Source organism: Pseudomonas sp. UF-293 (assembly GCF_058245595.1).
The window spans coordinates 52,648-96,000 of sequence record NZ_JBSICA010000020.1 but is presented as its reverse complement, the minus strand read 5'-3'; the positions used below and the strand labels follow the sequence as shown (position 1 = coordinate 96,000).

Here is a 43,353-nt window from a genome sequence, read left to right as displayed (position 1 = left end):
TCTTTTGACTTTGAAGATCAAAAGATCGCAGCCTTCGGCAGCTCCTACACGAGCATCAACAGTCCGAGCCGCCGTAGCGACTGCCAAATCGACTCAGCGATCGGGCAGGGTGATGTTGAGTTCCAGAATCGAGCAACTGCCCTGGCTTTCCAGTGCAACATGTACGTCGTCGTTGCCGATATTGACGTACTTGCGGATCACGTCGACCAGTTCCTTCTGCAAGGCTGGCAGGTAATCCGGCGTGCTGCGCTGGCCGCGCTCATGCGCCACGATGATCTGTAGACGCTCTTTCGCTACCGAGGCGGTACTTGGCTTTTTGTTGGCACGAAAGAAGTCAAAAAGGTTCATTACCTACCTCCAAACAGGCGCTCGAAGAATCCCTTCTTCTCGACATCGAGGAATCGGTGGGCTTTTTCTTTGCCCAGCAGGCGGTCGACGGTATCGCTGTAAGCCTGACCGGCATCGCTCTGGTCGTCGAGAATCACTGGCACGCCCTGGTTGGAAGCCTTGAGCACCGCCTGGGATTCCGGGATCACGCCGAGCAGGGTCACCGAGAGGATTTCCTTGACGTCTTCAACGCCGAGCATCTCGCCCTTCTCAACACGCTCCGGGTGGTAGCGGGTGATCAGCAGGTGTTCCTTGATCGGGTCTTCGCCACGTTCGGCGCGGCGCGATTTGCTTGCCAGCAGGCCGAGCATGCGGTCCGAGTCACGTACCGAGGACACTTCCGGGTTGGTCACGACGATCGCTTCGTCAGCGAAGTACATGGCCAGGTGCGCACCTTTCTCGATGCCCGCCGGGGAATCGCAGACGACGAACTCGAATTGTTCCTTGAGCTCCATCAGGACTTTTTCCACGCCTTCGACGGTCAGCGCGTCTTTGTCGCGGGTCTGGCTGGCCGCCAGTACGTAGAGGTTTTCCAGGCGCTTGTCTTTGATCAGTGCCTGTTGCAGGTTGGCTTCGCCGTTTACCACGTTGACGAAGTCATACACCACGCGGCGCTCGCAACCCATGATCAGGTCGAGGTTACGCAAGCCCACGTCGAAGTCGACGATTACTGTTTTGTGGCCGCGCAGAGCGAGACCGGTACCGATAGCGGCGCTGGTGGTGGTCTTACCCACACCACCCTTGCCGGATGTAACCACGAGAATCTTGGCCAAGGTGTTTCACCCCTAAGGAAGAAGGACTGTTCAGCCCCTGAAAAACATCTCTTGAAAACTACTGCAGTCGGACAGCCTTGGCTGGAATTTGGCTTTGGGCCTTTTTCCTACTTCGTTTGAGCCGTTTTCGCTACGTTTTAGAGATGCTTGGAAAATGCGGCAGTATCCGTTAAAGCCGAATGATGTTCAACACGTCGCCTGACAGGCTGACCTGGACGCCCGAGCCCCACATCGGATCACGACGCAAATCCTCGGAGACCTTGTAATGACCGGCGATGGAGATCAGTTCAGCGCTCAATTGCTGACAGAAAATCCGTGCCTTGGTGTCACCTTTGACGCCGGCCAGTGCACGGCCGCGCATCGGGCCGTATACATGGATGTTGCCATCGGCGAGAAGTTCCGCCCCCGGACTGACCGATGAGACCACGACCAGATCGCCACCCTGGGCATATATCTGTTGGCCACCACGTACTGGCGTGGTGATAACGCGGGTCGGTTTGACGGTCGGCTCAGGGGGTTTTTCCGGCTTCTTTTTGACTTCGGCTTCCGGTGTTTCGAGCGGACGCTCGCGGGCACCGGAGGGCGGTAGCACGGGGATGTCGATGGCGATGGCAGCGGCGATGTCTTCGATGCGGCTGGCGCGAATGGCCAGGGTACGCAGGCCGTGTTGGCGGCAGACGCGCATCAGCCCCGGCAGGTCAACCGCGCCCTGGTTCGGCGGCAGTTTGTCCAGCGCCAGAACCAGCGGTGCATTGCTGAAAAAATTCGGCGCCTGGGCGACTTTGGCGGCCAATTGCCGATCGAGGCTTTCGAGGTCGTTACGGGCCAGTTCCAGCACAGTGATGGCCAGCATGCTGCCCTTGAGCTGGAATACGGGATCTTGGTCTAACGGGTCGGTTTGGCTCATGTCGGCATACAACGGCTTGTCACTAAAAGTGCCGAGACTTATAACGAGAACGCCCGCGAGCCGCAAGCCGGGTCGAACGATGTAGAATGCGCGGCCACTGTATTTACGGAAGCTTTAATGGATCGCCCGCGTTTTCGAAAAGCATATCTTGCTCCGCGCTTCTGGCCGCTCTGGTGCGGCCTGGGGCTTTTGTGGCTGATCGTGCAGTTGCCGTATCCGGCGCTGCTGACCATCGGTCGAGTTTTGGGCGCGTTGATGTATCGCGTCGCCAGCGACCGGCGAACCATCGCCCGGCGCAATCTGGAAATGTGCTTCCCGGAAAAATCCGCCGCCGAGCGCAAACGCCTGCTCAAAGAAAACTTCGCCTCCACCGGCATTGCCTTTTTTGAAATGGCGATGAGCTGGTGGTGGTCGCGCGAGCGTCTGGCGAAACTGGCCCACGTCGAAGGCCTTGAACATCTGCAGAAGGCCCAGCGTGAAGGCAAAGGCGTGATCCTCATGGCCGCGCATTTCACTACCCTGGAAATCGGCGCGGCGCTGCTCGGCCAGCAGCACACCATCGACGGCATGTACCGCGAACACAAAAATCCCTTGTTCGACTTCGTCCAGCGCCGTGGCCGCGAGCGGCACAATCTGGATTCGCTGGCGGTGGAGCGCGATGACGTGCGCGGCATGCTCAAACTGCTGCGCTCGGGACGGGCGATCTGGTATGCGCCGGATCAGGATTACGGCGCCAAGCAGAGCATTTTCGTGCCGCTGTTCGGCATTCAGGCCGCCACCGTCACTGCGACGACCAAGTTTGCACGGCTGGGCAAAGCGTTGGTGGTGCCGTTCACTCAGGAACGTCTGGCCGACGGCAGTGGTTATCGCCTGGTGATCCATCCGCCGCTGGAAGACTTCCCCGGCGAGAGCGAAGAGGCCGATTGCATCCGCATCAATCAGTGGGTCGAGAGCGCTTTGCGTGCCTGTCCCGAGCAATATCTGTGGGCGCATCGGCGCTTCAAGAGTCGCCCGCCCGGTGAGCCGAAGCTTTATCCCAAGCGTCGTTGATTACCCGATCTGACAAGCACTCTGGAGTGTGGCGATGAGTCCTGCTGAACCGGTTACAGGTTTAATTCTTTCCGGCGGCGGGGCTCGGGCGGCTTATCAGGTCGGGGTGCTGGCGGCGATTGCCGAGTTGCTGCCGGTGGGCGCGGACAATCCGTTTCCGGTGATCGTCGGCACCTCGGCCGGGGCGATCAATGCGGTCAGCCTGGCCAGTGGCGCCACCGACTTTCGTGCTGCCATCGAACGCCTGACCCAGTTCTGGCAGGGCTTTCGCAGTCACCGCGTGCTGCGTAGCGACTGGCCGGGCGTGATCCATCAGGCCAGCCGTTTCGTCAGCCACAGCCTGCTCGGCCTCGGTCGGCAGATGCCGGTGGCACTGCTCAACAGTTCGCCGCTGCGCGAGCTGCTCGAGGAAAAACTGCACCTGCCTGGCATCGCCGAATCCATCGCGCGCAAGCAATTGCATGCGGTGGCGGTGACCGCATTCGGCTACGAGTCGGGGCAAGCGGTGACGTTCTATCAGGGCGGCGGCACCATCGACCCCTGGCTGCGGCACCGCCGCATTGGCGTGCCGACGCAATTGTCGATCGATCACCTGCTGGCCAGTTCGGCGATTCCGCTGTTGTTCGCGCCGGTGAAAATCGCTGAGGAATATTTCGGTGACGGCGCGGTGCGTCAGTCGGCACCGATCAGCCCGGCGCTGCATCTGGGTGCCAGTCGCGTGCTGGTGGTAGGCGTCAGCGGCAACCCGCGCGGCGTCGATCCGCAGCAGCCGCTGGAGCGCGCCTACAGCGGCCAGCAACCGACGCTGGCGCAGATCGGCGGGCACATGCTCAACAGCACGTTCATCGACAGTCTGGAGAGCGATATCGAGTTGCTGCAGCGTCTGAATCAGTTCAGCCATTTGCTCCCGGCCGGCACGCCGACCCGCGCGCTGGGTGTGGCGCCGGTTGAAGTGCTGGTGATTGCGCCAAGCCAGCCGATCGACGAAATCGCCGCGCGCCATCGTCAGGAGTTACCGGCGGCGTTGCGCCTGTTTCTGCGTGGGCCGGGTGCGACGAAGACGAGTGGGGCGGGGGTGCTCAGTTATCTGCTGTTCGAGGCGGGGTATTGCAGCGAGTTGATCGAGTTGGGGCGGCGGGATGCGCTGGCCAAGCGCGAGGAGCTGTGCCGGTTTTTGCGGCTATCTGAAGCGGTGGCTCCTGCCTGAAATCTGCGGTGAGGCCTTCGCGAGCAGGCTCGCTCCCACATTTGAACTCGGTCTAAATGTGGGAGCGAGCCTGCTCGCGAAGCTTTTAGGGTCAGAAGTGGAACTTGACCAGGAAGCTCGTGGTGCTCTGATCGGTCTTGAAGTACTGGCTGTCCTTGATGCCGTACTTGTCCGACCAGTAGTCGTACTCCACACCGACATACAACTGCTTCTCGCCGAAATTCAGCGCCTTGCCCAGGTCGTATTTGACCTGCGGGTTGAAGTGCAGGTTGGCGTGGTAGTCGCCTTTGGAGTTGGAGTCGTTGTCGACCACCCAGTCCATGAAGCCATCGATGAGGATGTTCGATTTGCCCACCGGGATGGTGTAGGACCACACCGGGGTGATCTGCCAGACATTGTCACCGGCGCGCGCGCCCTGGGTGTGACGCTGGTAGAAGTTCAGCTGGAAGTAGTCGAAGCCCGGAATGGCCAGGTCGAAGCCCGGACCGATCAGGTACGACTCGGTATCGCCTTCACCGAACTCGTAGGTCATGGCCAGCAACACGTCGGTCACCGGGCCGAAGGCCAGTTTCTGATCGAAGATCTTGCCGAACGACAGGCGCGGGCTGAGCTCGCCATAGTAGGTGTTGGAGCCGACGCCGCCATCATCCTTGCCGTTGTAGAAGATCTTGTCGATAAACAGGAAGTTGTCCCCATACTTCCAGGCATCGGCGTGCTCGAAGGTCACGGTCTGCTGAATGCGCGGGTTGACCTGGAAGTCCTTGCCATACAGGTAGGTCAGGCTGTTGTTCTGCCACTGCAGCAGGCCTTCGGCCATCGCCTGGCCGCCGGCGAACATCGATCCGGCCAGCATCAGGCTGGTGCACATACGTTTCATTCGGTTGCTCCCAAAGTAGGTGTTCCACGTTATTTTTTTAAGATCGGCGCTCTGATGTGGCGCCTTTTTTCGTACCGCAAATTTCATCCGATCGGTCAGCTTTCAATGCTGGTAGCAAAAGCTGCGCCAAGGCTTTCGAAAAACCAAAAAACGCCCGTTCGGCTGCTGAAAAACAGTCGACGAGCGTGTTTTCGGAATGCCTCAGGACTGACCGCAGCCGGGATAAGTTGGCTTTTCGGTCAGAAATTGAATTCGGGCTTTTTTTTAGAGCGAATTCGGAAGGCCGCGGAGAATACTGACTCCTCGGCCAAGGCTCAAGTGCCCCGCAACAGAGCACCGACGGCAGGCATGGCGCACGGTTGCGGGCCATCTCAGAAGTGCACCTTCAGCAGCAGGCTGGCGGTGTTCTGGTTGGTGTCGAACGAGTGGCTGTTTTCGATGCCGTATTTGTTCTTCCAGTAGCTGTACTCGGTGCCGACGTACACCTGCTTCTGGCTCCAGCCCAAGGCTTTGCCGAGGTCGTACTTGATCTGCGGATTGATGTGCAGGTTGGCGTGGTAGGTGCCGCGCGAGTTTTCGTCGTTGTCGACGACCCAGTCGAGGTAGCCGTCGATCAATACATCGGAATTGCCCAGCGCAAAGCTGTAGGACCACGCAGGCGTGATCTGCCAAACACCATCGCCGGGGCGCGGGCCTTCGGTCTGGCGGCGGAAAATGTTCAGGGTGACGTAATTGAAACCGGGCACTTTCAGATCGAAGCCGGGGCCGATCAGGTAGGCCTCGCTTTCGCCTTCGCCGTACTCGTAGGTCATCGCCAGCAGGACGTCCTTGATCGGGCCGAACTCGATCTTGCGATCAAGAATCTTGCCGAAGGACAGGCGCGGGGTGAATTCGCCGTAGAAGGTGTGCGGGCCTTTGTTCGGGTCTTCCTTGCCGTTGTAGAAGATCTTGTCGACGAACAGAAAGTTGTCGCCGTACTTCCACTTGTCGGCGTGCTCGAAGGTCACCGTCTGCTGATATGACGGGTTGATCGCGAAGTTCTTGCCGTACAGATAGCTGAGGCTGTTGCTCTGCCACAGCAGCAGATCGCCGGCCATGGCCTGACTCGCGGCCAGCAGGCCGCCACTCAACAGAACGTTGCTTTGCGTGCGGATCATCTGTTGCTCCCTGTTGTTTTTATTGTCTGAGGCACAAGCAGTTGCGTAGTCCCTGTGGGAGCGAGCCTGCTCGCGAAAGCGGTTGTGTCAGTCGCCATCAATGTTGAATGACACAGCGCTTTCGCGAGCAGGCTCGCTCCCACAGGTGGTGTGGTGGTTTCAATCAGTGAGCATGGCAATCGTTGATCGCCGCACGCTCCTTGCCGCCGAGGATGTTGAACAGCAGGTTCAGGGTCAGCGCGCTGAGGGTGGCCATGGCGATGCCGCTGTGGGTGATCGGGCTCATCCACAGCGGCAGGTGGGCGAAGAACTCCGGACGCACCACCGGGATCAGGCCCATGCCGATGCTCACCGCGACCAGCAACTGATTGCGGCGGTCACCGATATCCGCCTCTTGGAGGATCTTGATGCCAGTCGCGGCGACCATGCCGAACATCGCAATCGCCGCGCCGCCCAGCACCGCCGGTGGAATCGACGCCACCAGAAATGCCGCTTTCGGCAACAGGCTGAGGACGATCAGCAGACCGCCGGCAACGATGGTCACCGAACGGCAGCGCACGCCGGTCATCTGCACCAGACCGATGTTCTGCGCGAACGAGGAGTGAGTGAAGGTGTTGAAGAAGCCGGCGAAGAACGACGCGCCGGCATCGCACAGCAAGCCGCGACGGAGCATGCGCGGGCAGACTTCCTGGCCGGTGATCTTGCCCAGCGCGAGGAACATCCCGGTGGACTCGACGAAGATGATCACCACCACCAGACACATCGACAGGATCGGCGCCAATTCGAATTTCGGCATGCCGAAATGCAGCGGCGTAACGAATTGAATCCATGGTGCGTTGGCCATGCCGCTGAGGTCGACCATGCCGATCACGCCGCACAGCACGTAGCCCAGGCACATGCCGATCAACACCGAAATGTTGACCCAGAATCCGCGCATGAAGCGGTGCACCAGGAGGATGGTCGCCAGCACCAGCGCGGCGATGGCCAGATAGATCGGTGAACCGAATTGCGCGGCGTCGACCCCGCCACCAGCCCAGTTCACGGCCACGGGAAACAACGATAAACCGATCGAGGTGATGACCGTGCCGGTCACCAGCGGCGGGAAGAAGCGCACGACCTTGGACATGAACGGCGCGATCAGCATGCCGAAGAACCCGGCGGCGATCGTCGCACCGAAGATGCCTTGCAGGCCGATGCCGGGCATGCCGGCCATGGCCACCATGCTGCCGACTGCGGCGAAACTGGCGCCCATCATCACCGGCATGCGAATGCCCATCGGGCCGATGCCGAGCGATTGCACGATAGTGGCGATGCCGGCGACGAGCAGGTCGGCGTTGATCAGGAAGGCGATTTCTTCACGACTCAGGCCAGCGGCCTGTCCGATGATCAGCGGCACCGCGATGGCACCGCCGTACATCAGCAGAACATGTTGCAGACCGACCAGGATCAGTTGCAAAAGGGGCAAACGCTGAATGGCGGGTGCGTCGGGGATGCGCGCTTTGGACAGCTCGGACATGCAACACCTCGGATCTTTTTTATTCTTGTGATTAACAGCTGCCGGGTTGCTTGCAGCTGTTTCTTTGCATCAGGGGGACCGCGTTGCGGCGGCTATTCGCGAGCAGGCTCGCTCCCACAGGATCTCTGTAGGCGTGAGCCTGCTCGCGATGCTTTTAACGATTAGTTGGTCTGCGCTCCCTGGGCAATCCAGGCACCGATCAGGTCACGTTCCTGCTGGGTCATCTGGGTGATGTTGCCCAGTGGCATGATCTGCGTGGTGATGGCTTGCGCCTGAATGCGCGCGGCGTTCTGGCGGATCTGCTCGGGGGTGTCGAACATCACACCGGCCGGGGCTGCGCTGAACAACGGACTGGTCGGCTTGGACGAATGGCACACTGTGCAACGCTCTTGAATCACGTTGTGCACTTTGTCGAAACCGGGACCGGCATTCGAGGCTTGCGCGGGTGCCGCCGCAGGGGCTGCGGGTGCCGCAGGTTGCGCCGCTTCGGCCGGTTTCGCGCCACCGCCCAGTGCCGTTTCCGGCAGCGGTTGGTACTCGATTTTCGCCGGTGCTTTCGCCACTTCAGGTGCGTTCGACATCGGCGCCGGGCCAGTGACATAGGCCAGGCAGATCATGCCCACCGCTGCCACCGGCAGGGTCCAGGCAAACTTGTGGCTGTCGTGACGGGTGTTGAAGTAGTGACGCACCAACACCGCCAATACCGCGATCCCGGCCAGGATCAACCAGTTGTACTGGCTGCCGTAAGTGCTCGGAAAGTGGTTGCTGATCATGATGAACAGCACCGGCAGGGTGAAGTAGTTGTTGTGACGCGACCGCAGCAGACCCTTGGCCGGCAGGGCCGGATCAGGCGTGCGGTTTTCGGCGATCGCCGCGACCAGTGCCCGTTGCGCCGGCATGATGATGCGGAACACGTTGCCGACCATGATGGTGCCGATAATCGCGCCGACGTGCAGGTACGCACCACGCCCGCTGAACACTTTGCTGAAGCCATAGGCGGCGGCAATGATCAGCACGAACAGGATGAAGCCGAGCAGGGCGGGTTTCTTGCCCAGGGCCGAATCGCAGAGGAAGTCGTAGACGAACCAGCCGACGATCAGCGAGCCGATACCGATGGCCACGCCTTCGGGACCGCTGAGGCCGCTGCCGGGTGCCACGAGGTAGAGCACCGGATTGGAGTAGAACACCACGCACAGCAGCGCGATCCCCGACATCCAGGTGAAGTAGGCTTCCCATTTGAACCAGTGCAGGTTGTCCGGCATGGACGGTGGGGCCAGTTTGTATTTTTCCAGGTGGTAGATGCCGCCGCCGTGGATCGCCCACAAATCACCGGCCAGACCGGTTTTCGGGTTGACGCGGTTGAGGTTGTTCTCCAGCCAGACGAAGTAGAACGACGCGCCGATCCAGGCCACGCCAGTGATCATGTGAACCCAGCGCACGCTCAGGTTCAGCCATTCCAACAGATGTGCTTCCACAGTCTTTACCTCTCGCCTGTCACTCTTGTTGTCGAGTGATCAGACCTTCTCTTATTGGTGGGGGGCGAGGATCAACCGCTCATCCTCTTTGAAAAAATGCTCATCGCAGTTATTGCCTGTGCCACTGCGATCAACCACCAGGAAGTCATCCCGCTTTTCGATCGTCAGCACCGGGTGGTGCCAGACGCCGCGATGGTAATTGATGCCCTGCCTGCCGTTGGTGACGAAGGCGCGGACCAAGCCTGATACAGGTGCATCGCCAACTGGCGCGACCACGATCAGAAAGGGGTTGCCGAGCAGCGGAATGAAAGCCTGGCTGCCCAGCGGATGGCGTTCCAGCATGCAAACGGTCAGCGGCATGTCCTGCGCGTCGGCGCGGAAAATGCTGATGATTGCGTTGTCCTCAGGCGTAGCGGTTTCGACCGTCGCCAGTTTGTGGAAGCGCATGGTCGAACCGTTGTTGATCATGAAGTGATCGCTGCCGTCGGTTTCGATCACGTCACCGAAAGGGGCGAAGGCTTCTTTGGTCAGCGGTTCAATCTGTAGTGTGCGCATGCTGTTCTTCTTGTCCGAATTCTGTTTTGTTGGTTCTGACGCTTTCGCGAGCAGGCTCGCTCCCACCTTTGGAATGCTATCCCCTGTGGGAGCGAGCCTGCTCGCGAATGGGTTCAACCTTATTTAGCGACCTTACCGAGTACACGCAGGCGACTCACGCCACCATCCGGGAACACGTTCAGGCGGATGTGGGTGATCGGGCCGAGTGCCTTGATCTGCTCGACAAAAGTGTGCTCGGCGTGCATTTCCAGCTTCTGGCTTGGCAGCAGTTCGCGCCAGAACAGCGACTGGGTTTCGATCTGGCTGTCAGTCCCGCCTTTCACGAACGCGCCCTGAATCGAGCAGGTGTCCGGGTAGTTGCCTTTGAAGTGCAGGGTGTCGACGACGATCTTCTCGATCTCGCCCGGATGACCCAGGGCGACGATTACCCAGTCATTGCCCGGCGTGCGACGACGCGCGGTTTCCCAGCCGTCGCCCATGTTGATGCCACGGCCTGGGTTGAGGATGTTGCTCATGCGGCCAAAGTGTTCGTCGGAGCAGGCGAGGGCGCGGCCACCGTTGAGGGCTGCAGCCAGATCGACCTGCTCGTTGTCGCCAACCGCGGACCAGTCGCGGAATGGAATACCGTACACGCGCAGACGAGCCACACCGCCGTCCGGGTAGATATTGAAGCGCAGGTGGCTGAACGCTTTGTCGTTGCTGATTTCGTGGTAGTGGTGGCTGTTGCCCTGCAGCTCGACGGCCGACAGCACTTCGGTCCACTGGGTGTTTTCATCCGGCTCGCCCGAGGCCAGGAAGCACGCTTCCAGCGAGGCCGAGGGCGGATAGTTGCCGGTGAAGAATGAAGTGTCGATGTCCACGCCTTTGATCGAGCCCGGTACGCCCAGACGGATCACCGCGCTGTCGTAACCTTCGAAGCGCTTGCGGCGCGACTCCCAGCCGTCCATCCACTTGCCGTTGTCATCGAACACGCCCTCCTTCCATACGGCCGGGGTCGGTTGGAACAGACGATTGGCGTCTGCGAACCAGTCATCGGTGACCGAGATGATTTTGGTGCCCAGACGGGCGTCGGCCAGGTTGACGTATTTTTCGAAAGGTACGGCGTAAGCTTTCATTCTTCTTGTCTGCCTTTGATAAGTTGGCTGGGGATGCTTGCAGGGCCCTGGGCGTTTGCGCGTTCATTCACGCTCGGGCCAAGCTTGCTAAAGAGTCAGTAAACGGAACAGGGCAATCTTGTTGATCTCCGCCAGCGCGCATTTGAATTCGGCTTCCACCGAGTTGTTGATGCGCGTTTCGAACGCCGCGAGGATCTGATGCCGGTTGCTGCCTTTTACCGCCATGATGAAGGGAAACTTGAACTTGGCCTTGTAGGCGTCGTTCAGCTCGGTGAAGCGCTGGAACTCTTCGGCCGTGCATTGGTGAATACCGGCGCCAGCCTGTTCATTGGTGCTGGCTTCGGTCAGTTGGCCCTGGACGGCAGCTTTGCCGGCCAGGTCCGGGTGAGCGTTGATCAGGGCCAGCTGGCTGGCATGATCGGCGCTCAACAGGATATCGCTCATGCGCTGGTGCAGGGTTTCGATCTCGTCGATCGAAGCGTCCGCACCGAGGTCGTAGGCCTTTTCGGCCACCCATGGCGAATGTTCGTAGATGTCGGCGAAAGCTTTGACGAAAGCGTCGCGGCTCAGGGTCGACGGTTGCAGGGTTTGAAAACGGCTCATTTTGCAGTCCCTTGGTACGGGTGGGTTTGCTGCCAGTGGCGCGCGATGTCGACGCGACGGCTGAACCACACCTGTTCATGACTTTTGGCGTATTCGATAAAGCGCTTGAGCGAAGCGAGGCGACCAGGGCGGCCGATCAGGCGGCAGTGCAGACCGATCGACAGCATCTTCGGCGCTTCGGCACCTTCGGCGTAAAGCACGTCGAACGCGTCTTTGAGGTATTCGAAGAAATCGTCACCCTTGTTGAAACCCTGCACTTGCGTGAAGCGCATGTCGTTGGTGTCGAGGGTGTAGGGGATCACCAGATGCGGCTTGCCGGTCGGGTTGTTCGGTTCCCAGTAGGGCAGGTCGTCGTCGTAGGTGTCGCAGTCGTAGAGGAAACCGCCTTCTTCCATCACCAGTCGACGGGTGTTCGGCCCGGTGCGACCGGTGTACCAGCCCAGCGGACGTTCGCCGGTCAGTTCGGTGAGGATGCGGATCGCTTCGAGCATGTGCTCGCGTTCCTGTGCTTCATCCATGTACTGATAGTCGATCCAGCGGTAGCCATGGCTGCAGATCTCGTGGCCGGCTTCGACCATCGCCCGGATCACATCCGGGTGACGCTGGGCGGCCATGGCCACGGCGAAGATGGTCAGCGGAATATCGAATTCCTTGAACAGCTTCAGAATCCGCCAGACGCCGGCACGGCTGCCATACTCGTAAAGCGATTCCATGCTCATGTTGCGCGCGCCTTGCAGCGGCTGAGCGGCGACCATTTCGGACAGGAAGGCTTCGGATTCCTTGTCGCCGTGCAGAATATTGCGCTCGCCACCTTCTTCGTAATTGAGTACGAAGGACAGGGCGATCCGGGCATTGCCCGGCCAGTGTGGGTGAGGAGGGTTACTGCCGTAACCGATCAGGTCGCGTGGGTAGTCAGCGCTCACTGCAGTCTTCCTTCTTGTACGTTGACAGATTGGTGTGGCGGCCTGGCAGGCTGGCGTCACAGCGATGGGCTGATTGTATACAACTTTATTTACATTTTGTAAGCCTGAATTTTCGCATTTTTCACCGGCCGTCATCTTTTACTGTTAACGGTTGCAGCCTGCAAGAAACCTGCCTGACCAGTCAGCTAATGAATAGAAGGTGCAATGATCAGGCGCTTTGCCTGCAGATTGGCGATAAAGGCCCGGATGGCGGGGGTGAAGCGAAAAATGTCGTTTTTATTGTGTACAATTTTTTTGAAAAGTGTCTTAATCAGTCGCTCGCCGCAGCGTTTCGTGCTCTGAAACGGTGCGGTCTCCTTTTCAACTGACTTCGGGAGGCGCGAAGTCTGACTGCTTGTAGCGGCCAGGCGCGCAGAATCAATGGGACGTTTGACAACACACGTTTTGGACGCTGCACACGGTTGCCCGGGCAGCTCGATCAAGGTCGAGCTGTACCGCGTTGAAGGATCGCACCTGGAATTGGTCGCCAGTGCGACAACCAACAGCGATGGCCGGGTCGATGCACCGTTGCTGCAAGGCGACGATTATCGCACCGGCGTGTATCAGGTGCAGTTCCACGCCGGCGATTACTACCGCGCCCGCGGTGTACAACTGCCCGAGCCGGCATTTCTGGACGTGGTGGTCTTGCGTTTCGGCATCTCTGCCGAGCAGGACCACTATCACGTGCCTCTACTGATTTCGCCTTACAGCTATTCCACGTATCGGGGCAGCTGACCCCCAAGCAGCTGCCCCCACCGGGAAGCGACTGCGCATATAGCTTCTTTGGTCTTTCGCCCGCTCACACTGCGGGCTTTTTTTATGCTCGCAAGATGCCTCGAAACCGGCGACCGAGCGCCATGCTCAGCGCTCGCGGATGATGAATACCGAGTCGGGCTTGCCGGCAACCCTCAACACTCCGCCGATCAGCCACACCACTCTGTTTTGCGCGGCGGCCTCGGTCAGCGCTTTGAAGGCGGCCTGGCCAATTCGGGCCGGCGCGCTCGGTTCGGTCAGCTCATTGCCGGGCACATGCGTCAGACCTGCCTGGTCGACCGCTCCCAGTTTGAGGAAGAAAATCTGATCGTGGTGGGCTCGTCTGAACACCAGCGTCGGCATGCGATGTTCGTACGTCAGCGGGAATAATTCGTAGCCGCTGTTAACCAGCAACGAACCTATCAGTCGCCTCAGGTTGAGGTCCGAGGGATAGGTTGAGTAGTGATTCCAGGCCAGTGGAAAACGCTGGGGGTCGAAGCTCAGGCGTTGCAACTCGCTGTCGACCCGGGAAGGCATCGGAATCAGTCGCTTGCCACCGAGGTCAATGTCCGGTGCCACCGCCAGCATGTTCATCGGGTCGGCCATGGTCAGCGTCGGCGTCGTGGGAACTGTCCGTTGCTGCCATTGATGCAGTGCAGCCTGAATGTTGACCAGCCCGGTGCCGGTGATCGTCGGTGAGTGATCGGCCAGTTCAAATAGCCGTCTGGCCACGGCGCGCGCGGTGGCGTCAGAAAAGTCGGGGAAGGCACGCGCCACCGACTGGGTGATCGGCGCGTCGAAAAAGCGTTTTCCCGGGTGTATTTCGCCCGGATCGCTGCCGATCCGAAACGTTGCCACAGGTTGCAGGGCAGGGGCATGGGTCAGCATGGTCTCGAACGCTTCAAAGTGCGTCGGCCTGAACTCAGGATGAACCACGAAAAATACTCTGGGCGCCGGGTTTGAGCCAACCGGCACAATGGGATAATGCAGCCAGCCAAGCTGCACCGATTCGATCCCCGCAGGCTTGTTCAAATAGCCCCAGGGCAACCAGGAATACGCAGACTGCTGGTCCTGTACGCTGGCTGTTGGTTGTGTTGACGCATCGATTGCCTCGTCCAGCCGTGGTCGTTTGCTCGGGCCGGCGATGGGCTCTTCGGCCTGAACGATCGGCTGCCGGCTGGATGACGAGGGTTCTGCCTGCTGGGGACCAGAGGCTTTTTGCCGCCAGAACACGGTTCCTGCGATCTGCTCGAAGAAAATCTCCGGTGCATCACGGCTTGTCGCAAACGCCTGCTGATATTCGCCATCCTTGTTTTTGCGCACCATGACCGTACCGTCCAGCGTAGTGACAAAGGTCTGCTTGAGCTTGTTGTAGCGAATGCCATCAGTGGCCAGCTCGGGTTTGGTCAGCGTGCTGACGTCCGATGGAGACAGGTAGGTGGGGGTATCTGCGGTAGATGTCGCGGGCCGGATCGATTGCCGGTCAGGGCGCTGGATGTTCCAGCTCGGCTGGCCTTCGTTGCGAACCAGGGCGAGGCCCGCTACGCCGGGTGCGAAGGTCAGCGGCAAATGGTAATTACCGTGCGAATCCTGTTCGACCACGAACCGCCCTTCGTCAGCAATCTGTGCGTACGTTCGCTGATCCGGGCCAGTGAACAGACCTCGCTGGTCTGGCAAGGGTACCAACTCGTCTGCGCGGTCTTGCGGCCAAGCGGCCACCTGGCGAGTCGTGGCGGGAGCATCCACTGTCGGTGCCAATTGGTGAATGACCACCGCAGGCATTTGATCAACCCCTGCCGAGGCTTCTGTGGCCCGGCCTGGCGTCGGCTCAATGCCCAGCAGAAGGGCGTCCGGCATGTGCAGACCGACAGTGTTGCGCGGCGTCGGCGAACTGGAACCTGGAGCCTCAGGCAGATCGGTTTTTGTCGTGACAGATACTTTTTTCGGTGGTTTAGCCATTTTCTGATACTCATGAAGTGAATGCGCAGGCGCGCGCAGGCGCCTGGCCAAACGCAATGTTGCCAAGGGCGCTATCGATGAAAGGTTTCGGCGTTACGCCAGCGGGACGTTAAGCCGTGGCGGGGGGGCAAAGATCCCGGATTGGTGACTGCAACGATTCGCCACTCGCAGCTCGGACGCTTCAACGCGTGAGTTATCGGCGCTCAATACCCAGCCGAATGCGGCGAAGCTGTAACTCAGTGCGGCTCGCTCATCGAAGATCCAGTTCACGTTGCTGACTTTCACCACATCGGTGGCCAGCGGAGCGAGTGCTGAAGGCATTGCTCCGGCCACGTCGGGGGCTTCAAAGAATCGCGCATCCAGGCCGTCTTGATAGACCCGGTCAAACACCAGATCGACCGTATGAACAATACCGTTCGCCGTGATTACCCGGATCTGATCGATCAAGTCTTCGCTTTCATACACCGGCAGATAAACAGTGCAGGTGCCAATGGATAATTGATTATTCGAGAGTTTGATCGCAACGGATCCGAGTTTTGTCGCATCGAGCTCCCAGGTGGAAGAGTTCGCCAGACGCACAGGCGAGCTCGCGAGTGCACCCGGTGTGGATAGTTTGATGGTCATGTCGGCCACGAGATGAATCAGATACGTGGCGCTTTCTCCGATAAGGCTTTCCATGGCGGTTTGCACGGTCAGGGCGGTGAGCGTGGCGCAGCAGTTGCGATTGCCCATTTCGTGCGACTTGTTCTCCGGCAAGGCATAGCTGAAGCGTCGCGAGCGAAGGGCGAGCGGCAAAGGCATCTCGACAATCCAGTCCCTTTGCACAGCGTAATCAGTGAAAGCAGGAAGGGCTTCGGTTTCATCCGTGAGACCGGCATTGATGGCAATACCGTCCTTGAAGATCAGTACATAACGGTAAAAGGGCCGAACTGCCATGGTCCGCAGGATTTTTGTCAGGTTGTCGTGATCATCCTCATTACGGGCGCAGGAGAAATAATTCAACTTGATCCGCTTGTCGCCCAAGTGATAGATGAGATGGCAACCCGCTGTCAGTCGGTTTGACTTGGGTTTGAAACTGAAGAAGTGTGCTTCAGCCCTGGTCAATTCGTCACTACTGTAGTCAAGATAAATTCGGCTGACTGTCTCGTAGCGTGGTACCGAGTAAAAAGTGGTCATGTTACTGGCACGCGGCAAGTAGTAACTTGCGTCCTGATGATGTCTGATCCAGCATTCCTCTGCGTAGACAATGACCGGTCGTTGCGGTTGACCCAATTTGATGATTATTTCCGCGAGATCCGCTGTCTCGCCTTCCGCGATTTTCTCGGGTAGATCAAGTCTGAAGTAGAAACCGTCGCTGGTGATGAAAGTAAGGTTGTTGTTGATCAATATTCGTTCGTTGTTTTTTTTTTCATAAACGTCACGTATGGTTAATATGTTTTTCAACCTGTCATTGAATTCAAATCCGGAAATGACGAGCAGGTCGTTTTCCTCGATCTTGCAGGAATCAATCAGGTCTTTTTTCCATTTCAGGAGGATGTAACTTGGCTGTTTGCCATCCTCGATGATCGAGAAGCGACCGGGCGCATGGGCGATAAAATATTGATCGACGCCTGCTTCTCCGGATGCTTTGGCGTCTTTGTGCAACAAGTGGATCTGATCGTCTCCGGCGCCGGCTTCGATCACGTCGCTACCGCGTGCCTTGATAATGTTGTTTTGCGCTGTGCCGGTCACTACGCTGGCGGCGCTGTCAACGGTTTCAATATTCTCGATACTGTCCAGCAAACTGTGCAGCGTGTGTTTCCTGCCATTATCCGCAGACTGATCGGGCGAGATGACCTTAAGGGTGCCGCCCGGCAGATCGACGTCATAGCCGGTCTTATCAGTGCGGTAACCCGAGTGGACGCCGCTGAGCACCAGAGTGTCATTGCCTGCACCGCCGCGCAGTACCGAGTGTTCACCAACATTCGCGCCTTGCTTGAGGAGGGCCGCCGCGTTGTCGAATACGAACCGATCATCTTTCTCGCCCCCGGTCAGCTCTTTCTTTCCCGATTTGTAATGAAAGACATTCGGTTTTTTCTCGACGCCCTTGACTGAGTCCCGACCCTCGGTCAGCAGCCACAGAACGCTCTTGTTGTCAGCGGCTGTGCCCAGTTCCGCGCCGGGGGTTTGCAGGGTGACGCCTTCGCGCGCATCGATGCTGTCGTCGAGGCCGACTATCTCAGGGACATTTGCCGACTCCCAGGCATCCTGCTTGGTCCACCAGTTGCGCTTCCAGACCCGGGTCGGTCGCAGACGAACTTCGAATTGGCCATTGACGATGGCTTCGGTGGTGTCCTTGAGAGGGCCGTCGAGCAGTGTCCTTGCCGCTGCCTTCAACTTGACCGAGTGCTGCAACAAGGTCTTGGCTTTGACATAGCGGTCTTGAACGTCCTGATCGATATCCTTCATGCAGAACGCAAACCAGCCAGTGCGCCACCGTTCCTCCAGGGTAAGTTCGATGTAATCGTCAATGTCATCGACGATGCGCACCGCCCCGTAGACCTGCGATCCGATGGCGAGAATGGCACCGGCAGCCAGTCCCACCGGACCGGCCAGGGAAAACCCGGCCATCGCTGCGGCGCCGAGGATCACCGTCATCGCTGCGCTGGTAATACTCAGGCCGGCACTGACGTAGTGATCCATCGCATCCTTGCCCGTGGCGTTCTCGGCAGCGTTCATGGACCGCACGGCGGTGTAGATATCGAAAGGCAACGTCAGCGCGCCGCCGAGCAGGCCTCCCGAACGCCCGAGTCTGATTGCCATACGCGTCCTGGCGAAGTCACGGTAGGCGTGTTGTCCGGCGGTGAGCATCTGGGTGGCAATTTTACTGACGGTTACGTCGACAGCGATCGAGCCCAGTTCGGATGCAATACCCAGGCTGTTTATCGCGATTTCCGTGGTGTTGTCGGCCTTGATCGCATCGACGACTCCGCGCAGGCCCATGAAAATCCCGAAGCCCTGGATGCCGACGCTGGAGCCGAGTGCTGCGTAGCTTTTACTCAGGGTTTTCCAGCGCGGATGGTGTTTGGGCAGGTGCACATGCTGCAGGTCGAGCGCCTGCGCGGCATTCGCGAGTTTCATCAGTTTGCGGTGGTAGCTACCCGGACCACTGTCATCGCTGACACGCTCGCTGAACAGCGGCGGTGCGGTCAGAGGACGGTGACTGGCCATTTCAAACAACAAGGTCGGCAACAAGTAAGTGTCGCTGCCAGTGGTGGTCTTTATCGTGTGTTCGACTTTGTTAAGGTCGAATTGCAGGGCATCGATAAAAGAACGTTTGAGTACGCGGCTAAAAGTATTACGACCATTCAAGGGTTTGCCGTTGACAGTCGCTCCCAAGTGGTCAAGAGCGACTCGTGTTATTGATATATCGCCTATTTGCAAAGGTCCGAATATTTCGTCGGCAAAGTTCAACTGGTTCGGCTTGGATGAGCTTTCAGGCGCGTCAATAGTTGCAGGCTTGCGCTCGTTGCTTTCGAAGCGCATATCCGTAATAACAACCGTGTCTGTAACGTTTTGATTGTTTGGGTCTATTGCAGGATCGGTTTGAGTGGATGCCTGTTGTATCAGAGTGGCCATGAGAACTTCCTTGTTCTGGCTATTGTTTCGAATTGGAGCGGATATTAAGGCGCTCTTTCGAACGCTGTACATAAAGCGGTTGTTGCCGTGTATTGCTTGTCAATGATTAGGGAGTGGGCGCGAGATGGTTAATTGTAAACAGCACCCTCCTGACTTGAATCCGTTCAGTCAGGAGGGTTATGCACATCAATATTCAGTGACTGCTGAGCAGTGAGGCCGCGCCGGCACCGCCAAACAGCCCGGCACTGATCCGGTTGAACCAGCTCTGGCCTTTGCCGCTGCGCAGATACCGCGCTGCGCCATGAGCGCCCAGGCCGTAGGCCAGCTTGCAGCACAGGTCGAGCACCACCCAGGTCGCGATCATGATCAGCAGTTGCGGCAGAAAAGGTTGGTTAGCGCTGAGGAACTGCGGCAGAAATGCGGCAAAGAACAGGATGTCCTTCGGGTTGCTTGCGCCCAGAACGAAGGCACGCCCGAACAATGTGCGAAAGCGCGGCACCGGTGCGGCTTCAGGGACTTCGGCGCCCGTCGATGGCTGGCGCGATTGCTGCCAGCTCTGCCAGGCGAGATAGAACAGGTACAGTGCGCCGACGATTTTCAATGCGCTGAATAACTGCTCCGATGCCAACAGCAAGGCGCCAAGCCCGAGTGCCGAAGCGCTGAGCAGGCAGACCGAGGCGATCACCCCACCGAGGAACGCCGGGTACGAGCGGCGCAAACCGTAATTGAGACTGTTGCTGATCATCAGCAACGACAGCGGCCCCGGGATCAGGATCACCACCAATGCAGCGCCACTGAACAGCAGCCAGGTTTCCAGACTCATCGCTTTGCTCCTTTGTTGTTATCGAAATGCACAAAAGCCCCACCGGTGAGGGTGAGGCTGGGTTGAAGCATGAACCGCGCAGCGTTTACAGGAAGATGAACTTGGCGATAAAGATCGCGCAGAGCACCCACAGGCTGACGGAGATTTCCTTGTACTTGCCGGTGCCGGCCTTCAGCGCCACATAGGTGATGAAGCCCAGCGCGATGCCGTCGGCGACGGAGAAGGTCAGCGGCATCATGATCGCCGTGACAATTGCCGGAATCGCATCGGTCGCTTCGTCCCATTCGATGTGGGCCATGCCGCCCATCATCAGCATCGCTACGTAGATCAGTGCGCCAGCCGTGGCATAAGCGGGAATCATGCCAGCCAGTGGGGCGAAAAACATCGCCGCTATAAATAGCACACCCACGGTGACGGCGGTAAGACCAGTCCGACCACCAGCGGCCACGCCAGCGGCACTTTCCACGTAGCTGGTAACCGGTGGCACGCCGACCACGGCACCGAATACGCTGGATGCGCTGTCAGCCTTCATTGCTCGGGAAAGGTTTTCGATGCGCCCGTCAGCCGCCACGAGGTTGGCGCGCTGGGCGACGCCCATCAGTGTGCCGGCCGTATCGAACATGTGCACGAACAGGAAGGCCAGCACCACGCTGATCATGCTGACGTTGAACACGCCAGCGACGTTCATTGCCATCCAGGTCGGCGCCAGGCTCGGCGGCGCGGACATGATGCCCTCGTAGTGCACCAGGTCCAGGCCCCAGCCGGCGAGAGTGACGGTGATGATGCTGATGAGGATTGCGCCGAACACGCGGTGGTAACTGAGGATGGCAATCATCAGAAAGCAGATCGCTGCGAGCAGCGGGCCGGGTTCGCGCAGGGAGCCGAGCTTGATCAGCGTTGCCGGGCTGTCGACAACGATGCCCGCCGTCTTCAGACCGATCAGGCCGAGGAACAGACCGACACCGGCGCCCATCGCAAAACGCAGGCTGACCGGAATGCTGTTGAGCAGCCACTCGCGAATCCGCGAAAAGGTCAGGAACATGAACAGCACACCCGAGACAAACACCGCGCCGAGCGCGGTTTCCCAGTTGTAGCCCATGGTGCCGACCACGGTGTAGGTGAAGAAGGCGTTGAGGCCCATACCCGGTGCCAGTCCGACCGGCCAGTTGGCGTACAGCCCCATCAACAGGCAGCCCAATGCGGCGGCGATACAGGTGGCAACGAAGGCTGCACCGTGATCGATGCCGGCATCGGCCATGATGTTCGGGTTGACGAAGATGATGTAAGCCATGGTGATGAAGGTTGTCAGACCGGCAATCAGCTCGGTCTTCACCGTGGTGCCATGCAAGCTGAGTTTGAACAGACGCTCCAGCAGGCCATTGCGTAATGGCGGCGTGAGCTCGAGCGGCGGTGCTTCGGATTTGCGGCTTTCCACAGCGAGTACTCCTCAAGAGTTTTATTGTTATTTCCAGGGCCGGACCCATGAGGGGTGGCAGCGGCCCTTTGAGGCATACGCGAATTTGTTGACCGTGTAGTCAGGAACTCGCACGCAGTGGATTATGCTTTTGTGTACAAATAAAGCAAATATTGTTTTTTGTTTTGTCGGCGATTTTTTTGCTGATAGGGATATATGGCTATCAAGCCATTCGCGAGCAGGCTCGCTCCCACCTGTGTAATGCGTTCCCATGTGGGAGCGAGCCTGCTCGCGAAAGCGCCTGTTGATTCACTCAAGAATTGTCAGACTGCCACCCAAAGCCAGATTCACCGCCAGCCAGCCATTCACCGCCGCTTCCCCGGCCTCGGCAAACACCCGCTCAAGCAATTTCACCTGCTCGCGGCGCAACGCTTGCTCAAACTTCGCACCTTCCGCCGTCAGCTCCAGCAAGCGCTTACGCTTGTCGGTCTGCGAAGCGACGCTGTCGACCAGATGCATCTCCTGCAACTGGCGCAGCGGCATGTTCAGCGCCTGTTTGCTCACGCCAAGCAGGGCCAGCAACTCTTTCACGCTGAGGTTCGGATAGCGCGCGATGAAAAACACGATGCGCTGGTGCACCCGCGACAGGCCGCGACGCTCGAGCATTTCATCAGCCTTGGCCGTGAACGCCTGGTAGCCGAAGAAAAACGCTTCCATGGCCTGTTGCTGACTGGAGGGGTTTTTAAGGTCAAGCATGTTGACGTACTCGCTCAAGCTGTCGTAGTTTCAGTCAACCAGTTTGACTCATTTTTCGCATCCCTCGCTACGGTGACCTCCATGGCTTTTTCCGAACGTGTCTCGCGCCTGAAAAGTTCTTTGATCCGAGAAATCCTCGCTGCGGCCCAGCGTCCGGAGGTGATGTCGTTCGCCGGCGGCTTGCCCGCTGAGGCGATGTTGCCAAAAGTGGAGTGGGCCGAAATGCCGCTGTCCCTGGGCCAGTACGGAATGAGCGAAGGCGAGCCGGCCTTGCGCGAAGCCTTGGCGGCAGAGGCGAGGGCGCTTGGCCTGGAATGCGAGGCGAGTCAGGTGCTGGTGGTCAGCGGTTCCCAGCAAACCCTGGATCTGGCGGCCAAGCTGTACATCGACAAGGGCACGGAAATTTTGCTTGAAGCGCCAACCTATCTGGCTGCGCTGCAAATCTTCCAGCTGTTCGGCGCCGATTGCCTGACCGTGCCGCAGGAAGCCGACGGCCCCAACCTGGCGCAACTGCGCAACCGTCTGGAACAGCACCGCCCGGCGTTTATCTATCTCATTCCGACATTCCAGAATCCATCCGCCGTACGCTATAGCGAGGCCAAGCGCGCAGCGGTCGCCGCGTTGCTTGATGAATTCGGCGTCACCCTGATCGAAGACGAGCCGTACCGCGAGCTGACCTTCGATGGCGGCAGCGCCAAGCCGATTGCCGGGCGTCTGCAGAAGGCGAGCTGGATCTACACCGGCACCGTCTCGAAAACCTTGCTCCCGGGTTTGCGTGTCGGTTACTTGATCGCCAGCCCGGACCTCTTCGCGCATCTGCTCAAACTCAAGCAATCGGCCGATCTGCACACCAATCGCATCGGCCAGTGGCAGGCGCTGCAATGGATCGGCTCGCAGAAGTATCAACAGCATTTAAGCGATCTGCGTGAGTTCTATCGGCAGCGGCGCGATGCATTTCAGTTGGCGCTGGAAAGCCACTTTGCCGATCTGGCTGAGTGGAACATGCCCCAGGGCGGGCTGTTCTTCTGGCTGACGTTGAAGCAGCCGCTGGATACGCGGACTTTGCTCAACGAGGCGTTGGCCAATGATGTGGCGTTCATGCCGGGTGAGCCGTTTTTCCCTGAGCCGGACAAGCATCACGGGCATTTGCGCTTGAACTTCAGCCACATTGATCCAGCGCGCCTGGATGAAGGGCTCAAGCGATTGGCGGCGGTGGTGCGCCAGGCGCAGCTAGAGAAAGCGGCCTGAAAACAATAAACCGGCTCGAGGGCCGGTTTATTTTTGTCTGGGATTTGCGGTGGCTGAGAGGGCCCCTTCGCGAGCAGGCTTGCTCCCACAGCGCAAATGCATTCCAAAGGGTGGGAGCGAGCCTGCTCGCGAAGGCGTCAATCAACCCACCACATAACCATCAGACCGCCGCAAATCGCTTATCCAGATAATCAATAATCACCTTGGACTCATACATCCAGGTTGTCTGGCCATTCTCTTCGATACGCAGGCAAGGCACTTTGATCCGGCCGCCCTGTTCCAGCAACGTCTGGCGATCCTGCTCATTATTCTTCGCGTCTTTCAGCGCCACCGGCACATTCAGGCGATGCAGGGCGCGGCGGGTTTTCACGCAGAACGGGCAGGCGTGGAATTGATACAGCGTCAGATCTTTTGCGGCAGCGTCGACTTGCGCCTGAGCAGCGGCGGGGCGTTTCTTCTTGCCCGGACGAGTGATGAAGTCGATGAAGATAACCAGTTGGCCGAGGCCGACACGAAGCGCTTTGACGAACACGTTGAAAGCCTCACGGTACGAATGAAGAAAGGCGCGCAGCTTACCCGATTTTTCACGGGCGAAAAAAAACCGGCGATCAACGCCGGCTGTTTTCTGTTGCGAATTACTTGATGAGGCTGAGGAATTCGCTACGGGTTGCCGCGTTTTCGCGGAACTCACCGAGCATCACCGAAGTGATCATCGAAGAGTTCTGCTTTTCGACACCGCGCATCATCATGCACATGTGCTTGGCTTCGATCACCACGGCTACGCCCAGCGCGCCGGTGACTTGCATCACCGCATCGGCGATCTGGCGGCTGAGGTTTTCCTGGATCTGCAGGCGACGGGCGTACATATCGACGATCCGCGCCACTTTCGACAAGCCCAGCACCTTACCGCTCGGGATATAGGCGACATGCGCCTTGCCAATGAACGGCAGCAGGTGGTGTTCGCACAACGAATACAGCTCGATGTCCTTGACCAGCACCATTTCGCTGTTGTCGGAGCTGAACAGGGCACCGTTGGTGACCTCTTCGAGCGTCTGTGCATAACCGCGGCAGAGGTACTGCATGGCTTTGGCGGCACGCTTTGGCGTGTCGAGCAGGCCCTCGCGGGACACGTCCTCGCCCAATTGGCCGAGAATCGCGGTGTAATTCTGTTCCAGGGACATGAAACTACCTGTGGGGATTTTCGCAAAGGGCAAGGGTACGGTGGCGGACACAACCCTGCAAGTTCGGTGTGACGGCTTTATTCGTCGCGACCTTCCATCATCGTCCGTTTCAGCATCACATAAACCGCGCCGGCGCCGCCGTGGCGGGCCTGGCAGGAGCAGAATCCGAGCACTTGTGCGTGCTGGCGCAGCCAGGTGTTGACGTGGCTTTTGATCATTGGGCGCTTGCCATCCAGGCGCACAGCCTTGCCGTGTGTCACGCGCACGCAGCGGATTTCGAATTTGGTCGCTTCGGCGAGAAAGGCCCAAAGCGTCTCCCGGGCCTTTTCCACGCTCATGCCGTGCAAGTCGAGGCTGCCTTCAAACGGGATCTGCCCGACCTTGAGCTTGCGCATCTGGCTTTCCTGCACGCCGTCGCGGGACCACATCAGCTCATCTTCCGGGCCGACGTCGATCACGAACTGGTCGGACAAGCCGTCAATGATAGTGGTGTCGCTGCGCACGGTGGCAGACTGACGCAGCTTGGCGATCTGCGCGCGGTCAGCCTTGGGTTTGCCGGTGTCGGCGCGGTCGTGCTTGATCGGCTTGACGCCTTGGATCGCACTTTTGAACAGAGAAAAATCGTCGTCTTGCATGGCAGCCTCCGCGAAGGGCGGCCAGTTTACCCAAGTCGACAGAAAACGGCCCGGCAAAAAGCCAGGCCATCGGGTCAGTCGTGTTTTTTCATCAGATGCGGGGACATGTTCAGTTCCCGCGATTGCCGTGCGCGGCGGCGGCAGCGGCGCCACAGGGCAACGCCGAAATACAGAAACAGCAAGCCGACCGCGAGCATGATTGCCGAGCCCAGCGGCGATGCGTTCAGGTCACCCAGCGCCGGCGGACGGCCGAGCAGGCTGGCGGCGCCGGCCATCGCCAGCAGCACGCCGAACGTCGCCAGAATGGCCGAGATCGCCGCGCCAAATCGAAAACGCCAGTTGCTTTGGCCTTTGGGCCGCAAACGGCGTGCGTCAAATCCATCGGATAACTTCATTCCGACCTTCCTCAATGGTATCGGCCCTTCGACCGGGAGTTGACCGGGTTGTTCCTGAGGCTATGGCATTTGCGGCAAATCAGCGGATATAGCGGATGAGCGGCGCCAACGCACCGCTCACAAGGGCAGGATCAGATCAGGTCCTGAGTCTTTGCCAGCGTGGCGAAGTTGTCAGCCATGATTGCCATTTCCGCTTCCTGCACGCGTTCGGCGCTGAGCACGCGGCCCTTGAACGGCAGATCGCGGGTCGCGCAGGCGTCTTCGACCAGGGTGCAGCGGAAACCGAGATTTTTCGCCGCGCGCACGGTGGTGCTGACGCTGGAGTGACTCATGAAACCGCAAACGATCAGGTCCAGCGAGCCGAGATTCTGCAGACGCTCGAGCAGCTCAGTGCCATGGAATGCGCTCGGCAGCAATTTGCCGATAATGGTTTCATCGCCTTGCGGTTCCAGACCGGGAATGAATTCGCCCCGTTCGCCCTGCGGGTCGAACAGGCCGCCAACGGTGCCGAGATGACGCACGTGCACGATCGGCCGACCGGCGGCACGGGCTGCGGCAACCACTTGTTTGATGTTCGCGACGGCCGCGTCCATGCCGCTCAGGGCGAGCGGGCCGCTGAGGTATTCCTTCTGGGCATCGATGATGACCACGGTGGCATGGCTCAGTGTGGCCGCTGCGTAACCGCGACCGCTGAGTTGAAACATCGTTTTTGGAACGGACATTCTGGGGCTCCTCGGGGTGGGGCTTTTGCGACATTGTCCTCTGGCTGAGCGGTTCTGTGAATCGCTACCATCGTAGGCGCCGTCGTTCTTGGCCTGCAGCCTTGTCAAGTTACACGTTCCGTTCAATGCCTGATGCAAAAAAAAGAAATCTCCTACCGTTGCAGCGCGGTTTTTCCTGCGTCGTCGTCGGGCGTTTTGGCTGTTAGAATCGCCAGTCGTTTTTTTTGGAGCTCTACGCCGTGATCACTTCCCGACTTCGTACCCTGCGCGACCATATCCGTTGGGCCGTCAGCCGCTTCCATGGGGAGGATCTGTTTTTCGGCCATGGCACCGACAACGCCTGGGACGAGGCGCGTCAATTGGTACTGGGCGCTCTGCACCTGCCGTGGGAAATCGCCGACAGCTATCTTGATTGCGCGCTGGAAGATGACGAACTGGTCAACCTGCAGCGCCTGCTCAAGCGCCGCATCGAAGATCGCGTTCCCACCGCCTACCTGCTCGGTGAAGCGTGGTTCTGCGGCATGTCGTTCATTGTCGACCCGCGCGTACTGATCCCGCGTTCACCGATCGGTGAGCTGATCGAAAACCGCTTCGCACCGTGGATCGGCAACGAACCGGCGCGAATTCTCGATCTGTGCACCGGCTCGGGTTGCATCGGTATTGCCTGTGCTTACGAGTTTCAGAATGCCGAGGTAGTGCTCGCGGACCTGTCGTTCGAAGCGCTGGAAGTGGCCAATCAGAACATCGAGCGTCATGGTGTCGATGAGCGCGTCTACACGGTGCAGGGTGATGGCTTCGAGGGCTTGCCGGGTCAGCGTTTCGATCTGATCGTGTCGAACCCGCCCTACGTCGACGCGGAAGATTTCGCCGACATGCCGGACGAATATCAGCACGAGCCGGAGCTCGGCCTCGCCTGCGGAGATGATGGTCTGAATCTGGTCCGGCGCATGCTCGCCGAAGCGGCGGATCATCTGACCGAGAAGGGTTTGTTGATTGTCGAAGTGGGCAACAGCCAGGTGCACGTTGAAGCGTTGTACCCGGAAGTCGATTTCGCCTGGCTGGAATTCCAGCGCGGCGGGCATGGCGTGTTCATGCTGACCGCCGAGCAGTGCCGCGCGCATCAGGCACTTTTCGCCTCACGCGTCTGACGTTTTCAGGGACGCAGAGCGTCCCGGGCTGCATTCCCACGCAGAGCGTGGGAACGATCGGATCGCAGCCTTCGGCGGCTCCTGCAGGATCTCCATCATTCCAGTGTAGGAGCTGCCGAAGGCTGCGATCTTTTGATCTACCGGTGCGTAGCAATCCAGATCAACAACCCCGCCTGAAACACCGCAAACGCCACCAGGCACGTAATGGTGAAGCGCAAACCGGCGTCTTCACGCTTGAACTTGCTGACTTTCTCCTCCTGCTTTTTCAGCTTCACTTCCTGTTCAGCCAGATTCTGCTCGGCTTGCTGCAGCATCTGTGCAGCTTCAAGAATTTCGACGATCTGCAGCTTTTCGCTGTTCCAGTCACCCAGCAGATCACCGACCTGCACCGCCTTGATGCTGCCTTTCAAATGCTGGGCATCGGCGTAAACCACATCGAAACCGTGCACGCGCAGGAAATGGTCGCGGCGCAAGCGAGTGTCTTCGTTGAGCGCGTCCTTGTTGTTCAAGTCCATGCCGTCGACGGTGTAGCCGGGCCAGCGCTTTTTCGCCCAGTTGATGCCTTGCGCGGCCATGAAACGACCAATGCCGCGGTTCAGCGGTTCAATCTGCAAGCCACTGTCGGGACCGAAACTCACACGTTTGCTCGCGTGGTCGACCCACACATCAAGATGATTCTGCTCTTTGCGCACACGCTGGTTCGGCAGTTTGATCGCCATGCGCATGAGGCTGCGCTCTTTGCTGTTGCGCTCGGCGTAACCGAATTCGACAAAGCGCAACGGCCGGCCGCCGGTGTTGCGGTCGGTCTGCAGCGGCGCCAGGCGGAGCATCTTGTGGTGCTCGGCCTGAACGTCCGCCCACGGCAATTCGACCGCTGGCGGTGCGTCTTTTTCAGCGCTGGTGTCGGGTGAAGTCTGGGTTTCAGTCATAACGGCGAGATCCTGTCCAAGCCCTGCTTGCCGCCAGACGTTGCGCTGGCGACAAAGGCTTATCGGCCGTTTTCTGTGAGGCTGGAGGGTAAAACGCAGTTAACTTGCACGAATTCCGTCAATAAATTCGATGACAGCGGCGCCGAGTTCGGCGGCCAGGGGCAAATTCGGGTCCTTGTAGGAGGCCAATTGCCGCTTCATGTCGTTATGCACGATGCGCAGCACATGGTTCATGCCTTCGATCACCGTCAGTTGCGCGTCTGGTTTCGCCGCCTTGAGCAGCTTCGCGTCCTCGGTGCCGACCTGAATGTCGTTGCTGCCTTGAACGATAAGTGCCGGCATTTTCAGCTGGGCAAAAGCTTGCGCCGGGTCCTGACGGAACAGCGAAATCAGGTACGGCTGCACGCTTGGGCGGAAGATCACCTGCAACGGCTGCGGCACGTTGTCATCGATATGGCCGGCCTTGAGGCTGTCGAGCAGTTCGTTGCTGCGCAGCATCAGTGGCGGCGGCAAGCTGCGCGCCAGCTGTTCGCGGATCACTTGATCGACCGGTCGCGCGCTGCCGGACAGCGAGATCACCGCCGCTGCGTCCAGCTTCGGCGCAGCGAGGCTGGCAATCAGCGCGCCTTCGCTGTGGCCGAGCAGGATCAGTTTGCCGAAACGCGGGTCGGCCTTGAGCTTCTGCCCCCACGCCACGGCGTCCGCCGCATAGCCTTCCACTGAAAGATCACGTTCATCGGGAGCGGCCGCCAGGCTCGCCGCAACACCGCGCTTGTCGTAACGCACGCTGGCGATGTTGTGTTTGGCCAGTACCCAGGCCAAGCGCTTGAGACTGTCATTGCGCCCGCCGTCGGGGTTGTTTCCGTCGCGATCTGTAGGACCCGAGCCAGAAATGATCAGAACAATCGGCACCGGGCTGTCGGACTTGGGCAGCAACAACGAGCCGAAAAGTTCGCCGTTGCCGGTGTCCAGAGTGACCGGGCGTTGTAGGACTGTCGCCTGGGCAAAGCCTGTAAAGAGGGTAAGACTCAAGATCAAAACTCGCAGCATCATCACGCCATCATTGGTCAAGGTGCCGGTTGGACTCGCCAGCACCGCTAAGGTTCGAGGATGAACTACTCGGTTAGCCTGCGTATACTGGCGCGCATCAAGAATTCGGGTTTGATTTCACGGAGCGTCCTGCATGTCCGGCAATACCTACGGCAAGTTGTTCACTGTCACCACCGCTGGCGAAAGCCATGGTCCGGCGTTGGTCGCCATTGTCGACGGCTGCCCGCCGGGCCTGGAGATTTCCCTGGAAGATCTGCAGCGCGACCTCGATCGCCGCAAGCCTGGCACCAGTCGCCACACCACTCAGCGCCAGGAAGCCGATGAAGTCGAAATCCTCTCCGGCGTGTTCGAGGGGCGCACCACCGGTTGCTCGATCGGCCTGTTGATTCGCAACACCGACCAGAAGTCCAAGGACTACTCGGCGATCAAGGACCTGTTCCGCCCGGCCCACGCCGACTACACCTACCACCACAAATATGGCGAGCGCGATTATCGCGGCGGTGGCCGCAGCTCGGCTCGGGAAACCGCGATGCGCGTGGCGGCCGGGGCGATCGCGAAGAAATATCTGGCCAGTCAGGGCATCGTCATTCGTGGCTACATGAGCCAGCTCGGCCCGATCGAAATTCCGTTCAAGACCTGGGATTCGGTCGAAGAAAACGCTTTCTTCAGCCCTGACCCGGACAAGGTCCCTGAGCTGGAAGCCTACATGGACCAGTTGCGCCGCGATCAGGACTCGGTCGGAGCGAAGATCACCGTCGTCGCCGAAGGCGTGATGCCGGGCCTTGGCGAGCCGATCTTCGACCGCCTCGACGCCGAACTGGCCCACGCGCTGATGAGCATCAACGCGGTCAAAGGCGTGGAGATCGGCGCCGGTTTCGCCTGTGTCGCCCAGCGCGGCACCGAACACCGCGATGAACTGACGCCGGAGGGTTTTCTCAGCAACAACGCCGGCGGCATCCTCGGCGGCATCTCGTCCGGCCAGCCAATCGTTGCGCATCTGGCATTGAAACCGACGTCGAGCATCACCACCCCGGGCCGCTCGATCGACGTGAATGGCAACCCGGTCGATGTGATCACCAAGGGTCGTCACGACCCATGCGTCGGCATCCGCGCGACGCCGATCGCCGAAGCGATGATGGCCATCGTGCTGATGGATCACCTGCTGCGCCACCGTGGGCAGAACGCCGATGTGCGCGTGAGCACGCCGGTGCTGGGCCAGCTCTGATGGCTGCGCTCAAAGCCGTCGCGGCATAATCGGCGTGGCGGCGCTTCCTTACTGGCGGCTGTCCAGTTTCTATCTGTTCTATTTCGCCTTGCTCGGTTCGACAGCGCCGTTTCTGGCGCTGTACTTCGATCACCTCGGCTTCAGTGCCGCGCGCATCGGCGAGCTGGTGGCGATTCCGATGCTGATGCGCTGCGTGGCGCCGAACATCTGGGGCTGGCTCGGCGATTACACCGGCAGGCGTCTGGCCATCGTGCGCTTTGGCGCGGTGTGCACGTTGCTGACCTTTTCGCTGATCTTCGTCAGTCAGACCTACGCCTGGCTGGCGATGGTCATGGCCCTGCATGCGTTCTTCTGGCATGCGGTACTGCCGCAGTTCGAAGTCATCACCCTCGCGCATCTGCAGGGGCAAACCTCGCGCTACAGCCAGATTCGCCTGTGGGGCTCGATCGGCTTCATCATCACTGTGGTAGTGCTGGGACGGCTGTTCGAATGGCTGAGTCTGGACATCTACCCGGCGGCACTGGTGCTGATCATGGCCGGTATCGTTCTCAGCAGCCTGTGGGTGCCGAATGCGCAGCCCGCGCAAGGCAATCGGCCGACGGGTGAGGGCTTTCTCAAGCAATTGCGTCATCCCGGCGTGCTGGCGTTTTATGCTTGCGTCGCGCTGATGCAGGTCAGCCACGGGCCGTATTACACCTTTCTGACTTTGCACCTTGAACGCCTCGGTTACAGCCGTGGCGTCATCGGCATGCTCTGGGCCGTGGGTGTGGTGGCGGAAGTGCTGATGTTCATGGCCATGAGCCGCATTCTGGCGCGCTTTTCCCTGCGCCGGGTGCTGCTGGCGAGCTTCCTGCTGGCGGCGTTGCGTTGGGTGCTGCTCGGTTCGTTTGCGGAGTTTCTCTGGGTGTTGTTGTTTGCCCAGGTGTTGCATGCAGCGACATTCGGCAGTTTTCACGCGGCTGCTATCGCGTTCGTGCAACGTAGTTTCGGCGCCCGCCAGCAAGGTCAGGGCCAGGCGCTGTATGCGGCACTGGCCGGCACCGGCGGGGCGCTCGGCGCGCTGTATTCCGGCTACAGCTGGAATGCCCTCGGCGCGACATTGACCTTTAGTATTGCCAGTCTCGCAGCGCTTGCCGCTGCCGTTATCATTGCCACATGTATGCAAGAGGACAGGCCATGAGCCTTAGCCGTGAACAGCTCGCCCAGCAGATCGTCGACGCCGGGCGTTTTCTATATGGCCGGGGCTGGTCGCCAGCCACCAGCAGCAACTATTCGACACGCCTGTCACCGAGCGAAGCGCTGTTGACCGTATCGGGTAAGCACAAAGGCCAGTTGAGCGTGGATGATGTGCTCGCCACCGATTTGTCCGGCAATAGCCTGGAACCGGGCAAGAAACCTTCCGCCGAAACCTTGTTGCACACCCAGCTCTATAGCTGGCGCGCGGAAATCGGCGCCGTGCTGCACACCCACTCGGTGAACGCCACGGTGCTGTCGCGCCTCACTTCGCAAGACTTCATCGAGTTTGAAGACTACGAACTGCAAAAAGCCTTCAGCGGCATTTCCACCCACGAATCGCGGGTGCGCGTGCCAATTTTCGACAACGATCAGGACATTGCACGCCTCGCCGCCAAGGTGCAGCCTTGGCTCGACGCCCATCCCGATTGCGTCGGTTATCTGATTCGCGGCCATGGCCTCTACACCTGGGGCGCGCAGATGAGCGACGCGCTGCGGCAGATCGAGGCTTTTGAATTCCTGTTTGAATGCGAGCTGACAACCCGCAGCGTCATGAACCGCCAAGGCTGAGTTCACCCGAAACAGCCCGTTTGCCTGATGCCATGCTGCGCCCGACCGGTCTGCAAGAGCCGGACGGCGCCGCCGCTACCGAGGAATTGCCCATGAGCAGCCTGTCTGTTTATCACGTTTCCAGCCCTGAGATTCCCAACAAGGTGCTGACCCATTTCGAAGACATCGCTTCGACGCTGGCCGAGCAGGGCGTGCGTTTCGACCGCTGGCAAGCCGCCGCGAAGATCCAGCCCGGCGCCAGTCAGGAAGAGGTCATCAGCGCTTATAAAGAGCAGATTGACAAGCTGATGACCGAGCGCGGCTACATCACCGTCGATGTGATCAGCCTCAACAGCGACCATCCGCAAAAAGCCGAACTGCGCGCCAAGTTTCTCGAAGAACACCGCCATGGCGAAGACGAAGTACGATTTTTCGTCGCTGGGCGTGGCTTGTTTACCCTGCACATCGACGACTACGTCTACGCCGTGCTCTGCGAGAAGAACGACCTGATCTCGGTTCCGGCCGGCACCAAACACTGGTTCGACATGGGCGAGCATCCGCATTTCGTGGCGATTCGTCTGTTCAACAACCCGGAAGGCTGGGTTGCCAATTTCACCGGCGAAGACATCGCCGGCCGCTTCCCGCGTCTGGAGGACTGAAACCGTGTCGATCAAAGCCATCCTCACCGACATCGAAGGCACCACCAGCGCGGTGAGTTTCGTCTTCGACGTGCTGTTTCCTTTCGCCGCCAAACACTTGCCCGACTTTGTGCGCCAGAACGCTTCGCGTGCTGATGTCGCCGAACAGCTCGATGCCGTTCGCAGCGACAGCAACGAGCCGCAGGCCGATGTCGAACGGGTTGTTGAGATTCTCTTGAGCTGGATCGCCGAAGACCGCAAGGCCACGCCGCTGAAGGCATTGCAAGGCATGGTGTGGGCGCAGGGATATCAGGCAGGGCAGCTGAAAGGGCATGTTTATCCGGATGCCGTTGAAGCGCTGCAACGTTGGCATGCTGCGGGGTATCAACTGTTTGTTTACTCGTCCGGCTCGATCCAGGCGCAGAAACTGATTTTCGGTTGCTCGGAGGCAGGGGATCTCACGCCGCTGTTCAGCGGCTATTTCGACACCACATCAGGGCCGAAGCGTGAGGCGCAGTCCTACCGCAACATTCAGCAGGCAGTGGGTGTTGAAGCAGATGAAATCCTGTTCCTGTCGGACATCGTCGAAGAGCTCGACGCTGCTCAGTCAGCCGGCATGAAAACCTGTGGCCTGGCGCGTGAAGGCGGGGAGTTGGCAGGACACGTGACGGTTGACAGCTTTACCGGGATCGAACCGGAAGCGTTCTGACCATTGCACGCATCCCTGTAGGAGCTGTCGAGTGAAACGAGGCTGCGATCTTTCGATTTAGGCATGAAATCAAGATCAAAAGATCGCCGCGTGTCGCAGCTCCTACAAAAATCATGCGCGCAAAAAACAGGCCGTGAAGCGCATGCTCCACGGCCTGTTTTTGTTTAAAGCAAATTACAGCGAGTGATACGTCGGCAGAGCAAAACGCTGCTGGCTCTGCAGCATTGCAATTTGCGGCAGCTCGCTGGCTTGTTCGGCCAGGTCGCGGCGGATTGCGCTGATTGCCCACGACAGTTGATCACCGGCGTGCAATTGCTGATACGAGAGTGCGCGTTTGAAGACTTTGCCGTCGCTGCTACGCAGAGTGAGCAGGATGCCACCGTCAGGACGTGGGGCAGTGCTGACTTCGTAGTTGGAGAACAGCGATGTAAATTTTTCTTGAATCAGGCTCATGTCATCAGCTCCGTATGTACTTGAATGGCAAGCATGCGGAGGTAGTTGCAGCGTTTGTGCCAGTATTGAACCAAATAAAAAGTCTTTAAAATCAATCAGTTGAAAGCATCTCATTTTGCAGGTGTCGTGCAATCTGCATGAATGGCCATCGTGCATCCTGCATTTTGCGTGATTTTTTCCGTTCAACGGAACCAAACGTCCGTACCAGAATCCGCTCTTCCTTCATCAGCGAGACGGGATACAAATCATTGCAAAAACCGCGTGTACAGCCTCGCGAGCGCTGACGTACTTTCCTCCTCGACACACGGTGTAAACGCGTGGGTCGCACTCATTACCCGATAACAAGAACAGCGGTCTGCACGTCAAGACCGAACGGGGAGCTTTCATGCGTCACGCGCCAAGCGACACGATTACCTGGGGCATGATGCTCCGCAAACTACCGATGATTGCCAAGGCCATCCCACGGGTGGTCAAGGGCATGAAAGTGGCCAACGTCACGGATCCGACCCAAACGTGCGGCCTGGGCTGGACGTTCGAGCAGGCGACGCTGCGCAATCCCGATGGTGTGGCGTTGTTGCAGGGCGACGTTGCGTTGACCTACGCGCAGGTCAACCAATGGGCCAATCGCATCGCGCATTATTTGAGCGAGCAGGGCATCGGCAAGGGCGATGTGATCGCGGTGTTCATCGAGAACCGTGCGGAATTACTGGTGACCATCCTGGCGCTGGCCAAGCTCGGCGCGGTCAGTGCGCTGCTCAATACTTCGCTGATGCGCGACACGCTTATCCACAGCATCAATCTGGTCGCGCCGGTAGCCATCGTGGTCGGCGGAGAGTTGACCGCCGCCTATGCCGGCGTGCGTGATCAGGTTTGCATCGCCGCACCGCGTACATGGTTCGTCGCTGATCAGGACACTTACAGCCATCCGGGCATCGCGCCCGAGGGTTACGTTAATCTGATCAGCGCCAGTGCCGACGCCAGCAGCGATAACCCGCCGAGCAGCGCGCAAATTTTCTTCGATGATCCGTGTTTCTACATCTACACGTCCGGCACCACCGGCCTGCCCAAGGCCGGGGTCTTCAAGCATGGACGCTGGATGCGCAGTTCGGCGAGCTTCGGCATGATCGCCCTCGATATGCGCCCGGATGATGTCGTCTACTGCACTTTGCCGCTGTATCACGCCACAGGCCTGTGCGTGTGCTGGGGATCGGCGATCAACGGCGCGTCGGGGTTCGCCATCCGCCGCAAATTCAGCGCCAGCCAGTTCTGGAGTGATGTGCGCCGGTACCGCGCGACCACCATCGGCTATGTCGGCGAACTCTGCCGGTATCTGGTCGAGCAACCGGTGAGCGCCGATGACAGTCGCCACGATGTACGCAAGATGATCGGCAATGGCTTGCGTCCCGGTGCCTGGGCCGAGTTCAAAAAGCGTTTTGCCGTCGAGCACATTTGTGAGCTGTACGCGGCGAGCGACGGCAACATCGGATTCACCAACATCCTCAATTTCGATAACACCGTCGGGTTCTCGCTGATGGCCTGGGAGTTGGTTGCCTACGATCACGACAGTGGCGAGCCGCTCCGTGGCGAGGATGGTTTCATGCGCAAGGTCAGCAAGGGTGAGCAGGGTCTGCTCCTCGCGCGAATCGATGACAAGGCGCCGCTGGACGGTTACTCCGATCCGCAAAAAACCGCGCGCGTCGTACTGCACGATGTATTCAACAAGGGCGATCGCTTTTTCAACACCGGCGACCTCCTGCGCAACATCGGTTTCGGCCATGCGCAGTTTGTCGATCGCCTCGGCGACACTTACCGCTGGAAGGGCGAAAACGTGTCGACCACCGAAGTCGAGAACCTGTTGCTGCAGCACCCGCTAATTTCTGAAGCCGTGGCCTACGGCGTGGAAATCCCGAACACCAACGGCCGTGCAGGCATGGCCGCGATCACTCCCGCCGAATCCTTGGCCACGCTGGATTTCGCCGAACTGCTGAGTTTCGCCCGGCAACGCATGCCGGCCTATGCCGTGCCGTTGTTCTTGCGGGTGAAAGTGAAAATGGAAACCACCGGGACCTTCAAATACCAGAAGACTCGTTTGAAAACGGAAGGCTTTGACCCCGGGCTCACGGGCGATGACCCGATCTTCGCCTGGTTGCCCGGCAGCGAAACGTATGTGCATGTCAGTGAGCAAATCCTCGCTGAAATTCAACAAGGCAAACATCGATATTGAGTGTGGCTATCAGGGCGCTCGGAAAAAACCGAGTGACAGCCACCGTCGCGCTCGGGAAACTGTCGGCTTTCCGATAGACCGAAATGGAGTGCCCCATGTCCGACCAAAGCCGCCAGATGACCCCTGAAGAAGCTGCCGAATTCACCGAGCAGGTTTTCAACAAGGCGCGCGACGGTGATGCCGAGATGCTTGATCGCCTGGTCACCGCCGGGCTGCCGGTGAACCTGAAAAACAGCAAGGGTGACACCTTGTTGATGCTCGCCAGCTACTACGGCCATGTTGATGCGGTGAAGGTCCTGCTTAAACACAAAGCTGATCCGGAAATGCGCAATGGCAACGGCCAGAGCCCGATTGCCGGCGCTGCGTTCAAAGGCGATCTGGCGGTGGTCAAAGCGCTGGTCGAGGCGGGCGCCGAGATCGAAGGCTCGTCGTTCGACGGCCGCACGGCGCTGATGATGGCGGCGATGTTCAACCGCGTTGAAATCGTCGATTACCTGATCGGCCAGGGCGCTGACCCGAAAGCCAAGGACGCCAATGGCGTGACGGCGCTGGACGCGGCGCGGACCATGGGCGCAGTCGATACCACCGCGCAGCTGGAAAAGTTGTTGGCTTGATAAACGTCAAAAGATCGCAGCCTGTCCGCAGTCAAACGCAGAATCTGTAGGAGCTGCCGAAGGCTGCGATCTTCTGCTTTTCTACGCTATCCTTCGCGCCCGAAATTCCACTGTCACTACAGGATCCGCCCTCATGAAAGCCGCACTCGTCGAACTCATCAGCAAAATCAGCTCTGGCTGCATGGGCGAGGACGAGATCCTGAAAGTCGCCGACGAAGCCGCGCAGGCCTACGCCGATGCCGATGCGTTTCTGACAGCCAATCCTGACATCAACTACGACGACACCTTCCCGATTTCGCTGGGTGAGTGGGTGGTGGTCGGTAGCCTGCCGGAAACCGTACTGTTCCAGGCCGACACCTACGTCGATCTGTTTGCGCAGATCGTTGCCTCGTTTGGCCCGGGCGTGGACTTCAATCTCAAGCCCAAGCAACTGGCCAAGACCGAAGCGCTGACCGCACTCAACCGCATCCAGGTGCAGATGAGCAGCCTGAACAAGGAAAACGGCGGTTACACGCTGGTCAACTTCAGCCAGTTGCTCGACGATGAACTGCAAATGGTCCTGGTCTACGGCAACGATGTGCCCCGCGTGCTGGAGTTGTGCGCCGAGGTCGGCATCTCCGCTGCGCCAGCGCTGGAAGCCTTGAAGGTCGCCGTTCACGTCTGAACGCAATAAAAGGGAACCCTGCGCGCGACCGTCTATCCTAAAAGTGCATGCCACTATTCTGGAGCGACACCATGGGTTCCACGTTCAACGGTCTGATTGGCCTGATCATCCTTGCCCTCGACATCTGGGCCATCATCAACGTGCTGAAAAGCGGTACCTCCACCGGGATGAAAATTGTCTGGGTGTTGCTGATCATCCTCCTGCCGGTGCTGGGCCTGATCATCTGGGCGATCGCCGGGCCACGGGGTAACGTCCGGATCTGACAACACAGCGATCTCCCTTGTAGGAGCTGCCGAAGGCTGCGATCTTTTGATCTTGAACTTGAAAACCAGGATCAAAAGATCGCAGCCTTCGGCAGCTCCTACAAGGATTGTGTCTACGCCATCAAGTGAGGTTCGACCTGTCATCTTCGGCAACGTAGAATGCGCGCCTTTCCCGGGCAATCGTCCCCACGATGGCGCCCGCGCATTTATCGGAGCACTTGACCATGACCGTCACCAAGACCAGCGAGTACCTGGAAACCCTCTACGAAGGCTACGGCCAGCGTTTTCGCATGGAAAAACTGCTGCACGAAGTGCGCACCGAACACCAGCATCTGGTGATCTTCCAGAACCCGCGCATGGGCCGGGTGATGGCGCTGGACGGCGTGATCCAGACCACCGAAGCCGACGAATTCATCTATCACGAAATGCTCACCCACGTGCCGATCCTCGCCCACGGCACTGCCAAGCGCGTGCTGATCATCGGTGGCGGTGACGGCGGCATGTTGCGCGAAGTGACCAAGCATGCCGGCGTGGAGCACATCACCATGGTCGAAATCGACGGCACCGTGGTCGACATGTGCAAGGAGTTTCTGCCTAACCATTCCGCCGGTGCCTACGACGACCCGCGCCTGAATCTGGTGATCGACGACGGCATGCGTTTCGTCGCCACCACCACTGAAAAATTCGACGTGATCATCTCCGACTCAACCGATCCGATCGGCCCGGGTGAAGTGCTGTTCTCGGAGAATTTCTATCAGGCTTGCCACCGTTGCCTGAACGAGGGCGGCATCCTCGTCACTCAGAACGGCACGCCGTTCATGCAGATCGACGAAGTCAAAACCACCGCTGGTCGCCTGCGCAGCCTGTTCCCGGACTGGCATTTCTATCAGGCCGCCGTGCCCACTTACATCGGTGGTTCGATGACCTTCGCCTGGGGCTCGACCAACCCGGCCTACCGCAAGCTCAGCCGTGAAACCCTGCAACAGCGCTTCATCGGCAGCGGCATCGTCACCCGCTACTACAACCCGGAAATCCACATTGGCGCGTTCGCCTTGCCGCAATACGTGCTGCAAGCGGTCAACAAGCCGAGCAACGACTGATACTTCCCCGCAAAAAAACCTCCTTGTGGGAGCGAGCCTGCTCGCGAAAGCGCAGTGTCAGCCAACTCAATGTCGACTGGCACGCCGCCTTCGCGAGCAGGCTCGCTCCCACAACGCTCATCCGTTTTTCCTGACCACGTGCTGTAATCCTTTTGAACCAACTATCGCGGAAAAAAGTCGAGATAGAGGTAAGCCCATTTACGGGTTGATCGAGGAGGCACTGATGCAAAAGTGGAAAGTCACTTTCGTGGATGATCACGGCGAAATTGTTGATGAAGTCTTCGAACGTGAGGAATGCCCGTCCGATGATGAAGCCGCACGGCTGATCAAGGAGCGGCTTCTTCCGGTCGCCGCCAAGCTGGATCTGAACGATCTGGAAGGGCGCACCGCCGATGCCGGGGTGAAAAACCTCAAGACCCAGAACGGCATCGAAATCCGCAGCATCACACCCATCTGAACACTTCCTGTCATCTCGAAAACCAGGCCTTGGCAGCGGCGCTCTCTTGGGGCTACTCTGCAAGCGAGATCAGCGAATGGATCGCTAAGGTCTGGTCTTGTCAGCTACATGCTTGTTTCCCGCGCGCAACCACGTTGCCGTAGTACTTAGGCCAAAAGGCCCGGGGCGGGAATACGGAAAGTCTATCCATCAATCGAGGGGGACGATTCATGAGCACAGCCTATCAAGAAGACATCAGCAGCAACGTTCTGCGCCGCATGAAAGAAGGCGGTTTCGATTTTTCCCGGTTCCATCCCATCGAGTTCTACGCGATTTTCCCGGACGAGGAGCGGGCGCGCAGGGCAGCAGGCAAATTTCGCGGTGAATCCATCAATGCCCAGGTCAGTGCGCGCGACGACGGCGCCTGGTCGCTGGAATTGAGCAAAGTGATGTATGCGACCTATGACGATATTGGCGATTTCGAGCAAGGCTTTTCTGCCGTGGTCGAACCGCTGGGCGGCATTATCGAGGGTTGGGGCGTGAAGCAGGAGGTGCGCAATCGTTACCGGTTGAATTGATCTTGCGCATTGTTTGTCGGACAACGGCTGACCTTCGGGTCGGCCGTTGTCGTTTCTGGCTTCTGCACATCGCAGTGGCAAAACCCTGAAACAAGAATCTCCGGCAAAAAAAAGCCACCGGAGAGGCTGGCTAAAAGGGAAGACGGGTATGCAATAAAGTCCTGTCGGGACGGGGCTGCCAAGGCAGTTCAGCTCAGTGAGCTGGCGACTTCACGACGCCGTGCCGGGGAAGTTTTGCAGCGAATGCGCGGATTATCCGCAGTCGCGGCCGGGCAGTGAAATCAACTCTGACTATGCTGGTGATAGGCGATGCAGTGCGTCGCAATGAAGCGGGGGCAATCGGGCCGGGGCATTTGCCGCACAGGAATGGTGCGCGGTCTGCGGCATAGATCTACAACCGATTGAATTAAAAGCGTTTATGCCGATGGCACGGGCCTTGCGAAGGCCTGTATGTCCGGAGTGACAAGGAGTACGGCATGATCCGCACCTATTTTGATGAGATGTACGATGCCGGCGGCCTGGTCCGCCCGCATTACCGGGAATTCGCCCGCTGGCTGGCCGAGACACCTGACGAGTTGCTCGCGCAGCGCCGTCGCGAGGCCGATCTGTTGTTTCACCGGGCCGGGATCACCTTCACGCTCTATGGCGACGAGCAAGGCACCGAGCGACTGATTCCGTTCGATACGATTCCTCGCAGCATCCCCGCCAGTGAATGGCGGATTGTCGAGCGTGGCTGTATTCAGCGGGTCAAGGCGTTGAACATGTTTCTCGCCGACCTCTATCACGAGCAGCGCATCATCAAGGCCGGGATCATTCCCGCCGAACAGGTGCTGGCCAACGAGCAATACCAGTTGGCGATGCAGGGCCTGGATCTGCACCGCGACATCTACTCGCACATCTCCGGCGTCGATCTGGTGCGCGACGGCGATGGCACTTATTACGTCCTCGAGGACAACCTGCGCACACCCAGCGGCGTGAGCTACATGCTCGAAGACCGCAAGATGATGATGCGCCTGTTCCCCGAACTGTTCGCCGCCCAGCGCATCGCGCCGATCGATCACTATCCCAATCTGCTGCTCGACACGCTGAAAAGCTCCAGCCCGATCGAAAACCCCAGTGTGGTGGTACTTACGCCAGGGCGCTTCAACAGCGCGTTCTTCGAACATGCGTTTCTGGCGCGGGAAATGGGTGTTGAACTGGTGGAAGGCGCTGATTTGTTCGTGCGGGACGACAAGGTATTCATGCGCACCACCGATGGCCCGAAAGCGGTCGACGTGATCTACCGTCGCCTCGATGACGCATTCCTCGATCCGCTGGCGTTCAACCCTGACTCGATGCTCGGCGTGCCGGGGCTGCTATCGTCCTATCGTTCCGGCAATGTGGTGCTGGCGAATGCCATCGGCACCGGCGTGGCGGACGATAAATCGGTGTACCCGTTCGTCACCGAGATGATCCGTTTCTACCTCGACGAAGAACCGATTCTGAAAAACGTGCCGACCTGGCAATGCCGCAACCCGTCTGAACTTTCCCACGTGCTGGCCAATCTTCCGGATCTGGTGGTCAAGGAAACCCAGGGCTCCGGCGGTTACGGGATGCTGGTCGGGCCAGCCGCGACGACGGCGGAAATCGATGCGTTCCGCGAGCGCATCAAAGCTAAACCACATGCCTACATCGCGCAGCCGACGCTGTCGCTGTCGACCTGTCCGACCTTTGTCGAAAATGGCATTGCTCCGCGCCATATCGATTTGCGTCCGTTCGTGTTGTCCGGTCGCGAAACCCGGGTTGTACCCGGTGGTTTGACCCGTGTCGCGTTGCGTGAAGGCTCCCTGGTGGTGAATTCCTCCCAGGGCGGCGGCACCAAGGACACCTGGGTAGTCGAGGATTGAAGGAAGCTTGCCATGTTAAGTAGAACTGCCTCGGATCTGTACTGGATGTCGCGATATCTGGAGCGTGCGGAGAACCTCGCGCGCATGCTCGACATCAGTTATTCACTGTCGCTGATGCCACAGGACGGGCGCGGCGACGGTCTGCACGAACTCGCCATGCCGTTGCTGATTACCGGCACCCTTGACGATTACCTTGAACGCCACGGCGACCTCCACGCCGAACGTCTGCTGCATTTCTTCGCACTGGATGCCGCCAACCCGGCCAGTATCTACAGCTGCCTTGGCGCGGCGCGGGCCAGTGCTCATGCGGTACGCGGGCGAATCACCGCCGACATGTGGGAAAACATCAATGCGACCTGGCTGGAAATTCGCGGCATCGCCGAACAGGGCCTGAGCCGCTATGGCATGAGCCGTTTCTGCGAATGGATCAAGGAGCGTTCGCACCTGTTTCGTGGCGCCTCATACGGCACGATCATGCGCAACGACGCGTTTCGCTTTATTCGTCTGGGCACGTTTATCGAGCGCGCGGACAACACGCTGCGCCTGCTTGATGCCCGTTACGAAATGGCCGGCGATCAGGCCGAAGCCGTCAGCGATGGCACCGCGCACGCTTATTACCAGTGGAGTGCGCTACTGCGGGCGTTGTCGTCGTTCGAGGCCTACACCGAAATCTATCGCGACGCGCCCGGCGCCCGGCATGTGGCCGAACTGCTGCTGTTGCGCGCCGATGTGCCGCGCTCGCTGCGTGCCTGCACCGAAGAGATTGACCAGATCCTCGCGCAGTTGCCCGGCGCCAACGGCCGGCCGGCACAACGCCTGGCGGCGGAAATGGACGCGCGCCTGCGCTACACCGGCATCAACGAAATCCTCGAAGAAGGCCTGCACGCCTGGCTGACCGAATTCATCCCGCTGGTGCGCCAGTTGGGCAACGCCATTCACAGTTCCTACCTGGAGGCTGCATGAGACTTTCCATAAGCCACGAGACCACCTATCACTACGAAGATCAGGTGCGCGCGAGCATCCAGTACCTGCGCCTGACCCCTCACGACAGCGAGCGTCAGCATGTGCTCAGTTGGCAGCTCGATCTGCCGCGTCCGGTGCGTGCGCAGCTCGATCCGTTCGGCAATATCCTGCATGTGTTGACCATGGACGAGCCGCACGAAGCGATCATCATTGGCGCCCGTGGTCAGGTTGATATCGATGAATTGCGCGAGGCCGAACATGAGAGCCAGTCGGCGCTGCCGTTCCTGCGCTTCACGCGCCTGACCGAAGCCGATGAAGCCTTGCGCGAGTTTGCCGCGAAGAACTGCAAGCAACGGCGTGATCGCACCGCGCTGATCGACTTGATGCATGGTCTGAATCAGCACATGACCTACACGCCGGGCTCCACCGAAGTCGACACCAGCGCCGCCGAAGCTTTCGCCGGTCGCGCCGGGGTCTGTCAGGATCATGCCCATGCCTTTCTCGCCTGCGCGCGCAGCCTCGGCGTGCCGTCGCGTTACGTTTCGGGTTATCTGTACAGCGAAGACTGCGAGCATCTGGCCAGCCATGCCTGGGCAGAAGCGT

The 43,353-nt window shown here is 59.2% G+C and carries 44 protein-coding genes (1 of these 44 only partly in view); 20 read left to right on the top strand and 24 right to left on the bottom strand.

What is annotated here, in order from left to right; genetic code table 11:
- Nucleotides 1–93: 93 nt before the first annotated feature.
- The 3 genes from minE to minC form a co-directional block, all read right to left on the bottom strand.
- Complete coding sequence (gene minE, locus AC4IHP_RS20045) at nt 94–348, bottom strand: cell division topological specificity factor MinE (protein WP_003223146.1); 255 nt, start codon at nt 346–348, stop codon at nt 94–96.
- A complete protein-coding gene (minD, locus tag AC4IHP_RS20040; RefSeq protein ID WP_007913953.1) occupies nt 348–1,160 on the bottom strand; it encodes a septum site-determining protein MinD in 813 nt (270 codons plus the stop codon). Before minD ends, minE begins: the two co-directional genes overlap by 1 nt.
- A 169-nt stretch (nt 1,161–1,329) precedes the next feature.
- The gene (minC, locus tag AC4IHP_RS20035; protein WP_041479318.1) at nt 1,330–2,067 is read right to left on the bottom strand and encodes a septum site-determining protein MinC; all 738 of its coding nucleotides are present in this window, start codon (nt 2,065–2,067) and stop codon (nt 1,330–1,332) included.
- A gap of 117 nt (nt 2,068–2,184) precedes the next feature.
- Between minC and AC4IHP_RS20030 the strand changes: the two genes are divergently transcribed.
- Nucleotides 2,185–3,117: a lipid A biosynthesis lauroyl acyltransferase gene (locus AC4IHP_RS20030; RefSeq protein ID WP_490832552.1), complete on the top strand. Its 933-nt coding sequence runs from the start codon at nt 2,185–2,187 to the stop codon at nt 3,115–3,117.
- Between the two features lie 34 nt (nt 3,118–3,151).
- The gene (locus tag AC4IHP_RS20025) at nt 3,152–4,324 is read left to right on the top strand and encodes a patatin-like phospholipase family protein (RefSeq protein ID WP_460117659.1); all 1,173 of its coding nucleotides are present in this window, start codon (nt 3,152–3,154) and stop codon (nt 4,322–4,324) included.
- Nucleotides 4,325–4,415: 91 nt separating this feature from the next.
- Here AC4IHP_RS20025 and AC4IHP_RS20020 read toward each other — a convergent pair whose 3' ends face one another.
- The 8 genes from AC4IHP_RS20020 to puuE all read right to left on the bottom strand — a co-directional run bounded on the left by AC4IHP_RS20020 (nt 4,416) and on the right by puuE (nt 12,545).
- On the bottom strand, nt 4,416–5,201 hold the full coding sequence (locus AC4IHP_RS20020; protein ID WP_056784020.1) for an outer membrane protein OmpK: 786 nt from the start codon (nt 5,199–5,201) through the stop codon (nt 4,416–4,418).
- A 371-nt stretch (nt 5,202–5,572) separates the two neighbouring features.
- Nucleotides 5,573–6,358, bottom strand: a complete 786-nt coding sequence (locus AC4IHP_RS20015) for an outer membrane protein OmpK (RefSeq protein WP_490832551.1) — start codon at nt 6,356–6,358, stop codon at nt 5,573–5,575.
- A gap of 163 nt (nt 6,359–6,521) precedes the next feature.
- A complete protein-coding gene (locus AC4IHP_RS20010) occupies nt 6,522–7,874 on the bottom strand; it encodes a nucleobase:cation symporter-2 family protein (RefSeq protein ID WP_490832550.1) in 1,353 nt (450 codons plus the stop codon).
- A gap of 161 nt (nt 7,875–8,035) precedes the next feature.
- Complete coding sequence (locus AC4IHP_RS20005) at nt 8,036–9,349, bottom strand: urate hydroxylase PuuD (RefSeq protein WP_076566791.1); 1,314 nt, start codon at nt 9,347–9,349, stop codon at nt 8,036–8,038.
- Between the two features lie 51 nt (nt 9,350–9,400).
- Entirely contained in the window at nt 9,401–9,904 is a 504-nt protein-coding gene (locus AC4IHP_RS20000; protein ID WP_460117662.1) for an ureidoglycolate lyase, read from the bottom strand.
- 119 nt (nt 9,905–10,023) lie between these two features.
- On the bottom strand, nt 10,024–11,019 hold the full coding sequence (gene alc, locus AC4IHP_RS19995; RefSeq protein WP_071171520.1) for an allantoicase: 996 nt from the start codon (nt 11,017–11,019) through the stop codon (nt 10,024–10,026).
- A gap of 87 nt (nt 11,020–11,106) precedes the next feature.
- On the bottom strand, nt 11,107–11,622 hold the full coding sequence (uraD, locus tag AC4IHP_RS19990; RefSeq protein WP_016773760.1) for a 2-oxo-4-hydroxy-4-carboxy-5-ureidoimidazoline decarboxylase: 516 nt from the start codon (nt 11,620–11,622) through the stop codon (nt 11,107–11,109).
- The gene (gene puuE / locus AC4IHP_RS19985; RefSeq protein WP_042608504.1) at nt 11,619–12,545 is read right to left on the bottom strand and encodes an allantoinase PuuE; all 927 of its coding nucleotides are present in this window, start codon (nt 12,543–12,545) and stop codon (nt 11,619–11,621) included. The genes uraD and puuE overlap by 4 nt, the downstream gene beginning before the upstream one ends.
- A gap of 420 nt (nt 12,546–12,965) precedes the next feature.
- Here puuE and uraH point away from each other — a divergent pair, with 420 nt between their 5' ends.
- Nucleotides 12,966–13,319 carry a hydroxyisourate hydrolase gene (gene uraH / locus AC4IHP_RS19980; protein WP_007944445.1) on the top strand — a complete coding sequence of 118 codons (354 nt, stop codon included), beginning with the start codon at nt 12,966–12,968 and terminating at the stop codon, nt 13,317–13,319.
- 126 nt (nt 13,320–13,445) lie between these two features.
- Here the strand turns inward: uraH and AC4IHP_RS19975 are convergent, their stop codons facing one another.
- The 5 genes from AC4IHP_RS19975 to AC4IHP_RS19955 all read right to left on the bottom strand — a co-directional run bounded on the left by AC4IHP_RS19975 (nt 13,446) and on the right by AC4IHP_RS19955 (nt 21,907).
- Nucleotides 13,446–15,296: a hypothetical protein gene (locus tag AC4IHP_RS19975; RefSeq protein WP_490832549.1), complete on the bottom strand. Its 1,851-nt coding sequence runs from the start codon at nt 15,294–15,296 to the stop codon at nt 13,446–13,448.
- Between the two features lie 93 nt (nt 15,297–15,389).
- Nucleotides 15,390–18,914, bottom strand: a complete 3,525-nt coding sequence (locus AC4IHP_RS19970) for a calcium-binding protein (RefSeq protein ID WP_490832548.1) — start codon at nt 18,912–18,914, stop codon at nt 15,390–15,392.
- A gap of 193 nt (nt 18,915–19,107) precedes the next feature.
- The gene (locus AC4IHP_RS19965) at nt 19,108–19,737 is read right to left on the bottom strand and encodes a LysE family translocator (protein ID WP_460117671.1); all 630 of its coding nucleotides are present in this window, start codon (nt 19,735–19,737) and stop codon (nt 19,108–19,110) included.
- 85 nt (nt 19,738–19,822) lie between these two features.
- The gene (locus tag AC4IHP_RS19960; RefSeq protein ID WP_039763812.1) at nt 19,823–21,172 is read right to left on the bottom strand and encodes an NCS2 family permease; all 1,350 of its coding nucleotides are present in this window, start codon (nt 21,170–21,172) and stop codon (nt 19,823–19,825) included.
- Nucleotides 21,173–21,460: 288 nt separating this feature from the next.
- Nucleotides 21,461–21,907, bottom strand: coding sequence for a MarR family winged helix-turn-helix transcriptional regulator (locus AC4IHP_RS19955; protein ID WP_434768249.1), 447 nt, complete (start codon nt 21,905–21,907; stop codon nt 21,461–21,463).
- Between the two features lie 81 nt (nt 21,908–21,988).
- On the opposite strand from AC4IHP_RS19955, the gene AC4IHP_RS19950 reads away from it, so the two are divergent.
- Nucleotides 21,989–23,155: an aminotransferase-like domain-containing protein gene (locus AC4IHP_RS19950; protein ID WP_490832547.1), complete on the top strand. Its 1,167-nt coding sequence runs from the start codon at nt 21,989–21,991 to the stop codon at nt 23,153–23,155.
- A gap of 160 nt (nt 23,156–23,315) precedes the next feature.
- Here the strand turns inward: AC4IHP_RS19950 and AC4IHP_RS19945 are convergent, their stop codons facing one another.
- The 5 genes from AC4IHP_RS19945 to AC4IHP_RS19925 all read right to left on the bottom strand — a co-directional run bounded on the left by AC4IHP_RS19945 (nt 23,316) and on the right by AC4IHP_RS19925 (nt 26,088).
- Nucleotides 23,316–23,687: a glutathione S-transferase N-terminal domain-containing protein gene (locus tag AC4IHP_RS19945; protein ID WP_071171524.1), complete on the bottom strand. Its 372-nt coding sequence runs from the start codon at nt 23,685–23,687 to the stop codon at nt 23,316–23,318.
- A 103-nt stretch (nt 23,688–23,790) separates the two neighbouring features.
- Entirely contained in the window at nt 23,791–24,336 is a 546-nt protein-coding gene (gene folE / locus AC4IHP_RS19940) for a GTP cyclohydrolase I FolE (RefSeq protein WP_016773769.1), read from the bottom strand.
- A gap of 77 nt (nt 24,337–24,413) precedes the next feature.
- Nucleotides 24,414–24,971: a Smr/MutS family protein gene (locus AC4IHP_RS19935; protein ID WP_016773770.1), complete on the bottom strand. Its 558-nt coding sequence runs from the start codon at nt 24,969–24,971 to the stop codon at nt 24,414–24,416.
- Nucleotides 24,972–25,045: 74 nt separating this feature from the next.
- Nucleotides 25,046–25,366 carry a hypothetical protein gene (locus AC4IHP_RS19930; RefSeq protein ID WP_016773771.1) on the bottom strand — a complete coding sequence of 107 codons (321 nt, stop codon included), beginning with the start codon at nt 25,364–25,366 and terminating at the stop codon, nt 25,046–25,048.
- Between the two features lie 131 nt (nt 25,367–25,497).
- Nucleotides 25,498–26,088 carry a cysteine hydrolase family protein gene (locus AC4IHP_RS19925; RefSeq protein WP_490832546.1) on the bottom strand — a complete coding sequence of 197 codons (591 nt, stop codon included), beginning with the start codon at nt 26,086–26,088 and terminating at the stop codon, nt 25,498–25,500.
- 239 nt (nt 26,089–26,327) lie between these two features.
- Between AC4IHP_RS19925 and prmB the strand changes: the two genes are divergently transcribed.
- Entirely contained in the window at nt 26,328–27,236 is a 909-nt protein-coding gene (gene prmB / locus AC4IHP_RS19920; RefSeq protein ID WP_434768252.1) for a 50S ribosomal protein L3 N(5)-glutamine methyltransferase, read from the top strand.
- Between the two features lie 137 nt (nt 27,237–27,373).
- Here the strand turns inward: prmB and AC4IHP_RS19915 are convergent, their stop codons facing one another.
- Nucleotides 27,374–28,165, bottom strand: coding sequence for a hypothetical protein (locus tag AC4IHP_RS19915; RefSeq protein ID WP_490832545.1), 792 nt, complete (start codon nt 28,163–28,165; stop codon nt 27,374–27,376).
- A 99-nt stretch (nt 28,166–28,264) separates the two neighbouring features.
- Complete coding sequence (locus AC4IHP_RS19910; RefSeq protein WP_460117682.1) at nt 28,265–29,218, bottom strand: alpha/beta hydrolase; 954 nt, start codon at nt 29,216–29,218, stop codon at nt 28,265–28,267.
- 130 nt (nt 29,219–29,348) lie between these two features.
- Between AC4IHP_RS19910 and aroC the strand changes: the two genes are divergently transcribed.
- The 5 genes from aroC to mtnC all read left to right on the top strand — a co-directional run bounded on the left by aroC (nt 29,349) and on the right by mtnC (nt 33,569).
- Complete coding sequence (gene aroC, locus AC4IHP_RS19905) at nt 29,349–30,440, top strand: chorismate synthase (RefSeq protein ID WP_024012223.1); 1,092 nt, start codon at nt 29,349–29,351, stop codon at nt 30,438–30,440.
- A 34-nt stretch (nt 30,441–30,474) separates the two neighbouring features.
- On the top strand, nt 30,475–31,620 hold the full coding sequence (locus AC4IHP_RS19900; protein WP_024012224.1) for an MFS transporter: 1,146 nt from the start codon (nt 30,475–30,477) through the stop codon (nt 31,618–31,620).
- Nucleotides 31,617–32,243 carry a methylthioribulose 1-phosphate dehydratase gene (locus tag AC4IHP_RS19895; RefSeq protein ID WP_460117686.1) on the top strand — a complete coding sequence of 209 codons (627 nt, stop codon included), beginning with the start codon at nt 31,617–31,619 and terminating at the stop codon, nt 32,241–32,243. The genes AC4IHP_RS19900 and AC4IHP_RS19895 overlap by 4 nt, the downstream gene beginning before the upstream one ends.
- Before the next feature lie 92 nt (nt 32,244–32,335).
- Nucleotides 32,336–32,881 (top strand): 1,2-dihydroxy-3-keto-5-methylthiopentene dioxygenase, encoded by a 546-nt coding sequence (locus tag AC4IHP_RS19890; protein WP_038861971.1) that lies wholly within the window; start codon nt 32,336–32,338, stop codon nt 32,879–32,881.
- Between the two features lie 4 nt (nt 32,882–32,885).
- Nucleotides 32,886–33,569 carry an acireductone synthase gene (gene mtnC, locus AC4IHP_RS19885; protein ID WP_490832544.1) on the top strand — a complete coding sequence of 228 codons (684 nt, stop codon included), beginning with the start codon at nt 32,886–32,888 and terminating at the stop codon, nt 33,567–33,569.
- A 174-nt stretch (nt 33,570–33,743) separates the two neighbouring features.
- On the opposite strand, the gene AC4IHP_RS19880 is transcribed toward mtnC, so the two are convergent.
- The gene (locus tag AC4IHP_RS19880; protein ID WP_016773780.1) at nt 33,744–34,022 is read right to left on the bottom strand and encodes a DUF3509 domain-containing protein; all 279 of its coding nucleotides are present in this window, start codon (nt 34,020–34,022) and stop codon (nt 33,744–33,746) included.
- Nucleotides 34,023–34,407: 385 nt separating this feature from the next.
- On the opposite strand from AC4IHP_RS19880, the gene AC4IHP_RS19875 reads away from it, so the two are divergent.
- The 10 genes from AC4IHP_RS19875 to AC4IHP_RS19830 form a co-directional block, all read left to right on the top strand.
- Entirely contained in the window at nt 34,408–36,246 is a 1,839-nt protein-coding gene (locus AC4IHP_RS19875) for a long-chain-acyl-CoA synthetase (protein WP_490832543.1), read from the top strand.
- Nucleotides 36,247–36,341: 95 nt separating this feature from the next.
- Nucleotides 36,342–36,860 carry an ankyrin repeat domain-containing protein gene (locus AC4IHP_RS19870; protein ID WP_039763836.1) on the top strand — a complete coding sequence of 173 codons (519 nt, stop codon included), beginning with the start codon at nt 36,342–36,344 and terminating at the stop codon, nt 36,858–36,860.
- 133 nt (nt 36,861–36,993) lie between these two features.
- Nucleotides 36,994–37,524: a hypothetical protein gene (locus AC4IHP_RS19865; protein ID WP_490832542.1), complete on the top strand. Its 531-nt coding sequence runs from the start codon at nt 36,994–36,996 to the stop codon at nt 37,522–37,524.
- A gap of 71 nt (nt 37,525–37,595) precedes the next feature.
- Nucleotides 37,596–37,787 (top strand): PLDc N-terminal domain-containing protein, encoded by a 192-nt coding sequence (locus AC4IHP_RS19860; RefSeq protein WP_039763840.1) that lies wholly within the window; start codon nt 37,596–37,598, stop codon nt 37,785–37,787.
- A gap of 224 nt (nt 37,788–38,011) precedes the next feature.
- On the top strand, nt 38,012–38,887 hold the full coding sequence (gene speE / locus AC4IHP_RS19855) for a polyamine aminopropyltransferase (RefSeq protein WP_016773785.1): 876 nt from the start codon (nt 38,012–38,014) through the stop codon (nt 38,885–38,887).
- A gap of 223 nt (nt 38,888–39,110) precedes the next feature.
- Complete coding sequence (locus AC4IHP_RS19850) at nt 39,111–39,344, top strand: hypothetical protein (RefSeq protein WP_186622600.1); 234 nt, start codon at nt 39,111–39,113, stop codon at nt 39,342–39,344.
- Nucleotides 39,345–39,553: 209 nt separating this feature from the next.
- Complete coding sequence (locus tag AC4IHP_RS19845) at nt 39,554–39,901, top strand: ribonuclease E inhibitor RraB (RefSeq protein WP_003223226.1); 348 nt, start codon at nt 39,554–39,556, stop codon at nt 39,899–39,901.
- A gap of 476 nt (nt 39,902–40,377) precedes the next feature.
- The gene (locus AC4IHP_RS19840) at nt 40,378–41,787 is read left to right on the top strand and encodes a circularly permuted type 2 ATP-grasp protein (RefSeq protein WP_490832541.1); all 1,410 of its coding nucleotides are present in this window, start codon (nt 40,378–40,380) and stop codon (nt 41,785–41,787) included.
- A gap of 12 nt (nt 41,788–41,799) precedes the next feature.
- Nucleotides 41,800–42,750 (top strand): alpha-E domain-containing protein, encoded by a 951-nt coding sequence (locus AC4IHP_RS19835; protein ID WP_016773788.1) that lies wholly within the window; start codon nt 41,800–41,802, stop codon nt 42,748–42,750.
- Nucleotides 42,747–43,353, top strand: partial view of a transglutaminase family protein gene (locus tag AC4IHP_RS19830; RefSeq protein WP_073472583.1) — the 5' portion only. Its footprint extends 197 nt past the window's final position; the window shows 607 of its 804 coding nt (coding positions 1–607); it begins with the start codon at nt 42,747–42,749; its stop codon lies beyond the right edge, outside the window. Before AC4IHP_RS19835 ends, AC4IHP_RS19830 begins: the two co-directional genes overlap by 4 nt.

Excerpts from the sequence above, each read along its gene's own strand:
- minE (WP_003223146.1), bottom strand. The coding sequence starts at position 348 with ATGAACCTTTTTGACTTCTTTCGTGCCAACAAAAAGCCAAGTACCGCC.
- minC (WP_041479318.1), bottom strand. The coding sequence starts at position 2,067 with ATGAGCCAAACCGACCCGTTAGACCAAGATCCCGTATTCCAGCTCAAG.
- AC4IHP_RS20030 (WP_490832552.1), top strand. The coding sequence starts at position 2,185 with ATGGATCGCCCGCGTTTTCGAAAAGCATATCTTGCTCCGCGCTTCTGG.
- AC4IHP_RS20025 (WP_460117659.1), top strand. The coding sequence starts at position 3,152 with ATGAGTCCTGCTGAACCGGTTACAGGTTTAATTCTTTCCGGCGGCGGG.
- AC4IHP_RS20020 (WP_056784020.1), bottom strand. The coding sequence starts at position 5,201 with ATGAAACGTATGTGCACCAGCCTGATGCTGGCCGGATCGATGTTCGCC.
- AC4IHP_RS20015 (WP_490832551.1), bottom strand. The coding sequence starts at position 6,358 with ATGATCCGCACGCAAAGCAACGTTCTGTTGAGTGGCGGCCTGCTGGCC.
- AC4IHP_RS20010 (WP_490832550.1), bottom strand. The coding sequence starts at position 7,874 with ATGTCCGAGCTGTCCAAAGCGCGCATCCCCGACGCACCCGCCATTCAG.
- AC4IHP_RS20000 (WP_460117662.1), bottom strand. The coding sequence starts at position 9,904 with ATGCGCACACTACAGATTGAACCGCTGACCAAAGAAGCCTTCGCCCCT.
- alc (WP_071171520.1), bottom strand. The coding sequence starts at position 11,019 with ATGAAAGCTTACGCCGTACCTTTCGAAAAATACGTCAACCTGGCCGAC.
- uraD (WP_016773760.1), bottom strand. The coding sequence starts at position 11,622 with ATGAGCCGTTTTCAAACCCTGCAACCGTCGACCCTGAGCCGCGACGCT.
- uraH (WP_007944445.1), top strand. The coding sequence starts at position 12,966 with ATGGGACGTTTGACAACACACGTTTTGGACGCTGCACACGGTTGCCCG.
- AC4IHP_RS19975 (WP_490832549.1), bottom strand. The coding sequence starts at position 15,296 with ATGGCTAAACCACCGAAAAAAGTATCTGTCACGACAAAAACCGATCTG.
- AC4IHP_RS19970 (WP_490832548.1), bottom strand. The coding sequence starts at position 18,914 with ATGGCCACTCTGATACAACAGGCATCCACTCAAACCGATCCTGCAATA.
- AC4IHP_RS19965 (WP_460117671.1), bottom strand. The coding sequence starts at position 19,737 with ATGAGTCTGGAAACCTGGCTGCTGTTCAGTGGCGCTGCATTGGTGGTG.
- AC4IHP_RS19955 (WP_434768249.1), bottom strand. The coding sequence starts at position 21,907 with ATGCTTGACCTTAAAAACCCCTCCAGTCAGCAACAGGCCATGGAAGCG.
- AC4IHP_RS19950 (WP_490832547.1), top strand. The coding sequence starts at position 21,989 with ATGGCTTTTTCCGAACGTGTCTCGCGCCTGAAAAGTTCTTTGATCCGA.
- folE (WP_016773769.1), bottom strand. The coding sequence starts at position 24,336 with ATGTCCCTGGAACAGAATTACACCGCGATTCTCGGCCAATTGGGCGAG.
- AC4IHP_RS19935 (WP_016773770.1), bottom strand. The coding sequence starts at position 24,971 with ATGCAAGACGACGATTTTTCTCTGTTCAAAAGTGCGATCCAAGGCGTC.
- AC4IHP_RS19930 (WP_016773771.1), bottom strand. The coding sequence starts at position 25,366 with ATGAAGTTATCCGATGGATTTGACGCACGCCGTTTGCGGCCCAAAGGC.
- AC4IHP_RS19925 (WP_490832546.1), bottom strand. The coding sequence starts at position 26,088 with ATGTCCGTTCCAAAAACGATGTTTCAACTCAGCGGTCGCGGTTACGCA.
- AC4IHP_RS19915 (WP_490832545.1), bottom strand. The coding sequence starts at position 28,165 with ATGACTGAAACCCAGACTTCACCCGACACCAGCGCTGAAAAAGACGCA.
- AC4IHP_RS19910 (WP_460117682.1), bottom strand. The coding sequence starts at position 29,218 with ATGATGCTGCGAGTTTTGATCTTGAGTCTTACCCTCTTTACAGGCTTT.
- aroC (WP_024012223.1), top strand. The coding sequence starts at position 29,349 with ATGTCCGGCAATACCTACGGCAAGTTGTTCACTGTCACCACCGCTGGC.
- AC4IHP_RS19895 (WP_460117686.1), top strand. The coding sequence starts at position 31,617 with ATGAGCCTTAGCCGTGAACAGCTCGCCCAGCAGATCGTCGACGCCGGG.
- AC4IHP_RS19890 (WP_038861971.1), top strand. The coding sequence starts at position 32,336 with ATGAGCAGCCTGTCTGTTTATCACGTTTCCAGCCCTGAGATTCCCAAC.
- AC4IHP_RS19880 (WP_016773780.1), bottom strand. The coding sequence starts at position 34,022 with ATGAGCCTGATTCAAGAAAAATTTACATCGCTGTTCTCCAACTACGAA.
- AC4IHP_RS19875 (WP_490832543.1), top strand. The coding sequence starts at position 34,408 with ATGCGTCACGCGCCAAGCGACACGATTACCTGGGGCATGATGCTCCGC.
- AC4IHP_RS19870 (WP_039763836.1), top strand. The coding sequence starts at position 36,342 with ATGTCCGACCAAAGCCGCCAGATGACCCCTGAAGAAGCTGCCGAATTC.
- AC4IHP_RS19865 (WP_490832542.1), top strand. The coding sequence starts at position 36,994 with ATGAAAGCCGCACTCGTCGAACTCATCAGCAAAATCAGCTCTGGCTGC.
- AC4IHP_RS19860 (WP_039763840.1), top strand. The coding sequence starts at position 37,596 with ATGGGTTCCACGTTCAACGGTCTGATTGGCCTGATCATCCTTGCCCTC.
- speE (WP_016773785.1), top strand. The coding sequence starts at position 38,012 with ATGACCGTCACCAAGACCAGCGAGTACCTGGAAACCCTCTACGAAGGC.
- AC4IHP_RS19850 (WP_186622600.1), top strand. The coding sequence starts at position 39,111 with ATGCAAAAGTGGAAAGTCACTTTCGTGGATGATCACGGCGAAATTGTT.
- AC4IHP_RS19845 (WP_003223226.1), top strand. The coding sequence starts at position 39,554 with ATGAGCACAGCCTATCAAGAAGACATCAGCAGCAACGTTCTGCGCCGC.
- AC4IHP_RS19840 (WP_490832541.1), top strand. The coding sequence starts at position 40,378 with ATGATCCGCACCTATTTTGATGAGATGTACGATGCCGGCGGCCTGGTC.
- AC4IHP_RS19835 (WP_016773788.1), top strand. The coding sequence starts at position 41,800 with ATGTTAAGTAGAACTGCCTCGGATCTGTACTGGATGTCGCGATATCTG.